This window comes from Hymenobacter defluvii (genome assembly GCF_017589435.1).
GTDB classification, from domain to species: Bacteria; Bacteroidota; Bacteroidia; order Cytophagales; family Hymenobacteraceae; genus Hymenobacter; species Hymenobacter profundi.
Window position 1 is genome coordinate 1 of the sequence record NZ_JAGETX010000024.1, and the last position, 45,529, is coordinate 45,529.

The 45,529-nt window shown below is 54.6% G+C and carries 52 protein-coding genes; 6 read left to right on the forward strand and 46 right to left on the reverse strand.

Features of this window, described 5'->3' with window-relative positions:
- The 3 genes from J4D97_RS20675 to J4D97_RS20685 all read left to right on the forward strand — a co-directional run.
- Positions 1-214 (forward strand): hypothetical protein (locus J4D97_RS20675; protein WP_208309222.1); only part of this gene is annotated, 214 nt, incomplete at its 5' end.
- A 151-nt stretch (positions 215-365) separates the two neighbouring features.
- Complete coding sequence (locus tag J4D97_RS20680; protein ID WP_208309223.1) at positions 366-1,376, forward strand: AAA family ATPase; 1,011 nt, start codon at positions 366-368, stop codon at positions 1,374-1,376.
- Between the two features lie 15 nt (positions 1,377-1,391).
- Positions 1,392-3,890 (forward strand): S8 family peptidase, encoded by a 2,499-nt coding sequence (locus tag J4D97_RS20685; protein ID WP_208309224.1) that lies wholly within the window; start codon positions 1,392-1,394, stop codon positions 3,888-3,890.
- Positions 3,891-4,406: 516 nt separating this feature from the next.
- On the opposite strand, the gene J4D97_RS20690 is transcribed toward J4D97_RS20685, so the two are convergent.
- The 4 genes from J4D97_RS20690 to J4D97_RS20705 form a co-directional block, all read right to left on the reverse strand.
- Positions 4,407-5,492 carry an IS110 family transposase gene (locus tag J4D97_RS20690; RefSeq protein WP_243900442.1) on the reverse strand — a complete coding sequence of 362 codons (1,086 nt, stop codon included), beginning with the start codon at positions 5,490-5,492 and terminating at the stop codon, positions 4,407-4,409.
- A gap of 847 nt (positions 5,493-6,339) precedes the next feature.
- Entirely contained in the window at positions 6,340-6,570 is a 231-nt protein-coding gene (locus tag J4D97_RS20695; RefSeq protein ID WP_208309225.1) for a hypothetical protein, read from the reverse strand.
- A 191-nt stretch (positions 6,571-6,761) separates the two neighbouring features.
- Positions 6,762-7,160: a DUF6573 family protein gene (locus tag J4D97_RS20700; protein WP_208309226.1), complete on the reverse strand. Its 399-nt coding sequence runs from the start codon at positions 7,158-7,160 to the stop codon at positions 6,762-6,764.
- A gap of 205 nt (positions 7,161-7,365) precedes the next feature.
- The gene (locus J4D97_RS20705) at positions 7,366-7,869 is read right to left on the reverse strand and encodes a hypothetical protein (protein ID WP_208309227.1); all 504 of its coding nucleotides are present in this window, start codon (positions 7,867-7,869) and stop codon (positions 7,366-7,368) included.
- Between the two features lie 255 nt (positions 7,870-8,124).
- Here J4D97_RS20705 and J4D97_RS20710 point away from each other — a divergent pair, with 255 nt between their 5' ends.
- On the forward strand, positions 8,125-8,520 hold the full coding sequence (locus J4D97_RS20710; protein ID WP_208309228.1) for a hypothetical protein: 396 nt from the start codon (positions 8,125-8,127) through the stop codon (positions 8,518-8,520).
- A 71-nt stretch (positions 8,521-8,591) separates the two neighbouring features.
- Here the strand turns inward: J4D97_RS20710 and J4D97_RS20715 are convergent, their stop codons facing one another.
- From J4D97_RS20715 to J4D97_RS20775, 13 genes are all read right to left on the reverse strand, one after another.
- Positions 8,592-9,623: a replication initiation protein gene (locus J4D97_RS20715; protein ID WP_208309229.1), complete on the reverse strand. Its 1,032-nt coding sequence runs from the start codon at positions 9,621-9,623 to the stop codon at positions 8,592-8,594.
- 529 nt (positions 9,624-10,152) lie between these two features.
- Positions 10,153-10,719: a hypothetical protein gene (locus tag J4D97_RS20720; RefSeq protein WP_208309230.1), complete on the reverse strand. Its 567-nt coding sequence runs from the start codon at positions 10,717-10,719 to the stop codon at positions 10,153-10,155.
- A 15-nt stretch (positions 10,720-10,734) separates the two neighbouring features.
- Positions 10,735-11,409: a hypothetical protein gene (locus J4D97_RS20725; protein ID WP_208309231.1), complete on the reverse strand. Its 675-nt coding sequence runs from the start codon at positions 11,407-11,409 to the stop codon at positions 10,735-10,737.
- Positions 11,410-11,420: 11 nt separating this feature from the next.
- Entirely contained in the window at positions 11,421-12,350 is a 930-nt protein-coding gene (locus J4D97_RS20730; RefSeq protein WP_208309232.1) for a hypothetical protein, read from the reverse strand.
- 198 nt (positions 12,351-12,548) lie between these two features.
- Positions 12,549-12,860, reverse strand: coding sequence for a hypothetical protein (locus tag J4D97_RS20735; RefSeq protein WP_208309233.1), 312 nt, complete (start codon positions 12,858-12,860; stop codon positions 12,549-12,551).
- Between the two features lie 1,069 nt (positions 12,861-13,929).
- Complete coding sequence (locus J4D97_RS20740) at positions 13,930-14,403, reverse strand: hypothetical protein (RefSeq protein WP_208309234.1); 474 nt, start codon at positions 14,401-14,403, stop codon at positions 13,930-13,932.
- Between the two features lie 135 nt (positions 14,404-14,538).
- Positions 14,539-14,946, reverse strand: a complete 408-nt coding sequence (locus tag J4D97_RS20745; protein WP_208309235.1) for a hypothetical protein — start codon at positions 14,944-14,946, stop codon at positions 14,539-14,541.
- A 23-nt stretch (positions 14,947-14,969) separates the two neighbouring features.
- Positions 14,970-15,521: a hypothetical protein gene (locus J4D97_RS20750; RefSeq protein WP_208309236.1), complete on the reverse strand. Its 552-nt coding sequence runs from the start codon at positions 15,519-15,521 to the stop codon at positions 14,970-14,972.
- 147 nt (positions 15,522-15,668) lie between these two features.
- The gene (locus tag J4D97_RS20755) at positions 15,669-16,064 is read right to left on the reverse strand and encodes a hypothetical protein (protein ID WP_208309237.1); all 396 of its coding nucleotides are present in this window, start codon (positions 16,062-16,064) and stop codon (positions 15,669-15,671) included.
- 44 nt (positions 16,065-16,108) lie between these two features.
- On the reverse strand, positions 16,109-16,456 hold the full coding sequence (locus tag J4D97_RS20760) for a hypothetical protein (RefSeq protein ID WP_208309238.1): 348 nt from the start codon (positions 16,454-16,456) through the stop codon (positions 16,109-16,111).
- Positions 16,457-16,610: 154 nt separating this feature from the next.
- Positions 16,611-17,051 carry a hypothetical protein gene (locus J4D97_RS20765; protein ID WP_208309239.1) on the reverse strand — a complete coding sequence of 147 codons (441 nt, stop codon included), beginning with the start codon at positions 17,049-17,051 and terminating at the stop codon, positions 16,611-16,613.
- Positions 17,052-17,076: 25 nt separating this feature from the next.
- Positions 17,077-17,685 carry an LPD29 domain-containing protein gene (locus J4D97_RS20770; protein WP_208309240.1) on the reverse strand — a complete coding sequence of 203 codons (609 nt, stop codon included), beginning with the start codon at positions 17,683-17,685 and terminating at the stop codon, positions 17,077-17,079.
- A gap of 185 nt (positions 17,686-17,870) precedes the next feature.
- Positions 17,871-18,335 (reverse strand): HNH endonuclease, encoded by a 465-nt coding sequence (locus tag J4D97_RS20775; RefSeq protein WP_208309241.1) that lies wholly within the window; start codon positions 18,333-18,335, stop codon positions 17,871-17,873.
- 298 nt (positions 18,336-18,633) lie between these two features.
- Between J4D97_RS20775 and J4D97_RS20780 the strand changes: the two genes are divergently transcribed.
- Together J4D97_RS20780 and J4D97_RS20785 are read left to right on the forward strand one after the other, a co-directional pair.
- Positions 18,634-19,101 (forward strand): LexA family protein, encoded by a 468-nt coding sequence (locus J4D97_RS20780; RefSeq protein ID WP_208309242.1) that lies wholly within the window; start codon positions 18,634-18,636, stop codon positions 19,099-19,101.
- 11 nt (positions 19,102-19,112) lie between these two features.
- Positions 19,113-20,405, forward strand: a complete 1,293-nt coding sequence (locus tag J4D97_RS20785; protein WP_208309243.1) for a Y-family DNA polymerase — start codon at positions 19,113-19,115, stop codon at positions 20,403-20,405.
- A gap of 38 nt (positions 20,406-20,443) precedes the next feature.
- Here the strand turns inward: J4D97_RS20785 and J4D97_RS20790 are convergent, their stop codons facing one another.
- The 29 genes from J4D97_RS20790 to J4D97_RS20930 all read right to left on the reverse strand — a co-directional run bounded on the left by J4D97_RS20790 (position 20,444) and on the right by J4D97_RS20930 (position 45,402).
- Positions 20,444-20,902 carry a hypothetical protein gene (locus tag J4D97_RS20790; protein ID WP_208309244.1) on the reverse strand — a complete coding sequence of 153 codons (459 nt, stop codon included), beginning with the start codon at positions 20,900-20,902 and terminating at the stop codon, positions 20,444-20,446.
- Positions 20,903-21,221: 319 nt separating this feature from the next.
- Positions 21,222-22,622: a Fic/DOC family protein gene (locus J4D97_RS20795; protein ID WP_208309245.1), complete on the reverse strand. Its 1,401-nt coding sequence runs from the start codon at positions 22,620-22,622 to the stop codon at positions 21,222-21,224.
- An 84-nt stretch (positions 22,623-22,706) separates the two neighbouring features.
- Positions 22,707-22,919 (reverse strand): antitoxin VbhA family protein, encoded by a 213-nt coding sequence (locus tag J4D97_RS20800; RefSeq protein ID WP_208309246.1) that lies wholly within the window; start codon positions 22,917-22,919, stop codon positions 22,707-22,709.
- 151 nt (positions 22,920-23,070) lie between these two features.
- On the reverse strand, positions 23,071-24,048 hold the full coding sequence (locus J4D97_RS20805) for an ArdC family protein (protein WP_208309247.1): 978 nt from the start codon (positions 24,046-24,048) through the stop codon (positions 23,071-23,073).
- A 280-nt stretch (positions 24,049-24,328) separates the two neighbouring features.
- Positions 24,329-24,535, reverse strand: coding sequence for a hypothetical protein (locus J4D97_RS20810; protein WP_208309248.1), 207 nt, complete (start codon positions 24,533-24,535; stop codon positions 24,329-24,331).
- A 297-nt stretch (positions 24,536-24,832) separates the two neighbouring features.
- Positions 24,833-25,276, reverse strand: coding sequence for a hypothetical protein (locus J4D97_RS20815; protein WP_208309249.1), 444 nt, complete (start codon positions 25,274-25,276; stop codon positions 24,833-24,835).
- A 90-nt stretch (positions 25,277-25,366) separates the two neighbouring features.
- Positions 25,367-25,699 (reverse strand): hypothetical protein, encoded by a 333-nt coding sequence (locus J4D97_RS20820; RefSeq protein WP_208309250.1) that lies wholly within the window; start codon positions 25,697-25,699, stop codon positions 25,367-25,369.
- A gap of 4 nt (positions 25,700-25,703) precedes the next feature.
- On the reverse strand, positions 25,704-26,000 hold the full coding sequence (locus J4D97_RS24040) for a zinc finger domain-containing protein (protein WP_432207222.1): 297 nt from the start codon (positions 25,998-26,000) through the stop codon (positions 25,704-25,706).
- A gap of 19 nt (positions 26,001-26,019) precedes the next feature.
- On the reverse strand, positions 26,020-26,811 hold the full coding sequence (locus J4D97_RS20830; RefSeq protein WP_208309252.1) for a hypothetical protein: 792 nt from the start codon (positions 26,809-26,811) through the stop codon (positions 26,020-26,022).
- Positions 26,812-26,820: 9 nt separating this feature from the next.
- Complete coding sequence (locus tag J4D97_RS20835; RefSeq protein WP_208309253.1) at positions 26,821-27,945, reverse strand: hypothetical protein; 1,125 nt, start codon at positions 27,943-27,945, stop codon at positions 26,821-26,823.
- Positions 27,942-28,574, reverse strand: a complete 633-nt coding sequence (locus tag J4D97_RS20840; RefSeq protein ID WP_208309254.1) for a hypothetical protein — start codon at positions 28,572-28,574, stop codon at positions 27,942-27,944. Before J4D97_RS20840 ends, J4D97_RS20835 begins: the two co-directional genes overlap by 4 nt.
- A gap of 164 nt (positions 28,575-28,738) precedes the next feature.
- Positions 28,739-29,596: a DUF3850 domain-containing protein gene (locus J4D97_RS20845; protein ID WP_208309255.1), complete on the reverse strand. Its 858-nt coding sequence runs from the start codon at positions 29,594-29,596 to the stop codon at positions 28,739-28,741.
- Positions 29,597-29,622: 26 nt separating this feature from the next.
- Positions 29,623-30,252 carry a hypothetical protein gene (locus J4D97_RS20850; protein WP_208309256.1) on the reverse strand — a complete coding sequence of 210 codons (630 nt, stop codon included), beginning with the start codon at positions 30,250-30,252 and terminating at the stop codon, positions 29,623-29,625.
- 67 nt (positions 30,253-30,319) lie between these two features.
- Positions 30,320-30,634, reverse strand: a complete 315-nt coding sequence (locus tag J4D97_RS20855) for a hypothetical protein (protein ID WP_208309257.1) — start codon at positions 30,632-30,634, stop codon at positions 30,320-30,322.
- The gene (locus tag J4D97_RS20860) at positions 30,631-31,029 is read right to left on the reverse strand and encodes a hypothetical protein (RefSeq protein WP_208309258.1); all 399 of its coding nucleotides are present in this window, start codon (positions 31,027-31,029) and stop codon (positions 30,631-30,633) included. Before J4D97_RS20860 ends, J4D97_RS20855 begins: the two co-directional genes overlap by 4 nt.
- Before the next feature lie 32 nt (positions 31,030-31,061).
- Positions 31,062-31,397: a hypothetical protein gene (locus tag J4D97_RS20865; protein WP_208309259.1), complete on the reverse strand. Its 336-nt coding sequence runs from the start codon at positions 31,395-31,397 to the stop codon at positions 31,062-31,064.
- 43 nt (positions 31,398-31,440) lie between these two features.
- Positions 31,441-31,887: a hypothetical protein gene (locus tag J4D97_RS20870; protein ID WP_208309260.1), complete on the reverse strand. Its 447-nt coding sequence runs from the start codon at positions 31,885-31,887 to the stop codon at positions 31,441-31,443.
- Between the two features lie 483 nt (positions 31,888-32,370).
- Positions 32,371-33,921 carry a ParB/RepB/Spo0J family partition protein gene (locus J4D97_RS20875; RefSeq protein ID WP_243900443.1) on the reverse strand — a complete coding sequence of 517 codons (1,551 nt, stop codon included), beginning with the start codon at positions 33,919-33,921 and terminating at the stop codon, positions 32,371-32,373.
- A gap of 195 nt (positions 33,922-34,116) precedes the next feature.
- The gene (locus tag J4D97_RS20880) at positions 34,117-34,566 is read right to left on the reverse strand and encodes a hypothetical protein (RefSeq protein WP_208309262.1); all 450 of its coding nucleotides are present in this window, start codon (positions 34,564-34,566) and stop codon (positions 34,117-34,119) included.
- A gap of 144 nt (positions 34,567-34,710) precedes the next feature.
- Positions 34,711-34,974: a hypothetical protein gene (locus tag J4D97_RS20885; RefSeq protein ID WP_208309263.1), complete on the reverse strand. Its 264-nt coding sequence runs from the start codon at positions 34,972-34,974 to the stop codon at positions 34,711-34,713.
- Between the two features lie 48 nt (positions 34,975-35,022).
- Positions 35,023-35,772: a hypothetical protein gene (locus tag J4D97_RS20890; protein WP_208309264.1), complete on the reverse strand. Its 750-nt coding sequence runs from the start codon at positions 35,770-35,772 to the stop codon at positions 35,023-35,025.
- A 120-nt stretch (positions 35,773-35,892) separates the two neighbouring features.
- The gene (locus J4D97_RS20895; protein ID WP_208309265.1) at positions 35,893-36,225 is read right to left on the reverse strand and encodes a hypothetical protein; all 333 of its coding nucleotides are present in this window, start codon (positions 36,223-36,225) and stop codon (positions 35,893-35,895) included.
- Positions 36,226-36,583: 358 nt separating this feature from the next.
- Complete coding sequence (locus J4D97_RS20900) at positions 36,584-37,999, reverse strand: biofilm formation regulator BssR (RefSeq protein WP_208309266.1); 1,416 nt, start codon at positions 37,997-37,999, stop codon at positions 36,584-36,586.
- A 96-nt stretch (positions 38,000-38,095) separates the two neighbouring features.
- The gene (locus tag J4D97_RS20905; protein WP_208309267.1) at positions 38,096-40,612 is read right to left on the reverse strand and encodes a DUF4099 domain-containing protein; all 2,517 of its coding nucleotides are present in this window, start codon (positions 40,610-40,612) and stop codon (positions 38,096-38,098) included.
- A 132-nt stretch (positions 40,613-40,744) separates the two neighbouring features.
- Positions 40,745-41,119, reverse strand: coding sequence for a hypothetical protein (locus tag J4D97_RS20910; protein ID WP_208309268.1), 375 nt, complete (start codon positions 41,117-41,119; stop codon positions 40,745-40,747).
- Between the two features lie 5 nt (positions 41,120-41,124).
- Complete coding sequence (gene mobC, locus J4D97_RS20915) at positions 41,125-43,170, reverse strand: conjugal transfer protein MobC (protein WP_208309269.1); 2,046 nt, start codon at positions 43,168-43,170, stop codon at positions 41,125-41,127.
- 46 nt (positions 43,171-43,216) lie between these two features.
- Positions 43,217-44,542 (reverse strand): relaxase/mobilization nuclease domain-containing protein, encoded by a 1,326-nt coding sequence (locus J4D97_RS20920; RefSeq protein ID WP_208309270.1) that lies wholly within the window; start codon positions 44,540-44,542, stop codon positions 43,217-43,219.
- A gap of 2 nt (positions 44,543-44,544) precedes the next feature.
- Positions 44,545-44,877: a plasmid mobilization protein gene (locus J4D97_RS20925; protein ID WP_208309271.1), complete on the reverse strand. Its 333-nt coding sequence runs from the start codon at positions 44,875-44,877 to the stop codon at positions 44,545-44,547.
- Between the two features lie 189 nt (positions 44,878-45,066).
- Entirely contained in the window at positions 45,067-45,402 is a 336-nt protein-coding gene (locus tag J4D97_RS20930; RefSeq protein WP_208309272.1) for a ParA family protein, read from the reverse strand.
- Positions 45,403-45,529 lie beyond the last annotated feature (127 nt).

The following is a 45,529-nucleotide window of genomic DNA, read 5'->3' on the forward strand; positions in this document are numbered from 1 at the left end:
TGTTACTATCCGTTTTGCCGTATCTCACATTGAAAAATACTCGACTGCATACGAACTCCTCACTGGCGGATCCAATACAGATACTCATACTTGTGCCATCTTCTACGATGAGTTCAAGCAACCTAGGTACTTTGAGCATGAAATGCCTGCCTTCTTGAATAAAATCAAAGAAAAAATTCAAAGTCTCGATTCAGAAATCGAATTATCTCAGTAATAAATAGCGCCCTGACATAATCTCCAATCAGCTTGACTGCTTACATATTCGTCTGTCAAATAGCCAAAAAAATTAGCATATTTAGCAGTAGATTGCGACACAATAAGACGCGTCGGTGTTATAACAGAGCTAAATTCCCAGTGCCCAGTTCATGAAATCCGATACCCTTAAGCGTCTTTTTCGCTCCATCCAACTGTCACCTACTCCCGAATTGGTGAGCGTTGCCCGCGGTATCGTAGACGATGAGCGTCGCAAGGGACATCTGCTGTTAGTAATGGAATTAGAAGGCATGCTGCAGGCTGCTGTACAAAAACAATCAGCTAAGCCCGAGCTGCGTCCTACTCGTCGACCTGCCTCCGCTGCTGGCCAGTTAATCGAATTACCCGTTAGCCGCCGCCAACAACCCCTGCTTAAAGAAGTGCCACGCCAAGAGTTGCGGCACCACATGATCTTAACTTCTGAGGTCGAAGCCCGTTTCTGCCGCATTGAGCGTGAATACGTTAGCCGTGACCGATTAGCCGCTCACGGTCTTACTCCTCGGCGTAAAATTCTGCTCTATGGCCCGCCTGGCTGCGGTAAAAGCATGGGCGCTGAACGCCTAGCTTGGAACACCGGATTACCTTTTTATAAAGTTCAATTCGATACGCTCGTCTCCTCTTTCCTGGGCGAATCAGCCTCCAACCTGCGCACCATTTTCGATGCCACCCAAGAGCAGCCCTGTGTATTGCTACTAGACGAGTGCGACTTCATCGCGAAGTCCCGCACCTATGGCCAAGATGTAGGTGAGATGTTCCGTTTAGTAAACATGCTTCTATTCCTCCTAGAAGAATACCAAGCGCCCGGTCTATTGGTTGCCACCACCAATCTAGAAAATTCCCTGGACAAGGCTTTGTTTCGTCGTTTCGACGAGGTGCTGAGCATCCCCCGTCCTGGCGTTGAACAGATTCAGCAGTTATTAAAGAATACTCTGGGGGCTCTACAGGTCAGTCGTTACGTGAAGTTTGCTGCCTTCGCTCAGAAGTTAGAAGGATTCTCCGCAGCCCAAGTAGTTAAGTTAGGGCAAGATGCAGCAAAAAATTGTATTATGGCTGCCGATAAGGAAGTTACAACTGCGCATCTGCAACAAGCGCTAAGTGAGCTATCCACTATTGAAAACGAGTAAGTACCATAAATATCGATGCCCGATTTTCCTCATTTGCCGTTTCGGCGTATCCAACCTAGCACCTTAATTCCGGGCCGTCCTCCTTTCGAGTCCCAACGTACTAAAGGCAACCGCGGCGACTTGTCCACTCACGGCCGCACGCTGCGCGACCAGCTTAATAGCGTACGTGATGTATGGGAACAAACTATTCAACAACGCCACGAGCTAGGGTTCTATGAAGGGGATGGGAGCGCTGAGCCTGTTCCCTTCTTTCTACAGATGGACCCCAGTACTCTTAACCCTAGCCAATTGCGGGCTTGGGGCATCGATGTGGTGGCCGTGGAAGATGACGGCTTCATAATCGCCGTGGCTACCTCCGCTGAGATGCCAGAGCTAACCAGCCGTTTGGGCCGTATGATACAAGGTGAATCAAACGGTGTAAAGAACGTAGCTAAGCTTTGGGAAATCCTTCCTCGTGGCCAGAAAGCTCTAGACTTGCTGGTTGGCGACAGCCTATGGCAGCGTTGGGCCACACTCGACGACGAATCCGATTGCTACATCGAAGTCTCTGTCTCCATCGATCAGCCCTCTCCCGGTCCACAACCTCTGTTAGCCGATGAGCGGGAATTAGAAAAGTGGCGCCGCGCTGTACTAGTCTGGGATGAGGAGAAAGACCGCCGCGTCGAACGCCTCGAACGCATTATTCAAGCACACGAGGGCAATATCTTAGATCAAATTGATCAGGCTGATACTACCAACTACTACCTGCGCGTCAGTGGCAAATGTGTCAAAGACATTGCTCTGAATTTCCCCTACGCTTTAGACATTGCCGAATGGAATATTCAGGCTGTTGAGGAGAATCGTGAAGAGCTGCTGTTCCGCGACTATGATGTAGAGCTACTCCCACCTGCCGCTGGCGCCCCCAAAGTCTGTATTATCGATAGCGGTATTCAAGAAGGGCACCGACTTCTAGCACCGGCAGTTGATGCTACAAATTCCCGCTCCTATATACCCAGTGACCCGAGCGTAGCCGATCTGGTACCGGGTGGAGGACACGGTACTCGCATCGCTGGCGCGGTGCTATATCCTCATTCAGTACCACAATCTGGTCAGGTACAAGCTGTAGCTTGGTTGCAGAATGCCCGAGTACTCAATGCACGCAATCAAATGCCCCATCTGTATCCTACTCGGCTGATGAGGCAAATTGTGGAAGATTACCGGATCAATGGCACACGATTGTTTGCTATGTCCATCCAAACTCTTGGGCCTTGCCGAACAGTACATATGTCCTCCTGGGCCGCTGAACTGGACCGTCTCAGCTACGACCACGACGTTCTCTTCATCCTGAGCGCTGGCAATATTCTCCACGACGATTGGCACCATCAACGATTAGGAGTAGCCCAGCACCTCGCCGCAGGTCGCCCCTATCCTACATATCTAGCCGAAAATTCCAGCCGTATTGCCAACCCAGCCCAAGGATGTCAGGTTCTTACAGTTGGTTCTGTTTGCTACGATCAAGTTTCCAGCGCGACTCACAATTCATTCGGTGGACGCGATAATCCATCTGCCTTTTCGCGTAGTGGCCTGGGCATGTGGAATATGATTAAGCCCGACGTAGTGGAGTACGGTGGTGACTATGTGTTGACGGCTGCCAATACCTTCGCTCCCGGCATAATCGACGCTTGCCCTGAGCTAGTTTGCTCTACTCTAGGCGGGCATCCGCCCGTTGCACGTACTGATGTGGGCACTTCCTACGCAGCTCCTAAGGTCATGCATATTGCTGCCGCCCTTGCTGGTGCCTTCCCTCAAAACTCCACTCTCCTTTACCGGGCTCTGATTGTACAATCAGCTCGCTGGCCAACAGTTTTAGAGAGCAACACTCGCGAAGACCGACTTTTTCATTTTCGCACACTCGGCTACGGGATTCCGAATCTCGAACGTGCTCTCGAAAACTCTGATTCTCGCATCACCTTCGTTAGTGAAGCCGAAATCAAAGCTGGCGAAGCTCACCTCTACGAAGTCCGCCTAGCCGGCTTACCAGGTTTGAGCGATACTTCCGAATTCCGGTTAGAAGCAACTCTGTCTTATGCTGCACGACCTAGGCGCACCCGCCAGAAATTGCGCAATTACGTATCGACCCGGCTCGAGTGGAAGGCAGCTAACTTGGGAGAGAGCGAAGAATCTTTTTCCGCTCGTATCAATATGGCTCTAGCACTAGATACGGACGACGAAACAGAACTACCTCTTACTGTCGGTACTGAATCTATTCCCTGGCAAGTAAACGTGTTACCTAACAGTCAACAAAGTGCCCGTATCGTACGCCGACAAGACAGCACTTTGCAAAAAGACTGGGCAACGATCAAAGGTTACAAACTTATCGGTGACCGTCTATTATTTGCTGTTACCGCCCACAAAGGTTGGGATGAGCAAGATGGTCGAGTCCCCTATGCTTTCACAGTTTCACTGACCTCACTTGCCGGAATACCCATTTATGAAACTATTCGTGTAGCTAATCAGATCCAAATTAAAGTTTAGCTGCTTTCCCTAAACAATATGTGTTTCACCGTGAAGTGAAGCGGTTATACAAATAGGGATAGCGTAAGAACAGAAATTTCCGTTAGGGACGTGGCGGCGGATTCTGTTGGGTGTCGTCCGTCCTACTAAACGGACGTTTTCACGGACCATCCGCCCCGGCCGATTCGTCGCCAGCTAACTCACCCAAAATTTGTCTCATTTCCTGTTCTCACGAATCAACAGCTCACTATTTTGAGCTTAATTGACTTCTTGAGAATACTCAGCATGAGTATCGGCTACTCCTGCATGCGTACCGCAAACCGACAACTGCATTGACAAGCAGACGCCCTTCTGGCCTACGGCTGCACGGAGATGGTGCCGGAAAGAGCCGCTTCTAGGGAGGAGCGTCCGGCCCTGCAGCGCCTGCTGCCGCAACTGCGGCCTCGGTTAAAAGTTTGGTACAAAGATACTGTGATGGCAAGCAAGCGCTAAGCCGCATTTATTTATCTTCGACTTCCTGAAGGAGGACGTGCGCGTTCATCCTGTGTAGCCTCGGCTCACTTCTGTGGCCGGGGCTATTTCATGCCTGCGCTGGTGGGCCGTGGGGTAGTCGGGATTATACGCTTGATCGTTTTTCCAGAGGGAGTAGCAGAGCACGAGCAGTTTGCGCATGACCGCAATGACGCCCGGCTTGCCGCTGGGGTGGCGCGTACGTAATCGGGCATAAAAGGCGATTTGCCGCGGGTTATAGCGCAGGCTACTGAGCGCGGGCAAATAGAGCGCCGTGCGCAGGCGTGTGTTGCCGCGCTTCGAGATGCGGGTGGCATGCGACGAGAGGCCGCTTTGCCGTTGCACCACGTCCAGGCCGGCGTACGAAGCGAGCTGGCGCTCGTTCTCGACCAGGGCAAAGCCGCTGGTTTCGGCCACCACGATGATGGCTGTCGTTCGGCCGATTCCTGGAATACTGGTCAGCTGGGCCAACTTGCGCGCCAGCTCCGGCTCGGCCGCCAGCCGTTCCGTCAGGTCCTGGTCCAGCGCTGCCAGCTGCTGCAGGATAAGTTGCTGCTGGGCCGCCAAGCGCGCCAGTGTGCGGCTATCGGGCTGGTAGCTATGCTGGTAAGCATGTACGCGGGCTTTGAGCTGCGCCCCTTGCTTGGTCAGCACCTGCCGCTCGCGGGCCAGGGCCCGCAGCTGCCGCAGCGCCGGCGTGGGCGGCTGCCAGGCAGGCAGCGCCCGCTCCAGACCCAACCGGCAGAGCAAGCGCGCGTCCAGCTGGTCGGTCTTGCTTTTGAGTTCAGTGCTGCGGGCAAAATGCTTCACCTTGTTGGGCAACAGCACGCTGAGTAGCTGCTGCTGATCGGCTAAAAAGTACGCTAGCTCCTCGTAGTAGACGCCGGTGGCTTCGACCACAAACCACAGCGGAACGGCAACCGCTTGCTGCCGGGCCACCCAGCTGAGCAGGCTGGCAAAGCCGCCCAGCGTGTTTTCAAAGGTAGTTTCCTTGCCAAAGAGCAACTGCTGGTGGCTGTCCGCCTGGCCAAAGCAGGCGACAAAGGAGCTCTTGGCAATGTCGATTCCGACGACGTACTTGAGCGGGGAAATCAGGGGGTTTGCGGAGGGCATTGGGTAAGCAGTAAGCAGATGAAACCATCAGCCGGCCAGGGTTTTGCCACAACTTGTCTCGTACAAATACGGGATACCCGCACGCGGCTTAGGTTCCCTCCATACTGTGCAGTCTTCAGGCAAAACGGAAGCAGGGCACGCTTTCTTTGTAGCAAAGTCGAGGCCGCAGCCGCGCGTTTGGTTAAACGTGGTGACCCTACTTCCTGCTCCAGCTGCCCTTCACCGAAAGGCACCGCAATCATACGAGGTTAAACGGGCGGCTGGTTCCCGGTTGCCAGGGGGTGCTCGGTTCACGACTGCTAGTGCGCTGCGATGGGGTCAGGAAGGTGCACCTTGCCGGCCCCCACCAATCGGTGGCGATTGAGTAGCCGAAAATGGAGCCAGAAAGTGAGGCCACCGGTGTCGCTTGCAAGCCCCACCTTGTTGACCTGTTCGGCCTTCATCGTGACTCTCACCCCTCATCAGGGCTTACACATCAAACGTTTTACCCTTCTTTTATCGCTTGCAAAGGCACATTTAGTTCGAAAGTCGAACTGCTGCGGCTAGTCGTAATCAGATGCAGCAAAGGCTCTTGTCCAATTTTGATGCGTAAGCCCTGCACCGCACATGGACTACAGGCCAGCAATTCAGCAGGATGCCAGCTTGCTTGTGAGCTGGCAACTGTGCAACCGGCAAGACCAGTTTAATTGCCGCGGTGAAACCTTGGAAAACCCTCTGTTATGACGTAGAAGCCTTTTACACAATCAATTGGTTGACAATTTCTAATTCCTCGTTTAACCTTTGTACCAAACTTTTAGCTAAGACAAAAAGTGGGGCTTATTAAAGTGACTTCCTGGCATGAGGGTGCCTAGCTGGCACCCTCGTATTTCTTGATTTCCTCCATCGCCTTGAGCTTCCACCGTAACAGGGTGGCGGCATCGGCCTCTTTCATTAGTTCCTCGGCCTTCTGGCGCCGCGCGGGGGTGAACATCGCGTGCTCCAGGACCTTGCGCAGACTGGATCTGGAGGTAGAGTTCATGAGGGCTATACCGTTAGCAATCTGTTTGGCAGTAGGCGGGGTAACAGCGGCACCGTACATAGGAAAGAAATAAAGAGGTTAACTAACTGGCTATCTACTAGTTTATACGTTTAAGGCACCTAAATTGTTACCAAATAACAACAAATAACATGTATTAATTGCGTGATTTTTAGTTAGGAAACTGCCGCCGTACCCCCACAAAAAAACCGTCACCTGGTAGGCAACGGTTTCTGCTGGGATGGGCTTCCGGCTTAGTCTTCGTCCGGTAACAGGACCGTCAGCACCGGCTCGCGGGCGTCCCCCGGCCCAACCACCGCCTTTAGCTGCACTTCCCGCACTACGCGCCCCCCGGAAGGAATACACAGCACGCTAAAGAAAACCGTGTCGGTGCCCGAATTGCGGGCCTTCTGGCAGGCTAAGCGAAGCATCGTCACTAAATCCCAGCACCGCCCGCTCTCGTCCTGGTATTCCTGCTCCTTGTCATTGTTCCACGCAATGCAGGCCGCGTGCACCGCCGCCGTCACCGCTACCGGAAACGCTATCCCGGCCTCGCGGCTCTCGCGGCTGCAATCAATCAGGGTGCCATCCACTAGGGCCTCTTCCCGGCTAAAGGTGCTAATGATAAATCGGCTGTCTGGGGTGGTTTCCATTGGGCTATACAATAAGTGGTTAAATCCCTGTTCCTTTGTATATTATACGAAAAAATCTTGCTGTTTGTTACTGATTAACAACAATTTTATTGCATTAAATACACTTTTATAGTTACAAAACTAGCCGGCCTCTTTTTTCCCTTTTGTCCTTTTTGCTATATCGCCAAAAAGCACCGTTACGCGGCGTAACGGGGCTTTCAGTGCTTTAAAACGGCAAGTCGTCGTCCTCGTCGCCCGCAATCTGCTGGGGGCTGCGCTGCGGGCGGGTGTCGGCCGGTTTGGGACTCCCCTGGGCCTGCTCGATGTAGCGGTCAATCTCGGCCTCGGTAACTGGCTCGTAGCCTAAGCTCAGGCCGTTGCGAAAGAAGCTGCTGAAACCGTCACGGGCTATCAAGTCGAGTAAGGCGCTCAGGCGCTCCGATTCGTTCTGCGGCGCGGGCTGGCCCTGGGCCTGGCAGTAGTCGTCTAGGGAAAGCAACTGGTTCTGATAGTAAATCTGAACGCCGGTATCTGATATGCTCACCCGCTGCACGCCCATTATTACCGGAAACATCTCGCAGCCGCCATCCCCAACACCTTCCCAGCATAGCAGCTCGTGGCGGGCTTTGTCGTGCCAAACTGCCCCGCCGTACCACGGCATTTCATAATCTCCGGAAATTTGTTGGAAATCGAGGCCGGTAACTACTGGCTGGGTAAGGGTAGTATTCATGGCAGTACAATTAAGTGGCTGGCTATTTGGTATTTATACGTGAAAGGCCATGCTTTTGTTACCAAATAACAACAAAATAATTGTATTATTTGCGTATTCTATCACCCCGTAAGGTTGAGCTTAACCCACCTTTTTCTTCCCTTTTGTTCTCTTTGCCTTACCTGTTGGCTGGGCTTCAAACTCGTGTGTTACCGAAATACAGCACTCTTTTTGTACGTTAGCGGCTCATTCCCTTTTACATACAGAATACGTGCTATGAAAAACCTTATTTATTCCCTGCTAGCAGTGGTGACGCTTGGCCTTTCTGCCTGTGGTAATGATGATCCCTCGCCGTCTATAAACCTGGACCCCAAAGAATACACGGTCGAGTATCGCATTACCTCTACTGACCCGGTGGCCAGCTACATTGGCTACGACAATGAAACCGGCGCCACGATTACTGCCGTGAACGTGGCCGTTCCCTTTACTACCACCTTCAAGCGAACGATGAAGGTTGGCCAGTACGTAAGCATCCTAGCCAGTCTGAAGGGTGCGACAGCTGCCAGTACGATCAAGGGAGATATTCTGCTCGATAACAAAGTGGTTAAGACTCAGACTGCCACTGGTCCTGCGGCGGAAGTAAACCTGAATTATGTAATCGGAGAAAGGTAGTCGAGCACTCCCACCATAAAAAAGGGGACTGGCACACTGCCATTCCCCTTTTTTCATGCCTGCTTACTTAACTATTTCTTTGGGTACTTGGCTTCTTTGGCCTTTTGCAAGGAGGGGAACGCGTGCTTTAATTCCGACCATACATGCGCCCCAACCGGCATCTTCAGCTCTGCCCGTCCGCCATTGGTCCTACTGATAATCTCTTTCACCTTGTCGTACTTCACGGGGTCTTTCCCAACTACCTGCATAATTAGCCCGAGTTGCCATTCAGCTACCTCGTAGCGAGTTGATAGGACCTGAAAGAGCTGGGTGAACTTATCGGTGGGCTCCCCTCCTACCATGGACAGCGTTAATTGGCCCTTTACTGGTTCCTGTACTGGCTCAGCCGTGGCTTCCGCCTCATCGGGTAGCAAGGGGATCGTGAAGACCACGGAGGTTACTTTCTTGCCGGTTTTGCGCGGTTCCATCTTCACCCGGAACCCGACTCGCTGGAAGCACTTGTCGGCTATTTTCAGCACGAAGCGGTTGAAATCGGCCCACAAGGGATAAGGGCTGGCCGTATCGAAGAGATAGGCTTGCAGCTCGGCCAACGAAATTTCCTTGACGGTTTCCTTGGTGGGCGACTCCCACGATTTTAATATCCAGTACAGGCGCTGCGCGTGCGGATTATTCAGGCCCAACACTTTGATTACGTCGGCCCTGGTGAATTCCCCGACTTGCTTTAATTCGAGCAGGTAGGGTTTGATGCTCGGGGCAAAGGAGCCCCGGATGTAGCCGGTGCCTTCATCGAGCGCCAACTGATAGACGAGGCGGGTACTGTAATCCCGCCGTTTACCGTTGCTGCCGATGGTACGCAGGTCCAGGGACTGATTGTAGAGGGCGTCACAAGCGGCCCGCACCAATGGATACGCCTTCGCGCCGTAGTTGGGCACTACGTCGGTCAGCTTCATTTCGATGGGCGGTAGCTCCGTCTGCGACTGATGAACACACCGCAAGGCCAGATTGAAAATACGAGCTTCCAACTCGCCCATTTTCAGGGGCGTGCGAATCAGATAATTGTGCTGGTAAACATCTTTGTTACCGGCGCTTAGGTTACCAATCATGATCGGGGCGAAGTCGGAGTGGGACGGAAGGGAGGCAGGCAGGCGGGCGTGTCGCCTACAAGATACCAACAACTATGATAAAGCAGAATTACCTATCACAGTTGACTGTACTCTTATCATAGATCCTGTACTCTTATCATGAATAGCCTGTACTCTTATCACGGTTGCCTGTACTCTTATCATAGGTTGCCTGTACTCTTATCATAGGTAGCCTGTACTCTTATCATAGTTGAGGGGCATATCCTGCTGCTTTTCAAATAGTTATGACGCCCTAAAGAAGAAAGAAATAAAGAGCTTTAAAGAATTGAAAGAAGGTTCCGGCGCTTCGCGCTTCATTCTTTCAGTTGAGTTCTCTGCCTGCGGCGCTTAAAAGGCTATCAGGGTGGTTTTTAGCGTTCTGGCGGCAAACCACCCACCTCCCCAACTATGATAAAGGTACAGTCGCCGGGACCGGGCTCTCAGGCAGTCAGGCAAGAGGTTCGCCCGCGACTGTACCTTTATCATAGTTGGGCAAAGGTGCTGCGGGAGCTTACGTGCCCTGGGCCTGCTGCGGTAGGTCCTGCTTGTCGATAGTACGCAACAGCCAGCGGTGGGCGGCATCTTCGTCCTTGGTCCAGATAATGCGGCAATCCAGCTCGCCCGTCGTGGTATCGAAACAGGTAAAGCCTCCGGCTTTGGGGTAGTAGCCGATAACCTCTTCCCCCTCGACCCGAAGTTCCCGCGCAAACAACTCGGTCAGCTTCGCCTCGGCCTCGGCTCCACGTAGCCAGCTGGTGGCCCGCGTAAGGGCTTCAGTCTGAAACTCGCGGATCATGTGCCACAATACATTAGCGGCTTCCTTGACTTCTACTTTCGTCCCGGCCTGGGCCTGTATGAGCAAGAATGCTTGCCTAGTGGCGGCACGGTCCAAGCGTAGATAGGGTAGCGCGTTCAACTCGCCGGTTAGGTCAGGGTCAAACTCAATCAAATAGCCGTGCTGAAATAAGTGTATCAAGTAGGCGGCTCCCTCCAGGGTGAGGACCGACTTTCCCTCAGCGTTGCGGGTCGTCAGTTCCGAAGGCCGACACAGGGGCGAATCAAGCAAGATCGTTTCCATGGCTAGCGGGGGGGGCTAAAGTAAAGTGAGTTGAATAGCGGGTTTGGGCCGGCGCGACTTGGCGGGCGGGGCTGGTGGCTCTTGCTGGCCGAAAGCCAGCGGCGGGACAATCAGCCGCCGTTCTCCTGCGTTCACGCGCCGGTCGGGCGCGCGCCGATCAATGGCAAAGGCCAGGTGCAGGGGCTCGGCTCCGTAGACCTGCCGTAGCTCCCAGCCGTGTTGCTGGCAATAGGTGAGGACGGCTTGGTTCACCTCGTCCGGGGTGGGGCCGGCCGTCAACCGGTCCTTGTCATGCCAGAGCTTCTTTTGCTTTTTGGGCTTGTATACCTCGAACGATACGCGCCAGTCCCAACCGGTCAGCAGATGCTCGATGGGAATAGCCTCGGCCGTACGTACCGCCTCGGCTTCCGCTGCCTGCTGGGCCTTGAAGGCTTGCTGCTCCCGCCATTCCGTCCGTTCCTGCTGGTAGGATACCAGGTGGCGGCGATACCGCTCCGTATCAGCCGTGCGGTAGGTGCCTTTATCGGCTTCGGCCAGCATGAACTTGCTGAAGTAAGCGGCAAGATTGCGGCGGTAGATCGAAGCAACCCCCGGATAGCGACCCTGGGCCTGCTGCTTGCGCTCAGCTTTACGCTGGGAACGGGGCGAATGCTTCACCCGTAACGGATAGTTGTTAGCGGCTGGTATCATCTGGTTACGGATTAGGCAGCTTGGTTTAGGTCTCGCTCGAAGTCGAGGCGTAACGTAGCCTCGACGCGGGCCGGGACCACTGGGGCTGCTGGGCGTACCGGGGGCTTGGGCCGGGGCTTCTTTTCCAGCTCGGGGCGGTAGCGGTTATCATAAGCCCGGCGTAAGGGGTGGCGCTCCTGCATGCGGCTCTGCTGCTGGCGCGTGGCCGGACCATAGCCGCCCAATGAATGCAGCAACCGGTAATCCTCTTCGTTAGCGGCCTGCTGCTCGTAGGCGTCCCACTGCTGGGCGGTTAGCTGGTCGGCGGTGGGCGCGGGTGAAAACCGTTTCCTGGCCCACTCTTCAGTTGCCAACCAGGCGGCTTCCGGCCCAGCCCCGTAGGTGGCGCTCTGCGTCCGGCAATAGCAGGCGTTGTAGCGCGTAACCTCCGTGACACCGCCGCAATAGAGCGTGTATTCGGCAATCACCATGCCCTCCAGCCGTAGGGCCTCCAGCTTCGCTTGCTCCGGGGGACACAAGGCATTCCGGCGCTGCTGTAGTACGAGCTGATCAATACTGCGCTGCACCAACACAACCTCAAACCGGGTAGGGGAGTCCGTAGGCCGCACTTGCAGGATGGGCAGATACAAGGCCAGGGGCCGAAAGCGGCTCTTGGCCCAACGCTGGGCCGCGTCCTGCGCGGCAACCAGCGTCGGGTAACTCGTGCGAACCGGCATCCCGCGCTTGCTGTCCAGGCGCGTTAACGCAGCGTAGGTGCCCAAATCCACAAGCTCCCCGATGCACGCCCCTTGCTGGCGGGTAGCGTACTGCTGCGCCTGCTCGGGTAACTCATGGTAGCTGTGCTGTTTCAAAGCGGTCTTGTCGATACAAGCCACCTGTAAGAAGATTTTCGTTACTGCTTGGGAAGCAGCTGGGGCGAACAGAATCAGAGGCGTTTCCATAGACGAAAACCAAAGGGAAGAAAAGATAAGTAGCTCGTTTCTTCTTAGTTATACGACTTTGGCGCTCTCATTGTTACCTTTATACAACAAATTAATTGTATAATTTACATTATTTTAAACCCCTTCCCGGCCGGTTGAGGCACAAAAAGAGCTGCCCCTTTCGAGGCAGCTCTTACCTTCCATGTCTGCGGCAAGTGGTTAGGTCGGTTCTACCACCAGGCAGGCATCAGCTACTTCGCGGCCTATCGTCCAAAACTTAAACATGAGTTCCACCACGGCGGCAAACTCGTCGGGGGTCAGGTCGGGGATGGAATAGAAACGGTCCTCGTTCTGGAGTAACTCGCTCAGCATCTTCGCGGCTGTCTTCACCCCAACACCGTCCGCTCGCTGTTGGAAAAGGGATAAGTCGTTGTCACATAAGAGCAGCAATACCTGGCGCTGTGGATCAGTCAACGACCAACTATCCCAGATGATGGTCTGGCCTTCAAGGCGAATGGGGAATTTAGCCATTGAGAATAGGAGTAATTAATTGAAGAATGGAGCTTTGGGTTTTTGGTGATAAGGAGCGCTACACGAGAAAGCTTTCTAAGCTGGACTCCTGTCGTTCAGGTAACGCGTGTAACGCAATTTGGGGACTATAAAGTCTGAAGTTTTCTTAGTCAGGGAACGCCTCGTCGCTCGCCTTGCTCAACAGGTAGTGTTTTCACTATCTAAGGTATATTTATGTTACCAGAAAAAAACAAGAGAAATGCAAGTTCAATAGGCATATAGCTGACGAATAGGCCGATATATGTTTAACAATGCAATTTATGCAGTTGGATCACGCGGGTTCAGCAGCAATTTTCAGGAGGGCTGAATTGCCACCGCCGCTGGGAGACTCAACTAAAAAAGTTAGGTTCATTATGCGACTGCTGAGCTTGTTACGCTTGATGTAGCAGGCCATTGCCGGGGCGGTTACAATGGGAGGGTTCAGGCGTTTGCCCTGGGGGCACAGCAATTCCCAGCCATCGGCTGCACTATGATACAGCGTGTAGGTTGTGGGCGTCCGCTCAACGCGGCTTTTACCAGCGGCCGGCGTGGGCGAACCGGCCTCGGCTTCGCGCTGAAGCCGACGTACGGTGTCGAGCAGGTCTGGCGCGGGCTCCTGGCGCTTGCGGTCCGACGTGTGGGGGCTTTGGCCGGGGTCGAGCTGCGCACCGCCTTACGAACAGGTACGGCCTTCACCTCTACGTCCGGGCCTGCGGCTTCCCGAACCTGCTGAAGCACCCCTTCCACGTCGGCTTCTTCCACCCGCGAGGCATACAGCAAATTGCCTACCTGCTGGCCGGATTTTATATCCGTAACGGCGAACTTCTGCTGGTCCTGGCACCGGGTATAGATGAAAAAATAGTTGGTTTCAGCTTTCATTCTTAAAAAGAGTTAAGTACCTGAAAATCATACTAGTTATACGATAAAAACACTCATCCTGTTACTTTATAACAACAATTTTTATGCACAAACTACAAAAAGTCAACTACAATTCCACCTACAAAAAAAAGCCCCGCCAACGTGTGTAGCGGGGCTTCTAGGTGCTCGGGAGTTAGCGAGCAACAACCAGCTTGGGGTACTGCTCAGCTAGCTGCCAGAGGAAAATCAACAGATCGGGACGGTTATCACGGGTGAAGCGAGCAAAGAAGCGCTCGGCATAGCCGCTCTTTCTGAGCAGTAGCGTAACTCGGGGCCGGTTCAGCAGATTGAGGGGCCGGCGACGGTGGCGGGCACTGGTACGACGGTCCCAGTTTTTACACTTGTTGCCCATGTTCACTTCGCCGTCGAAGCAAACTTCCTTCAGGAAGCCTTTGGGGGGAGTGATCTTCAGCTCCTTTAGGGCGGGCTGTATGGCCTCCACCGGCAAGCCATCGCCTAAATCGCTCACGAAAAGATAGGTTTCGTCTTCTTCCTTCTCGCACACAGTTTCTACCAGAAGGTAATAGTGCTGCAAGGGACGGTCCCAGCCAGCTTGAACGCGCACGGCCTGGCTGCCGCTGGTAGCTTGGAAAATGTGTTGGCTCACGGGAGTAGAGTTAAAGGGTAACTTATTGGTTATCTAGTAGTTTATACGAATAAGCCACCTCCTTTGTTTCCAATATACAACAATTAAGTTGTATATTTTACTTGTCTGAATGGGCCTTTTTTGTCCCTTTCGGGGTTACCTGTCGGGGTCGTTGTCGTCGAGCCATTGCTGCACCTCCAGCCGACTAACCCAATCGTGGTAGCCTTCCGTTGTCTTGCCCTCCCCTACCTGGTGCTGCCCCTGCGCAACCGAGTAAACAGGGTGCGGGTGGAGGGTGCTGTAGTGCTGCCGGGCTTCCTGCTCGGTCAGATACTGCGCGTCGGTTGCCTCGAAGGGGACGCCCGCATTTTCGTGGCGGATACTGGATACGTCTACTCGCTCGCTGCCCTCTAGTGAGCTGAACCGCGTTGGTAGGCTGCCTTCCTGACCCTGGGCTAAGAGCATGGCTTCCCGCAACGTGGGGGCCTCGATTTCCAGCGTACCATATACTTCCCAAATCAGGGGGATGATGTAGCTGTTTGCGGTATTGACTAGGCTAGACATAGCGTTATCTGCTGGGTGAAAGATTAGGCCGCGGCTAGGGTCGCCTCGTTTGGGCGTTGGGCGGGGGCTGGTTTCGGCTTGGCAATCACCGCCAAGAAAGTACCGGTTTCCTCCACTGCCAGGATGTAATTCTGATACACGACACTGTAAAACAACCAGTGCTGCCGGCCGTTGTGCTCTCCCTTTCGCAAAAACTTATAGCAGGGTGGTATCTCGGTCACCACGGCCGCGAGCTGTAGCCCGTGGGACCGTAAAATGCGGTCGGCCGTACGCCGGGGCCGGGCTTTAGACGGTGCCAGAGGGCATGGCCCCTGACTGCCTGGCCCGGTACTGGTAATAGCGAGAATCACCAGCCGGTAATCAGCATGGCCCTCCTGCCCGGCTATCAGCGTCCCGTTTCGTTTAACGAACTGCTCGACGCTTTCATACGACTCGAAGCTTAGATAAGCGTCGGCTACCTTTCCAACCATCGGCGCCGTCGTAAAGTGTTTTTGAAAAAACACCCGATGATACATGCGGCTATCAGCTTGCGTGGGCCGGGCCTCGGGAGTAGCAGTGCGAAGGGAAGCACCCATTTCGTTTGTCATTTAAGTAATTGATTATCTAATAGTTTATACGCCAAATATACATTTTATGTTACCGGTTTACAACATAAAATAGGCATATAATACCTTTGTAAAATACCCTGTTTCTTCTGGTTGGGGGGGGGCGGTAAGCCGGGCTCAAAACAGGCTGTTGTCGGTGGCAAAAGCCTCCTTGCCAACTAGTCGGGCATGGCTGGCCGAACAGATCGGAGCCTTGTTCTGCTTCTGATAAAAGTACCCGCACTCGTAGGGGTCGTAGGTAATGGCCGTTTGGGGCTGCGAATCGACTTTTGTAAAGAGCCCAATGGCAAACGCGTGCACGTTTTTGCACTTTTCAGCAATCACTCGCTGGCGTCCTCCCTCTCGTACCAAAAATTGCACGTTCAGCAAGTTTACTTCCGGTAGAACGGCAATCACCTTCTCCTTCCCATCGACTTTAAACAGCACCGACCAAAGGCCCTTGTCTTTGTATTTCAGGTTCCGATGCACTTTCACCGGCTGGCCTTCAATGTCGATAGTTAGGGGGCGGATCATGGGCTAAGGGCGCTAAAAAGAGAATCAACCGAAAGAGCTGGGCGCTACTGCTGCGCGGCGGGCTGCGGTATCTGGGCGGGCCACGTATCGGCGTTCCCTCCGGGTACCGTGATAACTAGGTGCCCGCGCCCGGCAACGCGCCATAAGGCTAGCGTATGGCCGGGGTACAACTCGGTTAAGGCAGCACGTAGATTCTGCACGTTCACCGTATCCTGGCCCTGGCCGTCCGGCATATCGGGGGCCGACTGGAAATCCTCGTGAGTCAGCAGTTCCAACGCCGACCAACTCAGCAGCCCGTTATAGCTGGTCAGGATGTAGTCAGCCATTGCGGCCGGGCTGAGGTGCGCCACCCATTCGGCAACAGATGAAGTAGCAGTAGCGAAAGAAGCCATAATACAGGTAATGAAGTGGTTAACTACCTATTTATACGAAAAGAGCCTCTGCTTTGTTACTAAAATACAACAAATAACAGGTAAATAATACGTGGTTTTCTACTTGCAAAAAGGCCCCGCTGATTGCTCAACGGGGCTTGTCTTTTTGCCAGTACTAGCGGGCGTAATAGGAGGCAAAAGCCGGCTTCACCTTGGCTGGCAGCTTGTCGAGTAGCTGTAAGGACGTATAAGCACTCAGCGGCTGGGAGCACGTCCCGCCCCGCGTCAGGCCCATTACGCAGCGCTGCCCGTTCGTTTCTCCCTTAAAGTCGCCGTAGGTGTGCTCCCATACTGCCGCTTCCAACCTGTGCCGCTGCTGGCTCGTCAGGGTCGGCACTTCCCGAACCCGATACGTCGGGGCGGGGCGCTCGGGGCGGTACGCTTGCACTTCCCCGCTGGCCTGGGGCTGCTTGAACACTGTTGCATAGTCCGTCAGAAACGCAAGGGTACCGGACACACTTTCTACCTGCACCTCTTGGTCGAACTTGCCGGCGGCGGTGTAACGGTTGAGCACTTGGCAGGTAATGAGGGGTGCCGGCAATAGCAACGTAGTCATGGCAAGGAAATCGGGAGGGGAAAAACTAGGCTACCGAATAGATAGCCAGAAAGTGGCGGTTCTCCTGGGCGTCGTAGTCCACCTCTGCGCCGTAGCCCTGGGCCTCTAGCGCCCGCTGGCAGCTTCTGAAATCATGCTGGGCCAAATGGTGACCCGACGAAAACAGCACGTTACCCGTGGCCTCGTGGGTCTTTATGGTCGCTTCGCCCTGGTAGCGTTGCAGCAACGAATCGAGCTGCTGGGCCAACGTGGGGGCGGTGGTCAGGTCGAGGCTCTGCCCAATGGCAAAGCAGTACGGGCCGCTAAAACGGCGCTGGTAGTCGATTGAATCCAGCTCGTAGCGTACGGGTACCAACTCGCCCTGCCCGGTAACATGGGGCTGGGGAGCCTTGTTCGTATAGCAGTCGTCGCCGTTGGTGTCGAAGGCCCCGGCTACCATGTGGCCAACCTGGGCCTTTACCTGCCCGGTGCTGGGGCCGTCCGTCCAGGCTATATCTACCGCGCTCACCATCGAGCCCGTGGCCTGCTTGACCGAGAACTTTACGCCGGGGAAGTGACGCTTCAGCGCGGCGCGGATCAGCTTGGTAGTTTCGGCCTGGCTGATTCTCTGAACGGAGGTGGCGGGAGGTTGCATAAGGCAGCAGATAAAGGGTGTAACTGATTGTTTATCTACTAGGTTATACGGAAACAGCCGCTACTTTGTTACTGAATAATAACAAAATAAATGTATTATTTACCTGTATTTCTATGTACAAATTGAACACAAAAAAACCGCTACCTGCGGCCCGTAATTCTGCTATCAGATGGCAAGTCGGGGCGCTAGCTGCGCCCCTGTAGCTCGTTGGACTGCAACGCCGCAAAGCAGGAGCCGCGCCGCTTTACGAGGTCTTTAGCGGTCTGGTAGTGCAATTCTACTTGCCGGCGCCGGGCGTTGTAGATGTTGGCTAGAATCCGCTCCCGCGTAACGACATTGCCCAACCGGCGAGCTACTACGGCGGCAAAAGTTTCTTTGCTGCGGTTGCTGCGGCTGCGGTTGCACTTCATGCAGCACGTTACCAGATTGGATGGCTCGTCACTGCCGCCGTGGCTGTAGGCTTGCACATGGTCGAGGCTGAGCTGAGTGCCTTCCTGCTCTACCGTGGCCCCGCACCACACGCACGCCAACCCGTCGCGCAAGTAGATTGCCAAGCGCTTATACTGGCTAATCCAGTTCATGCCGTTGTATTTCTCCTGACGAGATGGGCGGCTGGCTACAACTTCGGGGGCGGTGGCAGTGGCTTTCATGGGAGCGGCTTAAACTATGTAACTATCTGTCTATTTGTATATTATACGAAAATATAGCGCCATTGTTACTAAATAAAAACAAAATAAGTGCATTTAATACAAATTATTTGAACATCTTTTTCGCGTTCCCGTTCCTCTTTTTTTCCCTTTTGTTCTTTCTAGTTTCGGAGCCCGCCAGCCGCGCCGGGTAGTGAGAATACATCTACCCCTATACCTGAATTACTATTTTATTTAGCTTCATGCAGCTAATTTGATTAGTACCTGCGTATACTTGCGACCAACCTAGTCTGCGTGGTCTATGAGTGACGTTGAATTAATTCCGGTTGTTGCCACCGAAAACCCCTTCTACCTACCGCTGTTCAGCTGTGAAGTTCCGGCCGGTTTTCCCTCGCCGGCCACTGATCACATTGAGGAATTATTCGACCTCAATAGGTTGCTACTGCGGCATCCCGACGCAACTTATCTGGTGCGCGTGGCGGGGGAAAGCATGGCGGGGGCCGAAATACATACCGGCGACCTGCTGGCAGTAGACAAGCAGATGGAGGCCGACCACGGGCATATTGTCGTGGCCGTGGTCGAAGGGGAATGCACGGTGAAACGGCTGGTGTGCAAGGCTGGTACCTGGTGGCTGGAACCGGCCAACCCTAATTTCAAGCCTTATAAGATTGATAATACAAACGAGGTTGTGATCTGGGGCGTGGTAACCCATGTGCTGCATGAGTTGGTACCAGGCAAGCTTTCGGCCCTACTGCGCACCCGCGACTAACCTGCTTGCTCATGTTCGCCTTAGTCGATTGCAACAATTTTTACGCTTCCTGTGAGCGGGTTTTTCAACCCCAGCTGGAAGGAAAGCCCATCATCGTATTATCTAATAACGATGGTTGCGTTATTGCCCGCTCGAATGAGGCAAAAGAATTAGGTTTTAACATGGGCGACCCTTATTTTCAGGTCAAACCAGATTTAGCAGCCCACAACGTCAACGTGTTTTCGTCCAATTATGCCCTGTATGGGGATATGTCGCGCAGAGTCATGTGGTACTTAGCGCAAAAAGCCCCGGAAGTGGAAATATATTCCATTGATGAGGCTTTCCTGGATCTGCACGGTTTAGAGAAGTACGTGGCCAGCAACCTTGATGCGTTTGCCCGTACCCTCCGGGCCGATGTGAAGCGCCGTACCGGTATCCCTACCTGCGTCGGAATTGCTACAACTAAGACGTTAGCCAAACTAGCCAATCGCCTTGCCAAGAAGCGGCCCGAGCTGGGTGGGGTGCTGCACCTGGATAGTGACGAAAAGCGGTGCTGGGCACTGCAACAAGTCGAAGTGGGGGACGTGTGGGGAATTGGCCGGCAATACGCTGCTAAGCTGGCAGCGGCCGGTATCAGCACGGCGGCGGATTTGGCCGGCTGCTCGGATGCCTGGGCACGCAAGAACTTAGGGGGCGTGGTGGGAGCGCGGCTGGTGCAGGAACTACAAGGGCGGGTGTGTCACGGGCTGGCCCCGAGTGAAGATGGCACGCTGGCCCGTAAGAGCATCAGTTGCTCGCGCACCTTCGGCCAACCCCTGAGCGCGTTTCATGAGGTATTAGCGGCGGTAGGTACGTTCACGTCGCGGGCGGCGGAAAAGCTGCGCCGGCAAGGGGATGCGGCCCACCTGATGACCGTCTATCTGAGCAAAAGCCGCTACGGGCTGGAACCGCCCCCCTACTCCTGCTCACTGGTGCTCACGCTACGCGTGGCCACCAGTGATACCACCGAGTTGCTGCGCGTAGCCCGCCTCGCCGTGAAACGACTATGGCAGGCGGATTCCCGCTATACCAAAGCCGGGGTCGTACTCGATGGCCTGGAGCCCGCGGGCCAAACCCAACTTTCGTTGTTCGAGCCGGCGCCCTCGTCCGATAAACGTAACCGCCTGATGGCCGAGCTTGACGCGGTAAACCGGCGCTTCGGGAAGAATACGGTTCGCCTGGCTACTACCCTGCTGCCTTCAGGTAAAACGCCCTGGGAAGGCAAAGCCCAATGGTGCTCCCCAGCTTATACCACCCGCTTAGAAGGGTTGATGCTGGTAAGTTAAGTCTCTCGTTCGGTTTAGGTGAAGAGAGCTATTTAGCCCTATTGGTTTTTGATACTGTCGCGGTATGCGGCCGTTTTTTGAAAGAAGCCCAGCCAAGTCCTGTTTTTTTCCACCAACTCATTTGCCCGCTTCACCATTGCCTGTTCCCGTTCGAGCGTTTGGCCAATAAGCTGCGCTTGTGTGGCATCTTGGCTTTTAGCAGGGTCAAGCTGATTAAGGGTGCTTATTGAAGCTTCGCTTGCGGCTACCAGACTGGCAAACTCCCGGCGACGTGATGGCAAGCCTTTATCTAGCTCCATTGACCCGTTGGCACTGATTTTCTTGACTTCCTTTTCCAGTTCGAGTATCTGATTTTCCGTCTCTGAAAAGGGAGTCTCTATAGCGAGTAGTTCCTTGTGTAGTGTCTGAACTTGGGCAATTCGGGGGTCAGCCGCAGGCGTGGAAGGGGAACCGCAGCCAGCAAGGCCAAGTAGGACCAAATAGAGGGTGTTTTTCATAATCAAAAGGGGGAGTGCGCAGCCCTGAGCTAATAGCTAGGGTTTTGCTGCCGTGGTGGACTTCATGCCGTATTCGTTGGTCGAATATATTATGAAAGCACTGTAGCTAGTTGTCTTCTTGGTTTTCAATCCTAAACAGCTTGTCAGTTGGAGACAGAGAGGCGGGAACGCACCCCTCACGCAAGAAACAAAAAGCCCAACTAAATAGCCGGGCTTCATTGTCTATGGTAACAGTTAGGAAGCAAGTGTAGCTGGTCCCTAGCCTACTACCTTTCGATTAGAAGATCTACTCCAGGCATCGTAACCACCGGCCCCGGCCTTACATTTTCGGTCCCCGCCTTCTGCGCTGGCTGGGTTCCTCGTCGTCGTCGGGCTTGTTCGGGGGGGTCTGCTTAGGGGCCTGCGCCTTCGGGTCCGGCCCTTGCTGTTGATCGGCTTTACGAGCAGCAATTTGCTGTTTGAGTGATTCCCGGACTTCAGGCGGTAAGATGGCGCGCATATCCGCCTCGCCTTTCTCGTTGCGCTTCAAGATCAGCTGCATGGGCACTTGCTTCTCACCCACGAATAAGGGCAAACTGTCCGATACCTGGCCCCGCAACAGCTTTTCCATCTGGCCTCCCTTCCACAAATTGTCGAGCGACTGGCCTAAGAGGGCCAACGGCTGCCGGGGAATTTCACTTTCCCGAAAAGCAGGGGTGAGCGCGTTGTTCGTGTCGAGTACTGCCCCCGCCTTTGTCAGCTGCGTTAAGTGTGCCCGTGAAGCTCGGGTAACATTAGGGTCGGATTCTACCTGCTGCATCTGCTTTTGCAGTTCCTCCCGAAACGTTGGCCACGTCACCGGCTCGCGCTGCACGTCCTGCGCTTTGCCAATCAAAACCGCTTCCTGCGTTTTGGCTTTGTAGACGTAATCCGGGCTCACGTTGAATTCATGCTTTACGATCCGCTGCATCAATAATTCTTCGGTAAGCTCCCGGCTCCCGACAATCAACGTACGCAGCGCCTCGGCCTGCTGCATGGCGGGGTGCTGGGCCACCAGGGGCCGCGCCTGATCAGGGTGCCGTAGCTGCTCGGCGTGGGCTCCCGGCGTGGGCGTCGTCGCGTCGCTGAACAACTTTTGCAAGGGCACTAGATTGTCGTCCGGGTTCACGGCATTTTTGCGGAGAATGGCCGTGTCGCGCGCCTGGTTGTAGCGCTCTTTTATTTGCTGCTCACTCAGGCGCACATCGTAGCCCGCCTCCCGGCCGATTGCGGCCACCACTACCTGCAAGGTCCGGCCGTTGCCCTCCCGGAAAGCGTGCACGTAGTTGTATTGATCGGCGTAGTACGCCAGCCGCTTGACGAACTGATCCTTATCGAGTCCTCGCAGCTGGTTCTCTTGTTTGAGCTGGTCGCTCAGCAGATCCAGCCGCGTATCAATCTGCTCGTAAGGAGAAAAGAACAACGTACCCTGCCGCAATTCCTTATGCCCCTGGAACTGCCCCCAGGCGCGGGTTTCGCCGGCCCATGGGTACAGCTTGCCCAGCAACTCCTTGTGAATGCGCTTCAGGTGGGCCGCGTCGAGGTCGCCGGGCATTGGCTTGATTCCATCAACAAGCAGGGCGACCCGACCAATGTTGTTACCTTCTGCTTCCCGTAGCTCCTTTTCCGTCGTGGCCCCAACGTTGTTGAAAAAAACTTCGTTGTTCGGGCGGCTGTATCGGGGGTCCTGAAACGCATCCATCGCTATAAGTTAAGTTACTACGTAGCAAAAGGGCCTACCGATAAGAGTAGGCCCGACTATGGCTAGTACTAGAATGAATGGGGATCAGGATTGCGCGGCCGGCTTCGGATAGATGCTCATGGCCAGGTCTACGGCCTGCTCCAGCGTAATATCGCCGGCAATGTAGCGGTTATAGGCAGCCCTGGCATTGTCCGTAATAATGGCCCCCTGCGCCTCGCCGGAAGCGTAGGCTCGGTTGATTATATCGCGGCGCTGGGCTTCGGTAGCTTCCTGTTGTAAGAAGGTGGGCTTTTCCATACGGGGAACATACGGAAATTTCCTCTGGGGGGCTACCTGGGGGCGGGGACGAGTTGGAGAGAGAGTCATAATACTAGCCGAATAAGAAGTACACTAGAAAGGAGAAAGGTACTATAAAAGTTGCAAGTTGGTAACACTATTCAAGCAGTATTTACCCGGTCTTACCAGGGACTGCCAAAGAAACTAGTCCTTGTGCTACGGCGGTCGAGTCCGCCCCGTGGGGCTCGCTCTCAATGCCTTGAATCATGTTGGCGGCTTTGGCCGCGTGGCCCGCAGCTTGCACCAACAGCTTCTTGTCGTTTTTGAGGTGGCCTAACCAGTGCTGTAGATAGGCCGTCGTGTTTTCCTCGGTCAAGGCGGGGTTGATGCCTACCAGATGGCAGAGAAACGCGGCTCCCATCTCGGCGGTCAATTCCTCGCGGGCATATCCGGCGCTGCCTTTTTCAAGGTTATCAGCCAGATCAGCCCGAAACAAGCGGCTTTTGTGGCCGGTGGCGTGTACCAGCTCGTGGAACAGTACTGAATGATATGCTTCGGCACTTACGAAAGAGCTTAGCAGCGGCATGTTCACGTAATCCAACGATGGCACATAGAAAGCCCGTTGCTGCTTGTGCTCGATGCGGGGGCACTGGCCCCAGCTACTTACTACGGCCTGCGCGGCGGCAATCGGCTCATTCGGACGCTGGTCCAGCTCGGGTAGGTCCAGCACCACATTTTCCACGTCCGACACGCTGAAAACCGTCGTGTAGCGGATAAAAGGAATCTTCTCCTTTTTATCGTCGCCCTTGCCGTTGTCCTTCTCCACCACATTGTAAAACACGACGGGCAAGCCCTTAGCCCCGGCCCGAATGTTGCCGCCTAGCTCCTTGGCCTGCAAAAACGTGACAAACAACGGAATCCCATCACAGAGGAACGGCAACAGCAAGGCATTGATACCGGTGTAAACGTGGCCCGAGGCAAAGTTGCGAGCGGGGCCGTAGCTCTGCCAAGGCTTCTGCCACGGAATCATACCAGCCTCCATTTTGGCAATAAATCGATCTGTCAACATCTGATAAACGTCAACTTTAGGCTTGTTGCTGGCAGCTTTTTTGGCGGGCTTCTTGACGGCAGTTTTGGCGGTGGCTTTCATGGCTAAGTAACTGAAGGTTTGAACGTTGTTTCTATATGGGTATACGTTTTCGGCCCCTCCTTTGTTACTGAATAACAACAAGTAAATGGTATAATATGCAATGTTTTTCTAGTTAGAAAAGGCTTCCCGCTCTGCCGCTTTTTCTTCCCTTTTGTCAACCTTTGATTTATACAGCAGTCGGTGAGAATCCACAACAGGTAATGATAATCCGCTACAGCAGACCGTGAGAAACTACAAGAGTCGTTGATAACTCAACCTGGTATCAACGACTCTTGTAGCACTACTTCAGATCAATAGCTCGTATCTGCCAATCATTGTCGGTATCATGTACGATAGCCTCGGTTGTGGCATCTTGGATCACCAGCCGCGCATTATACAGGCCGTGGGTATCGCTGCTATCCGAGCAGGTAAACGCAATGGCCACGTTGTACTTAGCGAGTACCGCTTTCAGGTCGGCCCGGAGTGCTTTTTTAGTGGCGTTTGTCATAGCGAAGTAGTTGATTATGTTTCCCTTATCCTACTTAGCTATACGTGAACAGGCTCCATATTGTTACTGAAATACAACAAATTACAAGTAGTATATACACTTGGTATTATCTATCGCCGCTGGCTTTTTTGCGTCAGGGAGGTGTAGGGTTTAGTCCGTAGGACCGCAGCGGTAGCGGAGCCCGGAGACACCCGACCCGAAGGGGGACGCCCAAATCCTTTTTGAGCAAAAGGGAAGAAAAGAATTGACTAGGCCGCAAACAATCGGAGTTGCTGCCCTTTCGTGTATTCGGTTTGCTCAGCCAGCTACCAAGGCTCGCCAGTTTCGCGGCGGGGCCTGCCCATCGCAGAGATACCTTTTCACGGCTGCCATGTCGGCCGGATTCACCAGCTCGCGTCTGGCTCCAACGAAGCGCACCTCATCAAACAGGTTTCGCTCTCCGGCACTGAAACGTACCACGTAAACGCTCTCGTGGGCTTCACTGTAGGCATACCGGGTGAACAGCGTAAAGTGAGCCAGCTCGATCTTATGCGCTTTGCAGATCATCGCGGCCAGCGTGTGATGACAGAGGGTAAGCGCTACCGAAATATTATTGGGACCGGCTGCCAACTCGGTAGCTATCGACCAGCCTTGCTCCGGGTGCACCAATAGTTCACACTGGCTGGGCTTATACCGCACGTCGTCATGTACGACGAAGGGTAGCACTTTCACTACACCGGGCAGCATATCTAAGTTATTCATCGCCTAATGGTTAGTTGACTACTTAAAATGTTACCAATATAAAACAAATAAATAGCACTGGTTACCAAATTATTGCCCCTCCGGTAGTAGCTATGTTCGCTTACGGCGCAAGACAAGTAAGGCTTGCGCGAAGACAAAGGCCATAGCAAAGTAACCGCGCTCGTAGTCGCGGGCTAGCTGGGTCACATTCTGAAACTGGTAGGTAAGGCCCGTATGCCCTACCGGCTGCAAAAACTGATCGGCATCCTGGGGGCTGAATCCGCTAAGGTCTTTGCCGTTGCTCAGCAGCACTTGCACCCCTGGGCGCTCCTTGGTACCCCGGCTGTACGTTTCGTAAATGATGCCTAGCACTTCCTCTCGCGGGTAGTACACGGCATCCCCAACGGTTAAGTCAACGGGGGGCTTCATGGGTTGTGGTTGCATAAAATTAGAATAGGGTTAGTTGCTCGGTAGGCTGCTTGGGTGAAACTTTGGGTGTCTTGCGCTCCACAACTGTAGCAGTGGGCGTAACTGGCGGGCGGGGTGCGTTGGGGCACGTCTTACTGAGCAGGCCAGTATCGACGGCTACTTGCTCGCGGGCAATGTGAACCTCACCGTACATGAGCGTGTGCCCGCTGGGCCGCACACAGGGGCTACCTACTTTGGCCTTGCAATCCGGGCACGCAACTTGGGTTGCGGGGTGCTTATCCCAGGTTTCCCCGCAATGGTTACAGATAAAGCTCATTTCTAAAGGGAAAAAGAGGTTAGGCCGCTTGGGGCAAGTCGAAAAGGCTGGCCTGGAGGTAGTGTTGCTTGGCGGGCCGCTGGTAGTGTTGCTTGGCGGGCCGCTGGTAGTGCTGCGCGGCCGTCTGGGACTCGATGCGGTCCGCTATCAGGTTGGCCCGCTCCCCCCGCGTGGTGGCCGTGGTGTGGCGGAAGCGTTTTACCTGGCCACTGTTGCGCGCCACGTTGGTTGAGTCGCCCGAGGCCAGCGGTAGCAGGGTAAACACCTTCGGGTCGAGCATCCGTAGGCCGTGGATGCGGCAAAGCGGGCACCCGGCTTCGTCACATAATACGTTCATCATCTCGTGCAGCCGGTGCCACCACTGTTTCGTTTTCAGCACCTCGTAGCCTTTGCCCCCACCCAGCGCAATTGTCTCGTAATGCTGGGCCAGCCATAATAACCTATCGAGTGACTGGTGCATGTGAAAGACTGGAATACCGGGTAAGTGCTGCGGCCACCTATCCAGATATGCGTTGTTCTGGGCCTCGGTGCCGGTTACATGATCGGGAATGATGGCTCCCTGAAACTTGGGGTGCCGGTGCCACTTCTCCACCCAGGCCACATAGCCCGCATAATCGGGGAATTCGGTGTAGCCTTTTTTCCAGTAGCTGAAGGCTCCGTTATCGAGTAGAAACCCCCGGCACAACTCCACCACTAGGGCCAGGTCGTCGGGGCGCGGGTACGGTACCAGGGCAAACCGATTGGTAAGGGCCACCACCTTATCACTGCGTCGGCCGCCCATGGGCGTGCCGTGGTAATGAATGAAGTCCATCGCACTCGGCTAGCTGGGACCACCCCCACGGGAAAACGCGCCTGCGGGAAGCTCCCACTCGCCGGGAGCCAGCTCAATTAGCTCGTACCATTCTTCCGACATAGCCGCGTCTATGTCGGCCTGCTTCATGACAAACGGAGTACCCAAATCTGCTAAGGCATTGAGGGCAATTGTGCGCTTCATCGTCCGGTCGAAATCCACCTCATGGCCTACCAGGGCGTTGAACTGCTTCGGGTTGATGAGGCGTAAGCTGGCAAATTCATCGGCGCCATTGAAGATGCAGGCCGCGCAGGAGCACCGGCCCCAGCCCAACCGGTAGCAGGGATGCGGATTGATCCGCCACCGCTCCAAGATGGCCCAAATTTCGACCTCACTCCATCCGTGCACGGGACGCCAGCGGTCAATATGCCGGCGCATCGAACTGTTACGGGCGTCGGAATCATCGACCTGGAACCGAGGGTAGGCAGCGCGGCCCTTTACCTGGCTGGCCAACAAGGTGCCCGCTCGATACTGAAGGAACTCCTGCGGTGACAAGGCTTCCTCGGCGCGTTCGCCGCACAGGAACAGTGTTTTAGAGTTATTAAAACGCTCCTGATTGCGTAAAGCGGTCCTTGCATTATCAATTTTCAAATATGAAGAGCACCAGCGTACGCTACAATCCGCTGAAACCTGCGGAAACTTCCGGCGCGTACTGATCTTACCGCCTTTGCCGCCCGTCTGCTTGATGATGATCGAACCGTCCGGCTGGGGAGCCTCAAACCGAATAGGTTGGGTCAGCGCATTCTCGCGCAGCATTTCTCCCTCGAACCCGCCGACCTTCCAGGTAAAGTAGATTGGAGCCTTGAAAAACGCTGCCACGGCTTTGCAATACCCGTTTGTGCACGGCCAATCAAAAAGCTTGCTAACCTCCTGACCATCAACGATATGGTGCCAGAATTCCATCTTTTTTGGGTCCCCGCCGCGCTCCAGATACGCGCACACCTGAGCAATGCTATCCTTGCCGCCTGACAATGCAATCACTACCCGATCATAGCTGCCCAGATCAAGTTGCTCGTCGGAGCAGTCTACCGTCATTCGAGGGGCCGGTGCCTGAAAGAAATCAAGCTGGGCGGCACGTAGGCTAGCAGCGTTCATAAAGAAACCAACACTAGTAGCGCGTCGGGGTCAGCGCCGGCCGGGGCCGCGTTGGGCTGGTAATACAGGGCGTAGGTGCGCTGGCCGGTACCGGGTAGCAGGTAAGCAACGCCCTTCGTGCCATTCAGCGGACAGATGTGGTCCCGTTCCATCTGGCGGGCAATAGCGGCGTAATCGCGGCTCAAAAAGTCCGTATCCAAGATGAAGCCCTGCGGAAAGCGGGGCAGGTAGCCAATCAGGAAAGTGGACCACTCCACCGCCTGCTGCACGTCAGCTACCGGAAACCGCCGCTCCCCGATACCGAGCAGGTAAGGCGCTTGCTCCAGCGCGGCTTTCTCGTCGGCCTCCTGCTGGGCCTGCACGTCGGGGGCGAGCGTTTGTACCTCGAAAAGCCCGGTAATGCCCTCTACCTCCAGTAACCATAAGTACTCCCCTTCCTGGCTGGCCAGTAAGAGGCGGAACTGGCGCCCTAGCCCCCGTTGCAACCGCTGGCCCTGGTACTCCACGGGAGCCTTCCGTAGTTCGGGCTGGTGGCGAACGACCTGCAAACCGGGCATACAACTGGCGACAACGGCGCGGGCAATAGCGAGCAGTGAAATGGGCTCGTGGGAAATTGGGAGCTGGCTCATATACGAGGTAACTAATTGACTATCTAGTGCTTTATACGTACAAAGTACACAGATTGTTACCAATTTACAACAATAATATTGCAAATATTACCTGATACCAGCAGGGGCCACCCCCCCTTTTCTTCCCTTTCGTTGAAGCTTGCCGATTGACTGTCAGCAAAGCGCTAAAAGACAAACAGCCCCGTGACAAACTGCTGCCGAACATGCTGCGGCTCGTCGTGGTGGTTGGTGACTAGGTAGATCCAGTCGCCTCCGGCCCGTTCCTGCTCGACGCTGGCCACTATCCCATTACCCGGTAGGCGCTCCCCGGCGTACTGCCAGCTGAGGTGGTCGCCGGGCTTATACATCGGCCTGCCGTAAACTGCCGGCGCGTAGGCTGGCACAATGGGCTTGCCCAACACTGCCTCAGCAGCCCGCCATCCGGCCCGCCAGCCATTGGCCTGCGTGACCTGACCCCCGCGCCCGTAACCACCGGCATCAGAATAGGGGCTGGCATCGAAGCTATACCCGTAGTAGCGGGCGTGGAAGCCCTGCTCGACGGCCGCTTGCCGATTCTTCGACTCGTGGGCCTTGACTGTGCTCAGGGCCTCGGCCAACTCCGCTGGGAACTGCTTGCCGGCTTCGATGCCGGGCCGCTGGTAGCCGAATGCCTGACTGTCGATACACACCGGCCCGCGCTGATACTTCAGCACCGACAAACCGAGTATAACCCAGCCTTCCGCTATGCCCGGATAGTGGCGCAACACGTAGGTTACCTCGGCTAGTAGTTCCTCGGCCCAATAGTAGCCGGAGCTGGGGCTGTAGGCCCTCAGCACCAACATATCGCCTACCTGGTACCGCCGGTCGTCGTAGCGTAACTCGAACGGTTTGAGCCCGCCGTGAATCTCGCGGAAAAAGCGCTGCCACGTTTTCAGGAAGTGAACGGCCGTGCCCCGCTGGCCATGATATTTGAAATGATCGGGCAAGGGTGCAATGCCGCGGCCATGGGATAAGGAGAGAAGAATCGGCTCAGTGGTTTCCATAAGACCAGATGATGAAGTAGTGGGGGCTACGCGGCTTGCTGCGCGCGCCCGAATAAGTCTAACTGCCGGGCCTGGGCATCGAGCGAGTTTTCCTGGCCCTGGGCTACCCAGATGCTGCGCTTCACTTCGTCAAGGCTTTGCCGTACGTTCTCGATGCGCTGGCTTAGATCCTCCCTGCGCTCCATCCACGGGGTAGCATGCAAAGCAAACAGCCCTTCATAGAGGCCCGACAGCCGCTTATGTGCTTGGCTCGGGGCGGGCTGGTTGCGGGTGTATTGCTGGGCGCGGGCATAGCCGGTATTCTTCCAGTCCTTTTCGCGGCCCAACATAACGTATTCCCAGCTCCGGCGAATCGTATCCCAATCCTGGCCCCCGACGCGACGGGGCAAGCCCGGCGTCTGGTCGAGGACCTCCGGCGTATCGACACTGGCCACGATCAGCAGCGTAAGTTGCTGAATCAGCTCCGGGCGGTTCGTGCTGACGCTGTAGCTGTCGCTGGGGCCGTAGTTGAAATGGAAGTCTGCTCCCCCGCCGTTCGAGTGCACGTAGCTCCAGGCATTGTGACCCAGCGCGGGCCGTCCCAGCGCTAGCCGCTCGGCAATAATCCGACAGCACGCCTCGGGGTCCTGTCGGATGGCTAGATCATGCTGGCCCAAACAGGAGCTGTGAAAAAACGGCGCTTTGGGAGCCGGTTTCGGTTTTGGTTGAAAGCCAATAGCCATACTAAGGGCGCGGTTTACGGGTTCGGGAATACCAATAGAGCGGAAAGGCTTGCTTGCCTCTTATCAGGATGCGACGGCGGCGGATAACTACATCAGCCAGCAGGTCTGGGGCTCTTACCACCGTGAGCGCGTACCGGTGTGGGTACTTGGTCGATTTCACCTGGCGGGCGGCAACAACGTGATACACGGTGCCGGGGGTGTTGTCCTTGCGCATACTCACCAGCAAGCTGTCTGCCGTGGGTGGCGCCGCGTCGGCCTTGCTACCCAGATCGTACGTGATACGTCGCTGTGCTGCCGGGTCTTTCGACGGGCTCATGATACCAACAGGTCAAGGCAAGCCAGCACCTTGCCCCCGAAAACGTGGGCCTGCACGCGTAGTTTGCCGTCCTGATCAACCCCCAGGCCACGCAGGGGCCGGACGGTCAGCGGGCCTTGAAAGCACTGCCGGCGCACCATTCGCAGCTCTTGGCGCAACGTTCCGATCACCAACTGATGAACCGACAACTTCAGGCTATACAAGTCACGGCAATGCTGCGCCTGGTGCCGCCACTGCTGCACGAAGCCGAGCAAAGCGAAGAAGTAAGTTGCCGGCGTCGGGTCGGGATACTCGGGTACCTCGGGGGTCTGGTGGCAAGCAGAAACCTTAAGCATGCGCTTGCGGGGCGGGGGGGCAAAGGCGGCTTTGTGGCGCCGAATGACTTTCTCGAACATAGCGGTAGGCGTTAACTGAGGGGAATGAAAGACTAGTCGAAAAGGGGGGTTGCGGAAGCGGGGCGGGCGGGGCCTTCCGTCTGGATTACCCAGATGCGCCGCTTTACTTGCTCTATTCGTTCTTGCAGGGCGGCAATGCGCTCGCCCGTGTCGGCCTGCCAGTCGGGGCGCGGCAACTTTATCAAGGGCCGTAGCGCTACCAGAAAGTCACTTAGCTGCTGGTGCTCAGGACTCGGCGCGGGCTGTTCCGGGCCGTAGGTGAGCGGGTGAAAATAGGTGGCAGTCTCCTTGGTATCCCGGCCCAGCGCGTTGAACTCGAAGGAGCGCGTAATAGCCGACCAATCGTAGGTAATGGCAGGTTTTGGCATGACGGGGGAAGTAAAACGAAAGGGAAGAAAAAGGGCCGGTGGCTTACTCCGCGTCCTCGGGCCGCTGCTGCTCGTCGTAGAAGGCCAGCACGGTAGGATTGGCACTGATGGCAGCGGTTAACTGCGCTATGACTGCCGGATCGTTGGTCAGCACGCGGTACGTGCGGCTGACGTGGCTGAAGCGGCCGAAGAAAACGAACCTGCCTTCCTCGCTACTGATGTAAGGCTGGCCTTGGCCGGTATACAGGAAATCCGGGTCGAGGTCGTGCTGTCCCAGCTCGGCTACTATGCGCGAAATCGAGTCCGGGGCACCGCCCCCCCAAAGCACGCCATTGTACTCAATCAGGGTCCGGTGGGTGGCTGCTTCCTCGGCCGCAACCAGCACCATCATGGGGCTGGGCGGGGTAGGATCGGGTTCCGTTACCTCATCGGCGCTTACAATGCGAAGGATGGGAGTTTCGGATTCGGCATCATAACGGCTGACAGTCATAAAAAAAGGCATTTAGAGCGTTTATAAGAGGTTTTTACTCCTAGTTTATACGTCTAATATACGTCCTTAGTTACCACAATGCAACAATTTATTTGCAAAATATGCATCGTTTTTCTACATAGAAACCCCCTGAAAATCAGAGAAACCACCCTCTCGCGGGGGCGGTTTCTCTTCCCTTTCGTCAGGCTTTACTCGCTTAGCTGGCGCGGTTCTGTCCGGCGTTGGCAAACAGGGCTCCTTGCTCCCCGCCCCGCCAATACTTTGAGCCCTGCGGCGTGTAACCCGAAAGAGGCCCCCCCTCCCCCAGCGTAGAAATCAACTGCGTCGGGACTGGATAGGTCCGCTGCTGCTACTACGGGCGCGGTAAGAGTTGCTGTCGTCATGATGATGAAGAGTGAAAAAGTAACCAAAGGGAAGAAAAAGGGCGGCACCGGCTAACCCCGGCTTGCTGCATGAGCTGGGCCGGAGTCGCGGTACTGGCCGCTACTTGCGGACGCGAAGGGTAACAGGGTCGTACTCCTTAGCTAGTTGCTCCTGCGCGGCTTCGTCCAAGCCAGCGGTAAGCGTTTCGCTGTCGAGCAGCCGTACTACCTTGTCCTGGTAGTTGTCGAACTCGTAACTCAGGTTGTAGTGAACCACGACGAACAGCAGCAGGCGGGAAAGCTCGGTTTCGGTGGGCGCTACCCGCATTACTTCCTCCCGAATCAGCTTTTTTTCCTCGCCGTAGGCGTGGGTTTTCAGTTCTACTTTCTGCCAGCCCCACTCCTGCACCAGCGCGGTAAACAAGCGCGGCTCGTCGGCCCCTTGCCGGTTACGCTTCAACTGGTCGGCAATCAGCTCAGCCATCAGAACGCAACGGGCCTGCGCCCCGGCCTCGTCGGTCCCACTCAGCAGCACGGCGGCGCGTTGGGCAACAACCAGCTTGGTAGCCTCGGTGGTCAGGCGCTTGCGGCGGCTCTCCTTGTTCTGCTCTCCCCGGCTCTTTTCGGGTTTCGGTGGCCCGATTACCACAATACGCACGGCCTGCCCCTGCTTCGGCCCATCGACGTACACCCCGAACCCTATGCCTTTTTTCTTCTTGGTAAGCTCGTACCGGCCCATTGGCAGGGCACCGGCTGGGGCGCTGTAGCTACTGCTGGAAATGCGCTGGGCGGGTAATTCCGGCGTACTGAACTCTACTAGTGCCTGCTCGGTGCGCAGCGTCAGTTTCTTACCCCAGCACCCACTATCGAGGCAGGTGTCTTTGGCCGTGACTTCCTGCATGAACAGCACCCCCCGGCAGCTGCTCCGCTTGGGGCAAGTAGCACAGGCACCGGCAGCGGGGAACAATTCGGCATCTTCGAGCGACCACGGCGCACTAGTGAGCACCCGCATTTCACTGTTCAGCCAGTTCTTTACCGAAGTCTCCGTAATCTGCTGGTAATTGTAGTGCTGCGCCTTCTCGGTATGCACTCGCTCCTGCACCGACTGCGGCCAACGAGCCAATTCTTCGGCGGCGCTCAGGGTCATTTTGTCGGCCCGTAGGGCTTCCATCCAGACCGGCAGCAACTCACTAATGGCGCGGCGCTGGGCAACCCACAACAGGGTCTTGCCTAGTCGGCTGGCAATCTCGTGGTGGCTGGCCCCGTTAGCGCTCAGGCGTACCACCGCTACGGCCTCGTCGGCGGGGTGCGGATTCTCGCGCTGTAGGTTCTCAATGAGCTGGGCTTCCTCGGCCTGCTGCTCACTCATTTCCCGCACGTTGGCAAGGATGGTCGGCAACTCGGCCAACTCGTGGGCGGCATAGCGGCGACCACCGCAAACAAGGGCGTAATGCTTGCCCTCTATCGGCTCGGCCAACGGGCGCACGGTAACGGGCTGAATCAAGCCGGAGTGCTTGATGCTCTCGGCTAACTCGGCCAAGCCCTCGGCGCTCATGGTAGCGCGGTAGTTCTGAACGTAAATGTCAGCAAGTGGGACGTGGCGCAACTCCGCTCCCAAGATGGGGAGCGCGGCGGCGGTTTCAGGGGTGGCGGCGGTAGCTTCGGCTAGCATCACAGACAGAGTGTTAAAGGGTTATGAGATATTATTTATACGTCTAATTTACCCATTATGTTACTAAAATACAACATAAAACAGGTATAAAATACATATTTATACGGCCCTAAAACAAGCAAGCCCGCTCTCTTTCGGGAGCGGGCTTTTCATTGGGGCGGGGCTTTTTTTTCCCTTTTGTTCTACTTCTGGCTCTTAATCGCAAGCCAGCTCGGGGTAGTCGTGATAGAAATCACTTACCTCCTGCTCGGAAGCAAAAGCGTCCAAGGCTACGGCGTGATTCGCGTCAGAGGCACAGGCGTCGTCGGTGGGGCGTTCCCCGCACTCATCCCACTGCTCCTGCACCACTGCTTGCCGGTTTGGGCTGGCCCGGTCTAAATAATCCCGAATCCGCTGTTGCTGGCCGTTACTGAGTGAACCGGAATGGTAGCCTAGTGTCAGCTTCATTTCTGCGGCCTTCGCCTGCTGGGCCTGCACGGGCGACACTACGCCAGCCCGTAGCAGAAACCAATTACGGCTGTACTTGCCTGCTAAGCCCTGGGCCTGCTCTAAGGCCACCGCTTTGATATTTATAACAAACCCGCGCTTCAGATATACTTGGTAGAAGTGCAGGTCAATGGCTTCCGTGACTGTTCGTGTTAACATAGGAATGGGTAGATTTTTTTGCTGCTTCGGAAAAAAAACGGCGCTTTAATTAATTGCCCTAAATACGTTGCCAGTATACAGCCTTTAAACTGCATTTTTTACAACAATCATACTGGCCGCACTGACCAACGCTTCCTAAAACTGTTACTGATCTGGCTCCGCGAAGTACCGGGCTATGCTCTTTGCATCCTGTTTTTGGTCGGGGTATTCTCTTTTAAGTCTGTCCCCGATCTGGTGGATAAAGGCTAGAATATATCCAATTTCCGGCCTCGACCAGCCCGTTTCTGCCAACTCTGCGTAAGTGACTTTTTTCAGTAGGGTGCCAGTGTTGGATTTAGCAATCTTCTTTTTACTGGCAGCAGGTAATGGCCGCTTACGCCTTGTTTGGCGAGAAAGTGGAACACTCATACAACAGGGTATTAAGGGTATTAAACAGCGAGTTATCGACAAGCTGAACTACAAAACATCAACCAAAAAATCCAAGTCAGCAACTGCCTTAATATCCACTTGCCGCACACAATAGGGTGCTATTCCGCTAATTAGGTGGAACGCCTCAGCAGGAGCCCATATTTGCCGGATGCGGAACTCACGTAGGTTCGTCGGCTCGGCCTGCTGCCGGTGGGCGGCTAACAAGTCCTCACAACTGCCGTAACCTATCGTTTCGGGTAGCCTGCCCTCGTAAGGTCGGCTGACAGTATACAGGCAGCGAGTACCGGGAAAGGGCTGTTGCGTCACGTAGGCTATGCCCAGGCGGGCGCGTACGCGGGACCGGCCCCCGTGGTAAAGCTGGCTTTCAATAAAGGCGGTATCGTCCTGCTGCAATTCCGTTCCCAGGAACCCCGCTATCCAGCTGCTTAGCTCACTCACGCTGGCAAAGGGAAAACGCCGGTCCCCAATATTCGCTACCAGGGGGGCCGTAGTTACGGTCAGTAGCTGCTCTCGCCGCTGTTCCCGGCGCTGGGCCTCCGTTTGGCTCTCCCCCAGGTTGAACACCCCCAGCCCATGGATGGCTACCAGACTGTGGCGGGTATCGGGGTTGTAATAGAGCTTGAATGAACGCAGGAAGCCTATTTCGTGCCGCTTCAACTCGTACCCTTGGGGTATTTCCTCCTGCTCGGCCTTGCTGATAACCGGCGAAATAAGCCGGCCTTGTACTTCTAGTTGCGCAAAAACAACTTCTTGCGCCTCAACGGTGGGGTAACACATCTGTCTCAGTATTAAGGGGTAAAGACTACTATTTATACGTTTAATATACATACACTGTTACCATAAAGCAACAATAAAAATGCATATTTTACAAATAAATAGCATCCCCCCCCCTCCCTCCTACCGTTGGGCTTCTTGCTGTTGCCATTGGCCTCGCTGCCAGTTTTTCTCTCGTCGCTGGGCCTCCGCTGCCTGCTGCTCGCACTGCTGGCAACTATTGCCCCAGCCTTGTTCTTGCTCGGTCAGTGCCGTATGGCAAATCGTCCAAGCAGAATACACCTCGGCGGTAATGCGCGCCTCAAAGGTGCCGGTGACGGCGCTCTCCCCTCCCCCACTGCTGCCCTGATAGTGGGCTAGTAGCTTGTTCTGGCCCACCGAGAAGGTAATATCCTTGGTGGCCACGTTATCCGGTACTTGGACCGCGAAGGACAGGGTTACATGAATCGTTTTCATACCGTTGGCTAATGGGGGTACTGGTTAAGCCGCCTGGCTGGTTGAGCACTCGGCGGCGGAATCAATTATTTGCTGAAGTAGGGCCTCGTCAATGCGCTCTTGGTAGGCTCCGACTATTGCTAGGCCATAATCCCTTACCAGGGAGCTGATATGCTCGCTCCCTCCCCCCTTGAATCCGCCAACCGCGTATGCCTGACGCAATGCGCAACGGGAGTTAATCTGTTCGGCTTTTCGCTTACCACAATTCCTGCTGACTCCGAGCCACTACGTCGTTCCGCCTAGCCGCCGCTAATGCCTCAAAACAACGGAGGGCTACTGAATGATCAGTAGCCCTTCGTTGTATAAGTGATCCTAGTTCCTACATTCTCATGCCACGTCGGCGGGGGGTATCCTCGTCTTCGCTGGCCGCGCTCGCGGCTTTAGCTATAGTGGTGGCCTGCTGCGGAGCCTTGGTTTTCAGCGACTCTTTCAGATCGTCATTCCAATCTTTCGCCTGTGACTTAACAACCTCCAGCTTCACCGACATTGGGAAAGATTCAATCAGCGCTTTGTTGAAGAAAGCCAGGGTTTCAAGCCGCTTTGGTACGTGGAACTGAAACCGGTTCTCTGCCGACTTACCAGCCGTAATGATCTCGGTATTGAGCGTATTACCTGGGGGCTCGTTGCTGCCGGCTACTTGCTGGTAACCCTCCGTCATGCGCTGATTGTACTCCTTAGCGCGGGTGCGTAGGGCAATAAACTGATCCTGCTCGTTGGAAGTTACAGTTACGGTTATTAGCCCCGGCATATTGCGCTCTATCGTCATAGGGTTGATGGCCGCTGCGAGCCCGGCAATCATTTTCGTATCGAAAAGGTGCCCCTGCTCGTCGTTGTCGAATCCCAGCTTGACGTTCTTTATCCCCTTGTCCTGAATAACCCGTTTCAACTCGAAAATCTTGTTGTCAGTCAGCTCCCCCGATCCACTGGCGTACATCGTGTTTTCCGGCTTTTTCAGCTGATAGTGAGATAAGCTGTCTATTCCGCTTTCGGTCACAATGAGGCTGTTGGTCCGGGGCGTGTTGTTAGATAGCCACCACGCCGCCGAATTAAGCGAGTTTGCGGCCTGCCCCATAAAACCCTGGGCCTTGATTTCGAGCCCGACAATGTTGTTTTTATGCGACTGAAGAAAGGCCGTGTTGACAAACTTGTACGGCTTGTCATTCTTACCTATCCCCTCGTGAACGTGGTTACGAACCGTATTCTCAAACAGTGGATTTTGTAGCGTTTCGTTGCTGATACCCCGGCAGTTAAGATACTTCGTGTCGGTCAGGGGCGTTGTTTTCGCTAAGAAGTTAGGTATGTACTGATCCCCTCTTTCGATGGGCGCAATAGTCTTCTGTAGGTTCTCACTCGTGCGGCGCTGCTCGGGAGGCAAGTTCATGAACTGCCGGGCATTGTCGATCACACTGCCCCAGATACTTTTACCGGGCGTTGGCCGAATACCGTCTATCAGCGGGTTTTCTAACCTGAACTTGATAAAGTCAATCACGCTGCCTTTATCCCGATCATTTTGCCGGTTGAAATACATATAGTCACCCGATGGTGACTTGGATATGATGATCTGGTCTAGGTTCTTATTGCCCCGGTAATCGAAGACGTGAAACTTCCCTTTCTCCATGTTTGGCCCACTCTTTTCCCGGTTATGCTCATAACCTAGTGTCAGGGCTAGGTCTACTAGATTGATCTCTCTTTTAACCTGGGCGAAACTCAGCTCAGGCTCTGTTGTGCTGGCCATAGCAGATTATTTATGGTACGTACCTGGTAAGTAGGTGGAAAAGAAAATCAGTTCCTAGATGGTCTAAGAACTGATTTTCCCTAATGAAGCTACTGGTTAACCTATTTTGAGGGCGGACTTGGGGGCCGCTACTACCATTTCTTCTTTCTGCTTTACGGCGTATGGCTCCGCTTTAGAGAAGGTAATCGACCGCTTAACTGGGTCGAGTTGAGCCGTGGCGCTAATCATGTCGGCTTCCCCGCGCTTCAAGCCTTCCAGGCGGGTTGGCTCTCCAGAGAAGAGGCGGCGCTGCTGCGCCGCGTTCAGGTCAAGTCCCATAATTTGCTTCACGGGCATAACATTTTCCTCTCGCACCGTAACAACGGTTTTCATTTCTTTATCCACGGCAATCCATCCTTTGAACGGCTCGCCCTGCGCATCCTTCAACGTGGCCAGGGGCACTACGCCCCGTTGCTCTAGTTGCTCTTTCATCGCTGGGGTAATGTCGTTGCCAAGTATCTGTTTGGGAATCTCCAACTGGTGCTTGGGCGTCTCAACCCGTAGATCGACTACGCCCTTCTCATCGCGTACGAGCTGAAGGCGGGCCGTGAAAGGCACACTTTCCCCGGCTGCGTTATTGGTCGAGAAAGTAGGCAGTAGTTCGGTCTTTCGGCCGTCGAGCAGGGCTTGCATCTGCCCTGACTTCACCAGATCATCTTGCTTCATTCCCAGCGCGGCCAAAGCCGCAAATGGAACATCGTCGCTGGTAAATGATTTCCCCTGCATCTTGCTTGGCTGCTGAGTGGGCGTCACCTGTTGCGCGGGCGCTTCTTGCTGCGCGGGCGCTACCTGCTGGGCCTGCGCTTCGGGCTTCAGCGCTGGACGGAATACGTTACCCGCTGTATCAGTCAATTCGAGCTGGCCCTTCTTCGCTACTTCCCAGCCTTCCGCAGTCTGTTTCATCTGGCCGGGCTCCGCTAAACCTACCTTGGCAATTTTGTGCCCACTGGTTGGCATCTCGTAGTCAAAGAACTTCTCCAGTGACTTCATGCCGTCGCCAATCAAACGCGCCTGGTTCAACTGGGGGTTTACCCCGAAACGACCATCAGCCGTGATGCCTATATTTAATACGTCCATGGGGTTACTAACCGTCTTGCGGTTTTCAATGACGCCGGTATCGGGCGTCGGGGCGTACTGCGTGAACTGAAGGGCCGGAGCTGATTTCTCAGTGGCATTCTGTGCCAAGGAAGCCGCGGGCGTTTGCTCGGGAGTCTGAGTCGGTTTGCTGCTGGCCGGCGAATCGAGTTTTGCGGCGGTGGCTGCTGGCTGCTGGGTTTCAGCAGTTACTTTGGCATCTGTCACTGCCTGGGCTACTACGCCGCGAGCTGCCTCCCCGGAAGCAACCGATGTTTTCACTTCCTGCCCGCTGGAATCACGGGTTTGCACGCTAGTCCCATCGGCTGGGGTGCCGGTTGAAATCTTCGCTTCGGTAGCTACGGTAGCATCAGGTTTTGCCTGGGTAGGGTTTACCGTCTGCCCAGCCGCGCCAGGTAGCTCCGGGCCTTCTTTGGCCTTAGACTCCAAGGTAACTTTCTGTCCCTCCTGCTTCTCGGGCATGTGGGCCTGCTGCGCGAAGTTCGCCGCAAAATTGCTGAGGAACGGAGTCACTAAGCCATCCTGTACGCGCACGTCCAAGATCCCCGCTCCTTCAAGTTTTTTGGAAGCGTTACGCAGGTTTTTGGCCTGCTCCATGTTTTTCAGGTTCGGATCTTGGTCAATCACGTTCCAGATGTTGTCGAGCACGTCTTTCAGCGTACCGGGCTTGTGGCCTTCCGTTGGCTGGGCAATGCGTTGCTGCTGCTGCTGGCCCCCCCCAATATATTTTGCGGCGGCTTCAAGCTGCTTGGCCTCATCTTCCTTGCCACTCTTGCGTAAGGCGTCCGCTACCGGCTGCGCATTCCTAACAAATTCTTCCCGTTCCTCGCTCATCTGCGGCTTGGGCGCGGCGGGCGCTACTTTCTTTTGCTCCCCGGCCGGAGCAATGATCTTGCTGGCTTCCTCCAGCTGCTGGGCCTCCGTGTCTTTGCCCGCCTTTCGTAGCGCGTCGGCTACCGGCTGGGCATTGGCATTGAAGTCAACTCGCGCTTGCTGGGTTTGCGAGTCGTTTTTCTGAGCGGGCGTTTCTTCCTGCGCTTTGGGCTTTACGCCATCGGTAGGGGTTTGCTGTTCCATAGTGATAATGGGGTTTTTAGATTGGTGGTTAATTCTGTTTGACTTTTCGTAAGGTGTCGGCTCCTGCATGATGGCGCCCTGCTCTTGCAACTTGGCCAGCACGGGACTGCCGGCTAGCGCCGGCACCGTCCCGGCAACTTGTACTGCCTCTTGAAAGTGAAGCACCTTATCCCCTATTAGGCGTGAATCTGGCTTGTGCATGTCGAGTGCTACACCGTACAACAGCTGTGCTGCACGTTCCTGGCCTTCCTTTTTCAACACGACTTCCACTTGTTTGAGCGACGAACGAAAGCCCTCCCGGACTTGCTTGCGCTCAGTATTAGCTCTGATAAGAGCCCATTCTTCCTCGCTCCGAGGGGGGCGTTTTCCGGCGCTTTCCGGCGTCTTTTGTTGCTCAGCCATAGTGTAGGGGATAGGGTAGAAAAAAGGAAAGCCCTCTTGCGGAGGGCTTCCTTAACAAATATAATAAATTACTAACGTCTGTATGACTAAATAATTAAGATATTTGCTTAAAATTATTTAGTCACAGTAAAACTAGGGGGTCAGCTTCACTACAACTTTGTCAATCTCGGTTTCTAACAGCTCTGTCAAAGAAGACTTTAGCGTTTGTAGTGCGGCAATTGAACCTTGCGTGTCAATATCTTTGGTGTTTTCATTAATAAAGAGCTTTCCTACCTGCTCATTATCCTCCATTAGAATCCAGTTAAGATTATAGCCTTGGTTCAGGTAAAAGATGAGCATGGTAAGAAACCCATCAATGCTGCCGGCCCCGCTTTGCTCCAATCGTGCTACTTGGTTGGTAGTTAAGCCTGTTTTGCTGGCTACTTTACTCTGCGTCCACGGTTCATCGCCTTTCAACTCGTCGCGCAGCATGGCAAAGCGCTTACCAATCGTTATTCGTAGCATCATCTTGATTACTTTTTGGGCTTCTGAGGTTTGATTAAGTGCGCCAAACTAGGAGTAGATTTTATTCTTTCTATCTCGTCCTCGATAATAGTCCGAATATCATCTTTAATTCGACCATAGTTTTCCCGCAGAATGTCCTCGGTGCAATCTTCTCCGGTTTCCCGATCAACAAAGTAGCGTACCTCTCCGGTGTTGAAATCCTTGTAGGTTTTGATCCCTGGTATGTCCGTGTAGCTGGCTTCCTCCTGCTTTATTTTCGCCATGTCTACCATGATTTCCGCATGAAAGACCTTCTGGGGTACTTTTTCATCGAAATTGTCCGCTACCGCCCCAACAAACGTGCCCTGCGTCAGACCGGAAATCTTGCTGGCCGGAATCATCATATCGAGCTGGGTGGAAATGCTGCTGCTCGTGTCGCGGCTGTTGATGCTCAGGCTCTGACGCTTTTGCAGAATCTTCCCGAAACGCTTGCTTAGCATTTCGGCACTGTCGCCCGTTACCTGGCCCGAAATCACCGTGCCAAACAGTTCCTGCAACGTAGTGGACTCAGCCTTGCCGTACTGCTGATCGAGTTGTGCCTTGGTCTGAATGCCAAGGCAGGTGGAAACCTTGTTACTACGCGCCGTGGCAATCAGGTCCTCCAGGCCCTTAAAGTAGATGGTCGGCAACTCATCGACAATCACCGATGATTTGAGCTTACCTTTGCGGTTGATGAGCTTGATGATGCGGGCGTTGTAAAGTCCCAGCGCCGCCCCGTAAATGCCCTTCCGGTCCGGGTTGTTGGCTACACAGAGCACCTTGGGTTGTTCTGGGTTGTTGAGGTCGAGCGTAAAATCACTGCCACTCATCACCCAATAGAGCGCCGGGGATGCCAGGCGGGCCAAACCAATACGGGCGCTGGCAATCTGTCCTTCCAGCTGATCCATTGCTCCCCCTTCAAAGGCCGATACGAACGGCTTAGCGTAATTCTCCAACTCGTCATACGAAAGCAGAATGGGAAACATCTCTTCATACTCGCGCCCCAAAAACTCGATGACGTGGGGGAAAGTGCAGTACTTGCCCTGCTTGTAGATCTTCAGAAACCAGATGATGGCCGCCACGAAGTTGATTGGGGACTCAACGAAGAAATCACCCTGCTTTTCGATCCACTTCCGGTTCAGGTTCAACATAATGGTGGTAGCCGATTCGGTGGCATCGGCTATATCCGTCATCATGGCCGGCATGAGCGGGTTGCAACGGTGGCTCTTTTTGGGGTCATCGAAGTTGATGACGTAAAAGTTGACCGGGTTTTTATACTTGTCCTTGTTCTTTTGCAGTTCGTTGTAGGCAATCATGCTCAGGTCAGGGAACTTGTAGTCATACACATACAAGGCAAAGCCTTTGAACAAGTGCTGCTTGATAAACTGATTGATCACCGCGAACGACTTACCCGAGCCGGGCGTACCGTAGACCACCGTAGCCCGAAAAGGATTAACGATGTTCACCCATCCCTTACGCTTCTTGCCCTTTAGAAAGTAAGTGGTTGGCAGGTTGACGGAAAACTCGTTTTCCATCTTGCGTTCTTCCTGGGGGAAGGTTTCATTCTCCGTGTTAAACACGTCATTCATTAGATTGACGCTCAGCAGTCGGCTAATGAAGTTGCCGGCCCGCAACAGGAATAGATAGCCAATGAAAATCGCCAGCATATAAAGCACGGCTATTATCGTCACCCCGTAAGGCAAATCCAGCAGTAGCCCGCTTCCAAAGAAAAACAGTGCCCCAACTCCTACATAAACGCCAATAGGCTTCCACGTTAGGGTTTCGGATGGCTTTCCCTTCGCTCCCATGCACGAAAGCAACAGAAAGAAAACAACCGCTGCTTTCGTTACCCACGGCCCGGCAAACAGTCCGGTTTTCGTGCTGAATTTTACTAGGATACTATCGCTCCAGTGGGCGATAAGGCCGAATGACCCAAAAAACCCATAGCAGTAATAGTACACATGGACTAAAACGAGGGCAATGCTGAGCATCCTCGTGAAGTCCAACATTTTTCGCATTGATCTTTCGTCTTCCATTATCTTCTTAGCATGTAAGGTGGAACATACTGTGAAGATATGATAGTTATAACTTAGGCCGGCGTCGGCGGCGCTGTTTTATTTCGTTTTCGTTATCGCGGGCTTCATCTCCTGCCCCATCATTGCTGGCACCCTGGCCTAGTGCACCGATCAACTCGCCTAGTTCTCCGACCACCGAATCTGGCTGGCTGCCTCTGGCTGGCCCCTGTGTTGCTATGCCTGGCCCTGCGGCATCCTCGGTGGCCCGTGCTGCTGGGGTGCGTTGGGCCGGCTGGGGCTCGTCGGCAAAGTGATCCCGGAGCTGCTTGGCTTTGAATCCTACTTCGGTGCCTTTTACCATTACCTCCCCATACCGGAAAGCGGAGCCAACCAGTATTCCCTTCTCGTCGCGCTTGAACGCGGTAACTATTCCCTGCTCGCGCAATCGGACCGTTAAGGCATCCAGTGTGGTTAATTGCTTATCCTGAAGCGCCGTGGTGAGGCTGCCGTTCACGTATTCGCGGGCTGCCTGTCGGTCAGCATCCGAACTGGTAGGGTGCGCGGCTTTCCGCTGGCCAGGTTGATTGCTGCGGGCCTGCCCGGTGCCTGGCTCGGCCTTCTGGCTGCGCTGGCTGCGGAGCGCTGGCTTTGGTTCCTGGGCAAAGTGGTCGCGGAGTTGCTGCCCTTTGTAGCCTACTTGGGTGCCAGTTACGGCCGTCTGGCCGGCCCGAAAGCTTACGCCGGTAAGGATACCCTGCTCATCGCGCCGGATTTGCGTTTGGATACTCTGCTGCTGAAGGACCTGCTGCAACTGCTCAACGGTGGTAACCTGTTTGTCGCGTAGCGCCGTGGCTAATGCCGCCTGCACCAATTCCCGAGTAGCCTCCTTTTCGGGGCTGTGATCCTTCAGACTTTGCCGGCGTTCGGGCAAGGGAGCCATACCCAGTTTCTCTCGAATCTGCTGCGTCGCCTTCACATTGCGGGCATAGTTTTGATCGCTGCGCAAGGCCGGTCCCCCATCAATCGGAACCCGATTGATATAGATATGCAGGTGAGCATGGGGCTTATCTTTATGCTCGTAAACGGCTACCTGGTGGCGGTCCAACGTGGCTCCGATCAGCTCGCAATAGAGGGCGGCGGCTTGCCGTTTTTGCTCCAATGTAACCTCTTCGCCGGGTGCCCAGGACAGTACCGTATGCCAAACCGGCTTCTGTATTTTCTCGCTTAAGCTCGCTACATCACGCATCTCCCCTGCAATCCCTTTTGGATCTTCGCTGTAGATATTGGCGACACTTACGAGGCTGGCTTGCTTGTTCGTGCGGCCCGAACGTATACCTTGCCCATAGGCAATTGCTCCCTCGAAATCGGCTCCTAAATTGGTCTTAGCTATCATATCTATGACTGGATAAACTTCATAAGTGCCTTGGCAATAAATCCTAGATCAGCACCGCTGGCTGCATTTAACTTACCGGAATTAGCTAGTCGAGTCAACTGATTCAGGTTGTTGGCTACTCCCCCGACGAATCGCCGTAAGTCGGCAGGCATGCGCTCCTTCACTTCAATGCCTAGCGCCGCCCGCCGCACAAACTCGTTTGGTTTGAGCCCCGCTAGCTTTGCTTTCTCGGCAATGAGCTGCTTTTCGGCCTTGCTCAGACGGAACTCGAACCGGGCATCTAGCACCTCTTTGGTGCGCTCTTTCTTCCCTTCGGTATCAGGTGTGGGGTTCATTGGAATAGCAATCGCTGGGGCTATATAACTAGAAAAAGGCGGGGCCTGGGGGGCTACCTCCAGCGAGACATAGGGGAAATAGCTTGCGTCAATTTCCCCTATGTCTTTGTGCGTGCAAACGAAGTTTGTACGTACAAAGACATGGCTTGCTGAACAACGCGTGGGACTAGAAGCTAAGATAGCTAAAAGCTACTTCAACCGACTTATCAGCCGTAATATTTGGTGTGTGTCGAGCTGTTTCTTAATGTAGTTTTCAATAACAGCTACAAATCCTTCTGAGGCCGATACATTGATTTCGTCTCCTTCTAAGGGAATGAAGATGTAATCGAGCTTAGCCCAGATAGCAGGTAGTGCCGGGTTATTCAGGGTACCAGGCATATCAATAAACACTAGATCTACTTTGCCATCGAGTTGCTTCATGTACTGAGCAGCTTCTTCTATGGTACAGTCGAATACCGAGTAGGCAGGGCGATTGAGACTGCTGAAACGCTCCTGTTTCTCAGCATCTTCTTCCAGGTCGGCCAACTCATTTTCTCGCAGCTTGGCAATGCTGCTCTGAGGTTGGTCACAGTCGATTATGGCTACTCCTTCTTTTTCCGTTTTGGTGGCGGCTACGCCCTCTTTGCAGCGCTACGGGCTGCTGGCTACGCTG

Coding starts and splice junctions, on each gene's coding strand:
- J4D97_RS20920 (WP_208309270.1), bottom strand. CDS start 44,542: ATGATAGCTAAGACCAATTTAGGAGCCGATTTCGAGGGAGCAATTGCC.
- J4D97_RS20785 (WP_208309243.1), top strand. CDS start 19,113: ATGTTCGCCTTAGTCGATTGCAACAATTTTTACGCTTCCTGTGAGCGG.
- J4D97_RS20770 (WP_208309240.1), bottom strand. CDS start 17,685: ATGCAACCTCCCGCCACCTCCGTTCAGAGAATCAGCCAGGCCGAAACT.
- J4D97_RS20875 (WP_243900443.1), bottom strand. CDS start 33,921: ATGCTAGCCGAAGCTACCGCCGCCACCCCTGAAACCGCCGCCGCGCTC.
- J4D97_RS20885 (WP_208309263.1), bottom strand. CDS start 34,974: ATGAGTGTTCCACTTTCTCGCCAAACAAGGCGTAAGCGGCCATTACCT.
- J4D97_RS20880 (WP_208309262.1), bottom strand. CDS start 34,566: ATGTTAACACGAACAGTCACGGAAGCCATTGACCTGCACTTCTACCAA.
- J4D97_RS24040 (WP_432207222.1), bottom strand. CDS start 26,000: ATGAGCTTTATCTGTAACCATTGCGGGGAAACCTGGGATAAGCACCCC.
- J4D97_RS20895 (WP_208309265.1), bottom strand. CDS start 36,225: ATGAAAACGATTCATGTAACCCTGTCCTTCGCGGTCCAAGTACCGGAT.
- J4D97_RS20780 (WP_208309242.1), top strand. CDS start 18,634: ATGAGTGACGTTGAATTAATTCCGGTTGTTGCCACCGAAAACCCCTTC.
- J4D97_RS20725 (WP_208309231.1), bottom strand. CDS start 11,409: ATGATACCAGCCGCTAACAACTATCCGTTACGGGTGAAGCATTCGCCC.
- J4D97_RS20730 (WP_208309232.1), bottom strand. CDS start 12,350: ATGGAAACGCCTCTGATTCTGTTCGCCCCAGCTGCTTCCCAAGCAGTA.
- J4D97_RS20690 (WP_243900442.1), bottom strand. CDS start 5,492: ATGCCCTCCGCAAACCCCCTGATTTCCCCGCTCAAGTACGTCGTCGGA.
- J4D97_RS20910 (WP_208309268.1), bottom strand. CDS start 41,119: ATGATGCTACGAATAACGATTGGTAAGCGCTTTGCCATGCTGCGCGAC.
- J4D97_RS20845 (WP_208309255.1), bottom strand. CDS start 29,596: ATGGAAACCACTGAGCCGATTCTTCTCTCCTTATCCCATGGCCGCGGC.
- J4D97_RS20840 (WP_208309254.1), bottom strand. CDS start 28,574: ATGAGCCAGCTCCCAATTTCCCACGAGCCCATTTCACTGCTCGCTATT.
- J4D97_RS20855 (WP_208309257.1), bottom strand. CDS start 30,634: ATGAGCCCGTCGAAAGACCCGGCAGCACAGCGACGTATCACGTACGAT.
- J4D97_RS20795 (WP_208309245.1), bottom strand. CDS start 22,622: ATGGATGCGTTTCAGGACCCCCGATACAGCCGCCCGAACAACGAAGTT.
- J4D97_RS20860 (WP_208309258.1), bottom strand. CDS start 31,029: ATGTTCGAGAAAGTCATTCGGCGCCACAAAGCCGCCTTTGCCCCCCCG.
- J4D97_RS20760 (WP_208309238.1), bottom strand. CDS start 16,456: ATGGCTTCTTTCGCTACTGCTACTTCATCTGTTGCCGAATGGGTGGCG.
- J4D97_RS20750 (WP_208309236.1), bottom strand. CDS start 15,521: ATGGGTGCTTCCCTTCGCACTGCTACTCCCGAGGCCCGGCCCACGCAA.
- J4D97_RS20900 (WP_208309266.1), bottom strand. CDS start 37,999: ATGGCCAGCACAACAGAGCCTGAGCTGAGTTTCGCCCAGGTTAAAAGA.
- J4D97_RS20685 (WP_208309224.1), top strand. CDS start 1,392: ATGCCCGATTTTCCTCATTTGCCGTTTCGGCGTATCCAACCTAGCACC.
- J4D97_RS20775 (WP_208309241.1), bottom strand. CDS start 18,335: ATGAAAGCCACTGCCACCGCCCCCGAAGTTGTAGCCAGCCGCCCATCT.
- J4D97_RS20815 (WP_208309249.1), bottom strand. CDS start 25,276: ATGAATAACTTAGATATGCTGCCCGGTGTAGTGAAAGTGCTACCCTTC.
- J4D97_RS20870 (WP_208309260.1), bottom strand. CDS start 31,887: ATGACTGTCAGCCGTTATGATGCCGAATCCGAAACTCCCATCCTTCGC.
- J4D97_RS20720 (WP_208309230.1), bottom strand. CDS start 10,719: ATGGAAACGATCTTGCTTGATTCGCCCCTGTGTCGGCCTTCGGAACTG.
- J4D97_RS20790 (WP_208309244.1), bottom strand. CDS start 20,902: ATGAAAAACACCCTCTATTTGGTCCTACTTGGCCTTGCTGGCTGCGGT.
- J4D97_RS20745 (WP_208309235.1), bottom strand. CDS start 14,946: ATGTCTAGCCTAGTCAATACCGCAAACAGCTACATCATCCCCCTGATT.
- J4D97_RS20755 (WP_208309237.1), bottom strand. CDS start 16,064: ATGATCCGCCCCCTAACTATCGACATTGAAGGCCAGCCGGTGAAAGTG.
- J4D97_RS20835 (WP_208309253.1), bottom strand. CDS start 27,945: ATGAACGCTGCTAGCCTACGTGCCGCCCAGCTTGATTTCTTTCAGGCA.
- J4D97_RS20710 (WP_208309228.1), top strand. CDS start 8,125: ATGAAAAACCTTATTTATTCCCTGCTAGCAGTGGTGACGCTTGGCCTT.
- J4D97_RS20735 (WP_208309233.1), bottom strand. CDS start 12,860: ATGGCTAAATTCCCCATTCGCCTTGAAGGCCAGACCATCATCTGGGAT.
- J4D97_RS20925 (WP_208309271.1), bottom strand. CDS start 44,877: ATGAACCCCACACCTGATACCGAAGGGAAGAAAGAGCGCACCAAAGAG.
- J4D97_RS20765 (WP_208309239.1), bottom strand. CDS start 17,051: ATGACTACGTTGCTATTGCCGGCACCCCTCATTACCTGCCAAGTGCTC.
- J4D97_RS20810 (WP_208309248.1), bottom strand. CDS start 24,535: ATGACAAACGCCACTAAAAAAGCACTCCGGGCCGACCTGAAAGCGGTA.
- mobC (WP_208309269.1), bottom strand. CDS start 43,170: ATGGAAGACGAAAGATCAATGCGAAAAATGTTGGACTTCACGAGGATG.
- J4D97_RS20905 (WP_208309267.1), bottom strand. CDS start 40,612: ATGGCTGAGCAACAAAAGACGCCGGAAAGCGCCGGAAAACGCCCCCCT.
- J4D97_RS20695 (WP_208309225.1), bottom strand. CDS start 6,570: ATGTACGGTGCCGCTGTTACCCCGCCTACTGCCAAACAGATTGCTAAC.
- J4D97_RS20805 (WP_208309247.1), bottom strand. CDS start 24,048: ATGAAAGCCACCGCCAAAACTGCCGTCAAGAAGCCCGCCAAAAAAGCT.
- J4D97_RS20680 (WP_208309223.1), top strand. CDS start 366: ATGAAATCCGATACCCTTAAGCGTCTTTTTCGCTCCATCCAACTGTCA.
- J4D97_RS20820 (WP_208309250.1), bottom strand. CDS start 25,699: ATGCAACCACAACCCATGAAGCCCCCCGTTGACTTAACCGTTGGGGAT.
- J4D97_RS20705 (WP_208309227.1), bottom strand. CDS start 7,869: ATGAATACTACCCTTACCCAGCCAGTAGTTACCGGCCTCGATTTCCAA.
- J4D97_RS20715 (WP_208309229.1), bottom strand. CDS start 9,623: ATGATTGGTAACCTAAGCGCCGGTAACAAAGATGTTTACCAGCACAAT.
- J4D97_RS20890 (WP_208309264.1), bottom strand. CDS start 35,772: ATGTGTTACCCCACCGTTGAGGCGCAAGAAGTTGTTTTTGCGCAACTA.
- J4D97_RS20800 (WP_208309246.1), bottom strand. CDS start 22,919: ATGGAAAAGCCCACCTTCTTACAACAGGAAGCTACCGAAGCCCAGCGC.
- J4D97_RS20830 (WP_208309252.1), bottom strand. CDS start 26,811: ATGGACTTCATTCATTACCACGGCACGCCCATGGGCGGCCGACGCAGT.
- J4D97_RS20700 (WP_208309226.1), bottom strand. CDS start 7,160: ATGGAAACCACCCCAGACAGCCGATTTATCATTAGCACCTTTAGCCGG.
- J4D97_RS20865 (WP_208309259.1), bottom strand. CDS start 31,397: ATGCCAAAACCTGCCATTACCTACGATTGGTCGGCTATTACGCGCTCC.